Origin of the sequence: Nereida ignava, from assembly GCF_001049735.1 — a bacterium.
Lineage (GTDB): Bacteria > Pseudomonadota > Alphaproteobacteria > Rhodobacterales > Rhodobacteraceae > Nereida > Nereida ignava.
In genome coordinates, this window is record NZ_CVPC01000003.1 from 282,761 (window position 1) to 331,413 (window position 48,653).

The 48,653-nt window shown below is 53.7% G+C and carries 51 protein-coding genes, 1 tRNA gene and 1 other RNA gene (1 of these 53 cut by a window edge); 26 read left to right on the plus strand and 27 right to left on the minus strand.

Translation table 11 applies throughout. From position 1 onward, the window contains the following. Both rarD and NIG5292_RS03600 read left to right on the plus strand, forming a co-directional pair. Positions 1-14, plus strand: the end of a protein-coding gene (rarD, locus tag NIG5292_RS03595) for an EamA family transporter RarD (RefSeq protein WP_048598072.1). The gene continues 862 nt to the left of window position 1, outside the view; the window shows 14 of its 876 coding nt (coding positions 863-876); the start codon falls outside the window, past its left edge; its stop codon occupies positions 12-14. An 86-nt stretch (positions 15-100) separates the two neighbouring features. Next, complete coding sequence (locus tag NIG5292_RS03600; protein ID WP_048598074.1) at positions 101-1,213, plus strand: LysM peptidoglycan-binding domain-containing protein; 1,113 nt, start codon at positions 101-103, stop codon at positions 1,211-1,213. 67 nt (positions 1,214-1,280) lie between these two features. Here the strand turns inward: NIG5292_RS03600 and tyrS are convergent, their stop codons facing one another. Further along, a complete protein-coding gene (gene tyrS, locus NIG5292_RS03605; RefSeq protein WP_048598076.1) occupies positions 1,281-2,531 on the minus strand; it encodes a tyrosine--tRNA ligase in 1,251 nt (416 codons plus the stop codon). Positions 2,532-2,619: 88 nt separating this feature from the next. Here tyrS and NIG5292_RS03610 point away from each other — a divergent pair, with 88 nt between their 5' ends. After that, positions 2,620-3,708, plus strand: coding sequence for an anhydro-N-acetylmuramic acid kinase (locus NIG5292_RS03610; protein ID WP_048598078.1), 1,089 nt, complete (start codon positions 2,620-2,622; stop codon positions 3,706-3,708). Here NIG5292_RS03610 and NIG5292_RS03615 read toward each other — a convergent pair. From NIG5292_RS03615 to NIG5292_RS03630, 4 genes are all read right to left on the minus strand, one after another. After that, positions 3,705-4,136, minus strand: coding sequence for a cupin domain-containing protein (locus tag NIG5292_RS03615; RefSeq protein WP_048598080.1), 432 nt, complete (start codon positions 4,134-4,136; stop codon positions 3,705-3,707). The two genes, NIG5292_RS03610 and NIG5292_RS03615, sit on opposite strands and share 4 nt — an antisense overlap. Positions 4,137-4,232: 96 nt before the next feature. Then, positions 4,233-5,510: a phosphopyruvate hydratase gene (eno, locus tag NIG5292_RS03620; RefSeq protein ID WP_048598082.1), complete on the minus strand. Its 1,278-nt coding sequence runs from the start codon at positions 5,508-5,510 to the stop codon at positions 4,233-4,235. Positions 5,511-5,562: 52 nt separating this feature from the next. Continuing rightward, positions 5,563-6,480 carry a DMT family transporter gene (locus NIG5292_RS03625; protein ID WP_048598084.1) on the minus strand — a complete coding sequence of 306 codons (918 nt, stop codon included), beginning with the start codon at positions 6,478-6,480 and terminating at the stop codon, positions 5,563-5,565. A 67-nt stretch (positions 6,481-6,547) separates the two neighbouring features. After that, complete coding sequence (locus tag NIG5292_RS03630) at positions 6,548-6,958, minus strand: Fur family transcriptional regulator (RefSeq protein WP_048598086.1); 411 nt, start codon at positions 6,956-6,958, stop codon at positions 6,548-6,550. Between the two features lie 195 nt (positions 6,959-7,153). Here NIG5292_RS03630 and NIG5292_RS03635 point away from each other — a divergent pair, with 195 nt between their 5' ends. Further along, a complete protein-coding gene (locus NIG5292_RS03635; RefSeq protein WP_082136612.1) occupies positions 7,154-7,705 on the plus strand; it encodes a CBS domain-containing protein in 552 nt (183 codons plus the stop codon). 8 nt (positions 7,706-7,713) lie between these two features. Here the strand turns inward: NIG5292_RS03635 and NIG5292_RS03640 are convergent, their stop codons facing one another. From NIG5292_RS03640 to mazG, 4 genes are read right to left on the minus strand one after another with little or no spacing between them, the layout of a single operon-like run. Next, positions 7,714-9,114 (minus strand): protein adenylyltransferase SelO, encoded by a 1,401-nt coding sequence (locus tag NIG5292_RS03640; protein ID WP_048598088.1) that lies wholly within the window; start codon positions 9,112-9,114, stop codon positions 7,714-7,716. After that, the gene (locus NIG5292_RS03645) at positions 9,111-9,560 is read right to left on the minus strand and encodes a GNAT family N-acetyltransferase (RefSeq protein ID WP_048598090.1); all 450 of its coding nucleotides are present in this window, start codon (positions 9,558-9,560) and stop codon (positions 9,111-9,113) included. Before NIG5292_RS03645 ends, NIG5292_RS03640 begins: the two co-directional genes overlap by 4 nt. Further along, positions 9,557-10,519 carry a nucleoside hydrolase gene (locus NIG5292_RS03650; RefSeq protein ID WP_048598092.1) on the minus strand — a complete coding sequence of 321 codons (963 nt, stop codon included), beginning with the start codon at positions 10,517-10,519 and terminating at the stop codon, positions 9,557-9,559. The genes NIG5292_RS03645 and NIG5292_RS03650 overlap by 4 nt, the downstream gene beginning before the upstream one ends. Before the next feature lie 2 nt (positions 10,520-10,521). Beyond that, positions 10,522-11,355 carry a nucleoside triphosphate pyrophosphohydrolase gene (gene mazG / locus NIG5292_RS03655; RefSeq protein ID WP_048598094.1) on the minus strand — a complete coding sequence of 278 codons (834 nt, stop codon included), beginning with the start codon at positions 11,353-11,355 and terminating at the stop codon, positions 10,522-10,524. A 298-nt stretch (positions 11,356-11,653) separates the two neighbouring features. Between mazG and NIG5292_RS03660 the strand changes: the two genes are divergently transcribed. The 4 genes from NIG5292_RS03660 to NIG5292_RS03675 all read left to right on the plus strand — a co-directional run bounded on the left by NIG5292_RS03660 (position 11,654) and on the right by NIG5292_RS03675 (position 14,662). Further along, positions 11,654-11,911 (plus strand): DUF1499 domain-containing protein, encoded by a 258-nt coding sequence (locus NIG5292_RS03660; protein WP_048598096.1) that lies wholly within the window; start codon positions 11,654-11,656, stop codon positions 11,909-11,911. A 39-nt stretch (positions 11,912-11,950) separates the two neighbouring features. Further along, the gene (prfA, locus tag NIG5292_RS03665; protein ID WP_048598098.1) at positions 11,951-13,000 is read left to right on the plus strand and encodes a peptide chain release factor 1; all 1,050 of its coding nucleotides are present in this window, start codon (positions 11,951-11,953) and stop codon (positions 12,998-13,000) included. Next, the gene (gene prmC / locus NIG5292_RS03670; protein WP_048598100.1) at positions 12,997-13,854 is read left to right on the plus strand and encodes a peptide chain release factor N(5)-glutamine methyltransferase; all 858 of its coding nucleotides are present in this window, start codon (positions 12,997-12,999) and stop codon (positions 13,852-13,854) included. The genes prfA and prmC overlap by 4 nt, the downstream gene beginning before the upstream one ends. A gap of 214 nt (positions 13,855-14,068) precedes the next feature. Beyond that, positions 14,069-14,662, plus strand: coding sequence for a DUF4167 domain-containing protein (locus NIG5292_RS03675; RefSeq protein ID WP_048598102.1), 594 nt, complete (start codon positions 14,069-14,071; stop codon positions 14,660-14,662). A 65-nt stretch (positions 14,663-14,727) separates the two neighbouring features. On the opposite strand, the gene rsmA is transcribed toward NIG5292_RS03675, so the two are convergent. From rsmA to lptF, 6 genes are read right to left on the minus strand one after another with little or no spacing between them, the layout of a single operon-like run. Then, positions 14,728-15,570 carry a 16S rRNA (adenine(1518)-N(6)/adenine(1519)-N(6))-dimethyltransferase RsmA gene (gene rsmA / locus NIG5292_RS03680; protein ID WP_048598103.1) on the minus strand — a complete coding sequence of 281 codons (843 nt, stop codon included), beginning with the start codon at positions 15,568-15,570 and terminating at the stop codon, positions 14,728-14,730. 3 nt (positions 15,571-15,573) lie between these two features. Next, positions 15,574-16,590, minus strand: coding sequence for a 4-hydroxythreonine-4-phosphate dehydrogenase PdxA (pdxA, locus tag NIG5292_RS03685; RefSeq protein WP_048598105.1), 1,017 nt, complete (start codon positions 16,588-16,590; stop codon positions 15,574-15,576). 3 nt (positions 16,591-16,593) lie between these two features. Next, positions 16,594-17,877, minus strand: a complete 1,284-nt coding sequence (locus tag NIG5292_RS03690; protein ID WP_233488155.1) for a peptidylprolyl isomerase — start codon at positions 17,875-17,877, stop codon at positions 16,594-16,596. After that, entirely contained in the window at positions 17,843-19,978 is a 2,136-nt protein-coding gene (locus NIG5292_RS03695; protein WP_158441644.1) for an LPS-assembly protein LptD, read from the minus strand. Before NIG5292_RS03695 ends, NIG5292_RS03690 begins: the two co-directional genes overlap by 35 nt. Beyond that, positions 19,975-21,069 (minus strand): LPS export ABC transporter permease LptG, encoded by a 1,095-nt coding sequence (gene lptG, locus NIG5292_RS03700; protein WP_048598110.1) that lies wholly within the window; start codon positions 21,067-21,069, stop codon positions 19,975-19,977. The genes NIG5292_RS03695 and lptG overlap by 4 nt, the downstream gene beginning before the upstream one ends. Further along, positions 21,066-22,193 (minus strand): LPS export ABC transporter permease LptF, encoded by a 1,128-nt coding sequence (gene lptF, locus NIG5292_RS03705; RefSeq protein ID WP_048598112.1) that lies wholly within the window; start codon positions 22,191-22,193, stop codon positions 21,066-21,068. Before lptF ends, lptG begins: the two co-directional genes overlap by 4 nt. A gap of 168 nt (positions 22,194-22,361) precedes the next feature. On the opposite strand from lptF, the gene NIG5292_RS03710 reads away from it, so the two are divergent. Both NIG5292_RS03710 and NIG5292_RS03715 read left to right on the plus strand, forming a co-directional pair. Then, positions 22,362-23,828, plus strand: coding sequence for a leucyl aminopeptidase (locus NIG5292_RS03710; protein ID WP_048598114.1), 1,467 nt, complete (start codon positions 22,362-22,364; stop codon positions 23,826-23,828). Between the two features lies 1 nt (position 23,829). Beyond that, positions 23,830-24,303 carry a DNA polymerase III subunit chi gene (locus NIG5292_RS03715; RefSeq protein ID WP_048598116.1) on the plus strand — a complete coding sequence of 158 codons (474 nt, stop codon included), beginning with the start codon at positions 23,830-23,832 and terminating at the stop codon, positions 24,301-24,303. Here NIG5292_RS03715 and NIG5292_RS03720 read toward each other — a convergent pair. The 4 genes from NIG5292_RS03720 to NIG5292_RS03735 all read right to left on the minus strand — a co-directional run bounded on the left by NIG5292_RS03720 (position 24,300) and on the right by NIG5292_RS03735 (position 26,712). After that, positions 24,300-24,554 (minus strand): ribbon-helix-helix domain-containing protein, encoded by a 255-nt coding sequence (locus NIG5292_RS03720; RefSeq protein WP_048598117.1) that lies wholly within the window; start codon positions 24,552-24,554, stop codon positions 24,300-24,302. The two genes, NIG5292_RS03715 and NIG5292_RS03720, sit on opposite strands and share 4 nt — an antisense overlap. Then, entirely contained in the window at positions 24,547-24,720 is a 174-nt protein-coding gene (locus tag NIG5292_RS03725) for a DUF4169 family protein (protein WP_048598120.1), read from the minus strand. Before NIG5292_RS03725 ends, NIG5292_RS03720 begins: the two co-directional genes overlap by 8 nt. Next, entirely contained in the window at positions 24,717-26,108 is a 1,392-nt protein-coding gene (gene fumC, locus NIG5292_RS03730) for a class II fumarate hydratase (RefSeq protein WP_048598122.1), read from the minus strand. The genes NIG5292_RS03725 and fumC overlap by 4 nt, the downstream gene beginning before the upstream one ends. A 91-nt stretch (positions 26,109-26,199) precedes the next feature. Further along, positions 26,200-26,712: an SspB family protein gene (locus NIG5292_RS03735; protein WP_048598124.1), complete on the minus strand. Its 513-nt coding sequence runs from the start codon at positions 26,710-26,712 to the stop codon at positions 26,200-26,202. 255 nt (positions 26,713-26,967) lie between these two features. Between NIG5292_RS03735 and NIG5292_RS03740 the strand changes: the two genes are divergently transcribed. Then, positions 26,968-27,555, plus strand: coding sequence for a hypothetical protein (locus NIG5292_RS03740; protein WP_048598126.1), 588 nt, complete (start codon positions 26,968-26,970; stop codon positions 27,553-27,555). A gap of 43 nt (positions 27,556-27,598) precedes the next feature. On the opposite strand, the gene ssrA is transcribed toward NIG5292_RS03740, so the two are convergent. From ssrA to NIG5292_RS03755, 4 genes are all read right to left on the minus strand, one after another. Next, positions 27,599-27,973, minus strand: a transfer-messenger RNA (tmRNA) gene (gene ssrA / locus NIG5292_RS14550). Positions 27,974-28,008: 35 nt separating this feature from the next. Next, complete coding sequence (locus NIG5292_RS03745) at positions 28,009-28,365, minus strand: DUF4345 family protein (RefSeq protein ID WP_048598128.1); 357 nt, start codon at positions 28,363-28,365, stop codon at positions 28,009-28,011. Positions 28,366-28,468: 103 nt separating this feature from the next. Beyond that, positions 28,469-29,509, minus strand: a complete 1,041-nt coding sequence (locus NIG5292_RS03750) for an extracellular solute-binding protein (protein ID WP_048598130.1) — start codon at positions 29,507-29,509, stop codon at positions 28,469-28,471. Between the two features lie 98 nt (positions 29,510-29,607). Beyond that, positions 29,608-30,336 (minus strand): FadR/GntR family transcriptional regulator, encoded by a 729-nt coding sequence (locus NIG5292_RS03755; protein ID WP_048598133.1) that lies wholly within the window; start codon positions 30,334-30,336, stop codon positions 29,608-29,610. Between the two features lie 106 nt (positions 30,337-30,442). Here NIG5292_RS03755 and NIG5292_RS03760 point away from each other — a divergent pair, with 106 nt between their 5' ends. The 14 genes from NIG5292_RS03760 (at position 30,443) to NIG5292_RS03825 (ending at position 45,341) form a co-directional block, all read left to right on the plus strand. After that, positions 30,443-31,180: a DUF2182 domain-containing protein gene (locus NIG5292_RS03760; RefSeq protein ID WP_048598134.1), complete on the plus strand. Its 738-nt coding sequence runs from the start codon at positions 30,443-30,445 to the stop codon at positions 31,178-31,180. A 63-nt stretch (positions 31,181-31,243) separates the two neighbouring features. Continuing rightward, complete coding sequence (locus NIG5292_RS03765; RefSeq protein WP_048598136.1) at positions 31,244-31,960, plus strand: DUF1326 domain-containing protein; 717 nt, start codon at positions 31,244-31,246, stop codon at positions 31,958-31,960. Between the two features lie 53 nt (positions 31,961-32,013). Beyond that, positions 32,014-33,114 carry a dimethylsulfoniopropionate demethylase gene (locus tag NIG5292_RS03770; protein ID WP_048598146.1) on the plus strand — a complete coding sequence of 367 codons (1,101 nt, stop codon included), beginning with the start codon at positions 32,014-32,016 and terminating at the stop codon, positions 33,112-33,114. A 65-nt stretch (positions 33,115-33,179) separates the two neighbouring features. Continuing rightward, a complete protein-coding gene (gene acuI / locus NIG5292_RS03775; RefSeq protein WP_048598198.1) occupies positions 33,180-34,166 on the plus strand; it encodes an acryloyl-CoA reductase in 987 nt (328 codons plus the stop codon). Between the two features lie 313 nt (positions 34,167-34,479). Continuing rightward, positions 34,480-36,156 (plus strand): BCCT family transporter, encoded by a 1,677-nt coding sequence (locus NIG5292_RS03780; protein WP_082136614.1) that lies wholly within the window; start codon positions 34,480-34,482, stop codon positions 36,154-36,156. 106 nt (positions 36,157-36,262) lie between these two features. Continuing rightward, positions 36,263-37,489 carry an aminotransferase class V-fold PLP-dependent enzyme gene (locus tag NIG5292_RS03785; RefSeq protein ID WP_048598147.1) on the plus strand — a complete coding sequence of 409 codons (1,227 nt, stop codon included), beginning with the start codon at positions 36,263-36,265 and terminating at the stop codon, positions 37,487-37,489. Positions 37,490-37,528: 39 nt separating this feature from the next. Beyond that, positions 37,529-38,950, plus strand: a complete 1,422-nt coding sequence (locus tag NIG5292_RS03790) for a cryptochrome/photolyase family protein (RefSeq protein WP_280522175.1) — start codon at positions 37,529-37,531, stop codon at positions 38,948-38,950. Between the two features lie 143 nt (positions 38,951-39,093). Further along, positions 39,094-40,302 (plus strand): SAM-dependent methyltransferase, encoded by a 1,209-nt coding sequence (locus tag NIG5292_RS03795; protein WP_048598148.1) that lies wholly within the window; start codon positions 39,094-39,096, stop codon positions 40,300-40,302. Positions 40,303-40,361: 59 nt separating this feature from the next. Next, complete coding sequence (locus NIG5292_RS03800; protein ID WP_048598149.1) at positions 40,362-40,817, plus strand: TrgA family protein; 456 nt, start codon at positions 40,362-40,364, stop codon at positions 40,815-40,817. Further along, positions 40,817-41,959 carry an NUDIX domain-containing protein gene (locus NIG5292_RS03805; RefSeq protein WP_048598150.1) on the plus strand — a complete coding sequence of 381 codons (1,143 nt, stop codon included), beginning with the start codon at positions 40,817-40,819 and terminating at the stop codon, positions 41,957-41,959. The genes NIG5292_RS03800 and NIG5292_RS03805 overlap by 1 nt, the downstream gene beginning before the upstream one ends. A gap of 112 nt (positions 41,960-42,071) precedes the next feature. Then, positions 42,072-43,109 carry a cysteine synthase A gene (locus NIG5292_RS03810; protein ID WP_048598151.1) on the plus strand — a complete coding sequence of 346 codons (1,038 nt, stop codon included), beginning with the start codon at positions 42,072-42,074 and terminating at the stop codon, positions 43,107-43,109. Between the two features lie 37 nt (positions 43,110-43,146). After that, a complete protein-coding gene (locus tag NIG5292_RS03815) occupies positions 43,147-43,866 on the plus strand; it encodes an alanyl-tRNA editing protein (protein WP_048598152.1) in 720 nt (239 codons plus the stop codon). A 114-nt stretch (positions 43,867-43,980) separates the two neighbouring features. After that, positions 43,981-44,070 (plus strand) — tRNA-Ser (locus NIG5292_RS03820). 101 nt (positions 44,071-44,171) lie between these two features. Then, the gene (locus NIG5292_RS03825) at positions 44,172-45,341 is read left to right on the plus strand and encodes a DUF6538 domain-containing protein (protein ID WP_233488156.1); all 1,170 of its coding nucleotides are present in this window, start codon (positions 44,172-44,174) and stop codon (positions 45,339-45,341) included. Between the two features lie 56 nt (positions 45,342-45,397). On the opposite strand, the gene NIG5292_RS03830 is transcribed toward NIG5292_RS03825, so the two are convergent. The 4 genes from NIG5292_RS03830 to NIG5292_RS03845 all read right to left on the minus strand — a co-directional run bounded on the left by NIG5292_RS03830 (position 45,398) and on the right by NIG5292_RS03845 (position 47,175). Beyond that, positions 45,398-45,724 (minus strand): nuclear transport factor 2 family protein, encoded by a 327-nt coding sequence (locus NIG5292_RS03830; protein WP_048598153.1) that lies wholly within the window; start codon positions 45,722-45,724, stop codon positions 45,398-45,400. A gap of 59 nt (positions 45,725-45,783) precedes the next feature. Beyond that, positions 45,784-46,248 (minus strand): MAPEG family protein, encoded by a 465-nt coding sequence (locus NIG5292_RS03835; protein WP_048598154.1) that lies wholly within the window; start codon positions 46,246-46,248, stop codon positions 45,784-45,786. Between the two features lie 111 nt (positions 46,249-46,359). Next, the gene (locus tag NIG5292_RS03840; protein WP_048598155.1) at positions 46,360-46,770 is read right to left on the minus strand and encodes a hypothetical protein; all 411 of its coding nucleotides are present in this window, start codon (positions 46,768-46,770) and stop codon (positions 46,360-46,362) included. 81 nt (positions 46,771-46,851) lie between these two features. Further along, complete coding sequence (locus NIG5292_RS03845; RefSeq protein WP_048598156.1) at positions 46,852-47,175, minus strand: hypothetical protein; 324 nt, start codon at positions 47,173-47,175, stop codon at positions 46,852-46,854. Between the two features lie 89 nt (positions 47,176-47,264). Here NIG5292_RS03845 and NIG5292_RS03850 point away from each other — a divergent pair, with 89 nt between their 5' ends. Further along, positions 47,265-47,846: a TetR/AcrR family transcriptional regulator gene (locus NIG5292_RS03850; RefSeq protein WP_048598157.1), complete on the plus strand. Its 582-nt coding sequence runs from the start codon at positions 47,265-47,267 to the stop codon at positions 47,844-47,846. Positions 47,847-48,653 lie beyond the last annotated feature (807 nt).

The window sequence follows — 48,653 nt, forward strand, 5'->3', positions numbered from 1 at the left end:
ACCGCGCGGCGTAGTTGGGTTTTGACCCAATATGTAGGGTAGGCTAAGAAGATGTGGCACACACTGCGTTGGGTGCTACAGGACAACGAAGAGGGCTGTCATGGCTGGAACTGCATTGAACACTTTAGAGAAAGTCGCGATTGCTGGTGTGAGCATTGTGACTGTTGGGGTGCTATACGCGTTCTATCCTGGTGGTCTGAACGAACCGCTTAGCAAGATTGCAGCGCAGCCACAGACCGCTGTGGAACAGCCGGAAACAGCTGTGAGCGCCGAAGTGGCAGATGCCCCAGCTGAGACGGTTGTGACACCCGCACCAGCTGTTGAAGCCCCGGAAATTGTCGTGATTGAGCCTGCCTCACCAGAAGTTGCCCCTGCAGCCACGCCGCTGCGGGTTGGGTTCAGAGTTGATCCCGAAGGTATGGCGTTAATCGCTGGCACGGGGCAGGCGGGCAGTACGTTGGCCGTTATGCTGGACGGTGCGGAAGTCACACGCGGTTCAATCGACGCGTTTGGCAACTTTGCGATTTTTGCGGATATTCCACCGTCTGAGGATGACCGCGTTCTGAGTGTGATGAGCGACCCCGATGGCGCGCAGACCGAAGACCCAAACCGTTTCATCATTGCCGGCGTTGTTGTCGCGCCCCAAAGCGATGGCGACAGTATAGATGAGCAAGTCAGCGAGGACCCAGTGGTGATCGCCGCACAAGAAGACACAGTGAAAGTTATTCAAGGCCCAAGCACACAGAACGCACCTGCGCCCTCAACAGTGCTTGTGGATAGTATTGGCTATGACAGCACTGGCGAAGTGCAACTTGCGGGTCGTGCGCCTAACGATGGAAATGTGCGGATTTACATAGACGGTGCTATTGTAAGCGATGCGCCTGTTGCAGACGGTGCATGGGGTAGTGATCTGCCCAATGTTGATCCGGGAACTTACACTTTGCGCATCGATGAGGTCAGCGCAGATGGAGACGTCACAAGCCGCGTAGAGTTACCATTTAAGCGTGAAACACCAGAAGTTTTGGCCGAAGTAGCGCAAAATCAAGCGAGCTTTACAAGTAAGACAGTACAGCCCGGAGCCACACTTTGGGCCATCGCCGAAGAGAGGTATGGCAATGGTGTTTTCTACCTGAAGGTGTTTGAGGCCAATCGTGCTGCAATTGACGATCCGGACCTCATCTATCCTGGGCAGGTATTCACAATCCCCGAGTAGCTTAGAGGCTGCTTAGATTTTGATCTAAGGCCTCCGGCGGGGATATTTGTGAACAAAAGAAGTGGGCTTATCCAAGCTTGATTAGCGCATGGCGTTTTTTACCGGCACTTAGTTTGATGGGGTTTGCAAGTGCCGTTCCATCAATCATCATGCCTGCATCTTCAAGTGGTGCATCGTCAATCTTTGCGCCACCTTCTGAGATAAGGCGTTTTGCGTCTTTGCCAGATTTTGCAAGTCCAGATTTTACGATCAGTTGGACGATACTGATGCCTTCTGCCACGTCCGCTGCGCTGATTGTAAGGGTAGGAAGATCATCCCCGACGCCACCCTTTTCAAAGACCTCACGCGCAGTTGCCTCTGCCGCCGCGGCAGCTTCTGCGCCGTGAAGTAGGGTGGTGACTTCGTTGGCAAGGATTACTTTTGCCTCGTTGATTTCTGACCCTTGCAAAGCACCAAGACGCTCGCATTCAGCTACGGGAAGTTCGGTATAAAGCTTGAGGAACCGTCCAGTATCTGCGTCTGTTGTGTTGCGCCAGAACTGCCAGAAAAGGTAGGGGCTGAGCATATCTGCGTTTAGCCACACGGCACCATCTTGGCTTTTGCCCATCTTTTTGCCGTCCGAAGTGGTCAGCAGTGGCGAGGTCAGGCCGTAAACTTCCTTGTCGATCACGCGGCGTGTTAAATCGATTCCGTTGACAATATTGCCCCATTGATCTGAGCCACCCATTTGAAGCGTACAGCCATAGCGGCGGTTCAGTTCCATGAAGTCATAGGCCTGCAAGATCATGTAATTGAACTCGAGGAACGACAGGCTTTGCTCGCGGTCAAGACGGGATTTGACGGACTCAAAGGACAGCATGCGGTTCACTGAAAAGTGGCGACCGATGTCACGCAAAAATTCCAAGTAGTTTAGGGTATCAAGCCATTCCGCGTTGTTCAGCATCAGCGCGTCTGTGTCGCCATCACCGTAATCAAGATATCGGGCGAATACTTTTTGCATGCCTGCAATATTTGCATCGATCTGTTCAGGTCCCAAAAGTGGGCGCTCGTCTGAACGGAATGACGGATCCCCGACTTTGGTCGTGCCGCCACCCATAAGGGTGATCGGTTTGTGCCCCGTTTTTTGAAGCCAGCGCAGCATCATCACATTGAGCAAATGCCCCACGTGAAGTGACGACGCAGTCGCATCATAGCCGATATAGGCTGGAACAATCCCGTTGCTCAGCGCCTCGTCCAGCCCTTGATAATCGGTGCAATCGGCCAGATAGCCGCGCTCCATCATAATGGCGATGAACTCCGATTTTGGGTGGTATGTCATGGCGCTTCCTTCACGTATTTTCAAACCGTATAAGGGGGGAACGCCACGGCGGTAAAGGGGCTGAGGGGCACACAGTTTGAAAACAGGTATGATAAGATCCGTTGGTGCAATGTCTGGCACGTCTTTGGACGGTGTGGACACGGCTATGGTGCTCACGGATGGGGTTGAAATAGCAGGCTTCGGCGAGAGCGGCTTTCGGGCCTATACCGCAGCGGAGCAAAATGTCTTGCGTTCTGGTTTGGGGTGCTGGCCAGAGGATGATCTGGCGGATGTGGCTGAACTGGTCGAGACTGTTCATGCCCAAGCGTTAAGCTATTATGGCGATGCGGAGTTATTCGGGTTTCATGGTCAGACCCTAAGTCACGATCCTGCAAACCGCCGGACATTTCAAATTGGCGATGGTCAGGTGTTGGCAGATGTGTTGAATGCGCCGGTCGTCTGGGACTTCCGCTCGGCAGATGTAGAATTAGGCGGACAGGGTGCGCCACTTGCCCCTTTCTATCATTTTGCGCTGGCCAAACACATCGGCGCACAGGAGCCCGTGGCATTCCTGAATCTTGGCGGTGTGGGAAATGTAACATGGGTTGATCCGCTACGCGCAAAGCCTGAGGACAGCGGTGCACTTTTGGCATTTGATACCGGTCCGGCGAATGCGCCGATAAACGATGTCATGCAGCGCCATTTTGGTAAGACATTTGATGAAAACGGTGAAACAGCACGTTCGGGCACAGTTGATGATGAACTGGTGCGGGCGTTTATGGCGCACCCTTATTTCAGCCAACTGCCGCCGAAGTCACTTGATCGCGACAGCTTTCGCGGCGAACTTTCAGACATTGAACAGCTTCGCCCCCAAGATGCTGTTGCGACGCTGACGGCGTGCGTTGCAGCGGCGGTCGCGCGTGGAGTTCAGTTTTTTCCTGAACCGGTGAGCCATGTGTACGTGTGCGGTGGCGGACGGAGAAACACCTATTTGATGGAATTGTTGGCGCAATCCCTTGATGCAGAAGTAGTGGACGTGGATCACATCGGAATTGACGGAGATATGCTAGAGGCACAGGCATTTGCCTATCTGGCGGTACGTGTCGCGCGCGGAATGCCCACATCATGTACGGGCACCACAGGTGTGGCTGCTGCTGTTGGGGGGGGGATTGTAAGTAAGCCTACAGCCGCCACTTAGCGTGGAATATCAAATTCCGGCGCGGCAAGGGTGAAGCCGTCAAAGGTGAAGCCCGGCGTGACAGTGCAGCTGACTAATGTGTAATCGCCTGTGGTGCGTGCGGCTTGCCAAGCATCTTTGGGCACCGTGAAATGCCCGTGCTGCCCTGCCAGAACATCACCGCCCAGAATGTGATCTTTAGCTGGCCCTTCGTCTGCCTCAGCAATGCTCAACACAAGTGGCGCACCCGCGTGATAGAACCAAATTTCGGTTGCGTCGACTTTATGCCAGTGGCTGCTTTGGCCTTCTTTGAGCAGAAAGTAGATGCATGTGCCCTCAGGTCGATCACCAGACGCAGCCGTATTTTCAGCGGCCCAAGTCTGGCGGTAATATCCGCCCTCGGGATGTGGCTGAAGCTTTAGGTGGTCGATAATTTGATCGGCTGTCATGGCTGTCTCCTGTCATGAAAAAGGCGCCCCTAGATCAAGGGCGCCCTAACTTCTTTTGTTCTTAAATATCCAAACCAGAGGGGTTTCTCAGGTCCTTCAAGACTTCAGGATTGAGCGGCCAGCAAATTTGGCGGCCTCACCAAGCTGCTCTTCGATGCGGATCAGTTGGTTGTATTTGGCCAACCGGTCAGACCGTGCAAGGCTACCTGTTTTGATCTGACCACAGTTGGTGGCAACTGCCAAATCTGCAATCGTTGCATCTTCGGTCTCGCCCGAACGGTGTGACATCACGTTAGTCATGCCCGCACGGTGCGCCATGTCGACTGCTTTGAGAGTTTCGGTCAATGTGCCGATCTGGTTTACTTTCACAAGCATCGAGTTGGCGGCCTTACGCTCAATCCCCATTTCAAGGCGCGCAGGATTTGTGACGAAAAGATCATCCCCAACAAGTTGGCAACGACCGCCAAGAAGTTCGTTGAGCGCAATCCAGCCTTCCCAATCATCCTCTGACATACCATCTTCGATCGAGAAGATCGGGTAGTCATCAACCAATGACGCAAGATAAGCGGCATTCTCTGCGGACGTCAGTGTTTTGCCTTCGCCAGCCAACACGTATTTGCCGTCTTTGTAGTACTCGGTCGCCGCACAATCGAGCGCCAGCATGATGTCATCGCCTGCTTTGTAGCCAGCTTTTTCGATAGATTTCAAAATGAAATCAAGCGCATCACGGGTAGAGCTGATGTTGGGGGCAAAGCCGCCTTCATCGCCGATACCTGTTGAAAGGCCGGCGGCAGACAACTCACCCTTCAGTGTGTGAAATACTTCTGAGCCCATGCGTACAGCGTCGCGAATGTTTGTGGCAGACACGGGCATGATCATGAATTCTTGAATGTCGATCGGGTTGTCTGCGTGCTCACCACCGTTGATGATGTTCATCATTGGAACAGGCAAAACGCGCGCTGATGTCCCGCCCACATAGCGATACAGCGGCTGGCCTGTGTAGTCAGCGGCGGCTTTCGCAACTGCCAATGACACCCCCAAGACGGCGTTGGCACCAAGGCGTGATTTGTTTGGTGTTCCGTCAAGTGCGATCATCGCTGCGTCGATTTCAACTTGCTCTGTCGCATCAAACCCAAGCAGTTCTTCAGCGATCTCGCCGTTTACGGCCGCAACTGCCTGCAATACGCCTTTTCCCTTGAAGCGCGCTTTATCACCGTCACGCTTTTCAACGGCTTCATGGACACCAGTTGATGCACCAGAAGGCACCGCAGCACGGCCCATCGTGCCATCTTCTAAGATCACGTCCACTTCCACTGTTGGGTTGCCGCGGCTGTCGATGATTTCGCGGGCGTGGATGTCGATAATTGCACTCATAATAAGGCGCCTTTCAGTATGTCTGGGTTTAGCGTGCCTATACCAAGCATCACTATGGTTTGGAAGTCCGTTTCAAACGCGCTTCACGTAGAAGGGTGTAAATGCCGGATATAACAATAATTGCGGCACCAATAAGGGTCAGCAGGTCAGGGCGCTCACCAAAGAACGTTGTAGCGATCACCAATGCAAAGATCAGCCGTGTATACCGAAATGGCGTGACATAGCCCACATCGCCCACACGCATGGCGGCGACGATCATATAATAGGCAGCAACGCCAATCACGGTCGAGCCAAGCAAAACAGCCCACTGGACAGCGTCAGGCCGGATCATTCCATCGCTGAAGATCAACATAAGCGCACCTGCAGGGATGAGCATGAAAAACGCATAGGTGCTAAGTTGGAGTGACGTGATGGATTTTGGCACGCGGCGGGTAGCGATATCGCGGGTGGCAAGGCCGATGACGCCCTGAACGGCAAAGAGTGATTTAGCATCAAAGCTTTCTGCGCCAGGACGAATGATCAAAAGCACACCGCAAAAGCCCACAAAAATAGCCGCCCACCGACGCCAGCCCACTTTTTCTTGTAAAAAAAGCGCGGCCCCAAGCGTTACCACAAGCGGGGTGGCCTGCAGAATGGCAGATGCGGTCGATAGCGGCGTGAGGATGATCGCGGTGACAAAGCCAACCGTGCCGATCAATTCGCCGACATTGCGGATGATAACGGCCGGATGCAGCAGCGCTTGGGTCCAAAGGCGCTGACCTTGTGCCCAAGTCATCACAGCAAACATTGCGCCGCCCAAAAAGCCGAAGATAACAAGCAGCTGCCCTACGGGAAGGGTCCCAGCCAGCGTTTTGATCAGTGCGTCCTCAAGGGCGAAACCAAACATCGCGCCCACCATCAAAAGGGCGCCGCGCAGGTTATCGTTCAGGCGGACGAGTGCGCCGCTGGCCTTGGGGCTGGAAAAGGACATGCTCGCATCCGTTTTGTTGTGGTGTGGTTGAGGCGGGGCGTTGTGCGCGGGCCTCATGATTGAAAGCCTAGCCCTTTTTGGGAACCCCGTATAGCTCCAAGCGGTGGCCGCGCAGCTCGTATCCAAGTTTGGCCGCGATTTTTTCTTGCAAGGCTTCAATATCGGGGTCCATGAACTCGATCACTTCGCCAGAATTCATATCGATGAGATGGTCGTGATGACTACGGTCCGCGGTTTCATATCGGGCGCGGCCATCTCCAAAGTCATGTTTGTCGAGAATGCCCGCTTCCTCAAAAAGTTTCACGGTCCGGTAAACGGTTGCCAGCGAAATTTTAGGGTCTTCTGTCACAGCGCGGTTGAAAAGTTCTTCGACGTCCGGATGATCGTCCGCCTCTTGCAAAACGCCAGCGATGGTGCGGCGTTGGTCGGTCATGCGTAGGCCTTTTGCCTCGCAGCGCTCCAAAACGGTGGTGCCCATCGCCATGTCATCCTTTTATTCGTGCGGGTCCATGCTTAGCTGTTGTTTGTCTGAGGCAAAAGGGGGCAACGCATTTTTGCGTCGTTAAGATCTTGTTCAAGCGAGCGCGCAAATCAGCTCTGCTACTGGACATGCGTCAAAACGCCCTAGTCTCTTAAGGATACGTTAATTTTCAATACCAAGGGGAATTGCATCATGGCCGCAAGTAACACGACAAATACCTCCAACCGCCGTATGCGCATTATGGATCGGGCGGAATATGCGAGCAAACCCAAACCGCTAACATTCGGGCCGGATGAATTGGTAAAACCTGCCGTCGCGGCCATGTCCGAGATGAACTACGGCTCCGTGATGGTCATTGACGATGACCGCAAAGTCATTGGTGTCGTAACCGAACGTGACATCATGAAAAAGCTGGTGAACGGCGCGTTGGACCCGTCTAAGACGAAACTGTCAGAAATTATGACCCGTGAGCCGCGCTTGGCCAAAGAAACTGATGATCTGGTGGATTGGCTACGAATTATGTCGAACGAGCGTTTCCGCCGCTTGCCAGTGGTGGATGAAGACGGGCGCATCAAGGCTGTTTTCACCCAAGGCGATTTCGTCAGCTACACGTGGCCGGACCTGATGGGGCAGGCCAAAGAGTTGGCGAAAGCATCTGTTTTCAGAAACTGGCCGCTGTTCCTCATCGGCGGGGGCATCATGCTTTATTCGCTGTTGATGATCATTGTAGTGCGCTCAATCTAAGGTCGCGTTTAGGTGCCGCAAAATGTTGCGGCGACCTTTTCATAAGGCTCAGGGGGGCGGCGCAATGCGTCGTCATTTTGTGGATCAAAAGGCGTTTGTAGCGCGGTATTGAGGTATTTTATCGGGCTCAGGTCACCGTTTACCGCAGAGGCGATCATATTCTCAATTTGATGGTTGCGCGGAATAATAACTGGATTTGCCGCCTCCATCACCTCGCGCGCGTTAGGTTCGCGCGCGACACGGTCGGTCCAAGAGCTGTGCCATTCAGGGCGCGCATCAAAACTGTCATCGGTCAACGCGCGGAAGGTATTTGTGAAATCGGCGCCCTCTGATTGCATTGCGCTTAAGACCGTCTCAATCAGATCGGCATCTTCGGCTATGGGCGTGGACAGGCCAAGTTTGGCGCCGAACACTTTAAGGTAATCAGCCATAAATATTTCGCCAAAAGTGCCGATCTCGTCTTGGAAGGCCTCAATCGCGGTATCGCGGTTGGGTTCAAGGTTCAGCAACGCGGTGGCAAGCTGCGCACAATTCCATGCGGCCATATTGGGTTGGTTTGAATAGGCGTAGCGTCCGGTTTGATCGATGCTGGAAAAGACCTGCATACCGCGGAATTCATCCATAAATGCACACGGACCGTAATCAATTGTTTGTCCTGCGATGTGGCAATTGTCTGTGTTCATCACCCCGTGGATAAAGCCGACGCCCATCCATTTTGCGACCAGTTCTGATTGTGCCTTCAAGACAGCGCGCAGTAATTCAAGCGGCGTGCCGACGTGCGGGTAATGACGAGCGACAGTGTGTTCAAACAGCACCCGAAGGTTCGGGTTATCACCCGTGCTTGCAAAATATTGAAACGTGCCGACGCGGATGTGACTTTTGGCAACACGGCTCAGTACCGCGCCCGGCAACGGCCCTTGCTCGCGTAAAACAGGTGCGCCGGTTGCAACCGCTGCAAGCGCACGGGTGGTCGGGATACCCAAAGCGTGCATTGCCTCGCTGACAACGTATTCGCGCAACACAGGCCCTAGCCATGCACGTCCGTCGCCTCCGCGCGAAAACATTGTGCGGCCTGCGCCTTTTAACTGGATGTCTTGGCGCTGGCCTTCGCGGTCAATGACTTCGCCAAGTAGGATTGCGCGGCCGTCTCCCAATCGTCCGGCCCAATTACCAAACTGGTGACCTGCATAGGCCTGAGCAATCGGGTCCGCGCCATTTGGAATTTCATTGCCACTGAAAATCTCTGCGATATCAGATGGTTCAACTTTAATGTTAAGGTCATTTGCGAGGATTTCATTGAAGACCAACAGCTCAGGCGCTGGTGCTTTTTCAGGTGTCTGCCGCGCATAGAACGCCTCGGGTAGGCGCGCGAAACTGTTGTCGAAGGGGATGTTAGTTTCGGGTTTCATAAGGTGCGCACCATTGTTTGATAGCCGTCGCGCGCGACAAAGCCCAAACGCTCATAAAGGCCGCGTGCACGTGTGTTTGTTTTGCCAACTTCCAGATGAATGGCGGTCACTCCGGCATCGGCCAGCGCACGCGGCAGGCTAATCAACACGTCACTGCCCATCCCACGTCCGCGTATGTTTTCGCGGATGAAAAACTCATCGATCATAGCAATGAGGCCGCCAAATTCAACTGACCATGTGAAAGTCACGATGACATAACCCACAGGCGCAACTTTTGGCCCGATCAAATACACGCAGCCAAACGGACTTCCATCAAGAAGCGGCGCAATAGTTTGGCCGATCTGTGCCTCATCCGTGATGATACCTTCACTTTGATAAAGCGCCGACACCATGGTGGTTAGTTTGGGCAGAGCCTCAGGCCCTGCAAGATGTAAAGATGTGCTCACGATGGGGCCTTTGATGCGGTGTGGGGCAGGGTGGCCAATCGCTCGGTCAAAAACGCGAAGAAGCCATCTGCGTCAATGTTTTGCATGAAGGTTGCATTGGCTGCGCGTTCGGTAATCCGCCAAAAATCAACAACTGTCATACCAAGGGTCAACTCAGAGCCTGTTTCAACAGTTACGTTCACATGGCGGCCCTCAAAAAGCTGAGGCGCAATGAGATAGGCAATCACGCACGGGTCATGCAGCGGCGCACCGTCTGTGCCGTATTTTTGGGTGTCGAAGCGTTCAAAAAAATCAAGCCACTCGGCGACTGTTGTGCCAAGGGTAGTGCCCAAGGCGCGAAAGGCCTCGATGCGCGGTTTTGTGGCAAGCGCTTTATGGGTGACATCCAGCGGCATCATCGTAATCGGCACGCCAGAACGCAGCACGATGTCAGCGGCCTCAGGATCTACGAAGATGTTGAATTCTGCCGCCGGCGTGATGTTACCCACTTCAAAATAGGCACCCCCCATAAGCACGATTTCTTGAATGCGTTCCGTGATATCTGGTGCTTGCTGCATGGCTTTCGCGATGTTGGTTAGCGGCCCAAGTGGGCAGAGCGTTACGGTTTTGCTAGGCTTGGCGCGCAAGGTCTCAATGATAAAGTCCACGCCATGCTCAGGGCGAAGCGTCATGGCCGGCTCTGTCATCACAGGGCCGTCCAGCCCCGTGCCGCCGTGCACATGTTCGGCTGTAATGAGCGGGCGCGATAGTGGGGCTTCACACCCTGCATAAACGGGCATGTCAGCGCGTCCCGCTAGTTCACACACCACCCGCGTATTTCGTTCTGTCAGGGGCAGTGGGACGTTGCCAGCCACGGCTGTTATCCCCAGCACGTCAATTTCGGGGCTTGCCAGCGCCAGTAAAATCGCGATTGCGTCGTCTTGGCCGGGGTCCGTATCGATGATGATTTTACGGGTCATATTTAAACACCTTTTACCGTTTGTGCGCGCAGCGCCACTTTGGCCGCGTTCCACAGGCTGTCCATTTCGTCCAGCGTGCTGTCCTCAGGGCTTTTGCCGGCTTTGGCCAACTCTGCCTCGATCCACGCGAACCTCGTGGTGAATTTGGTGTTGGTGCGCCGAAGAGCCGCCTCTGGGTCAACGCCAAGATGGCGGGCCAGATTTGCCATTACGAACAGCAAATCGCCCATCTCATCTTCAATTGCATCGGCATCTTTATCTGCTGCGGCGTCCACCAGTTCAGCCGCTTCTTCTTTCAGTTTATCCAGCACTTGCGTTGTTTCGGGCCAGTCAAACCCTACACGCGCGGCGCGTTTTTGCAGCTTTTGGGCGCGTAGCAGGGCCGGCAGACCCAAAGCGACCCCGTCCAGAACACCGGCTTCCCCGCGCTTTTCGCGCTCGGCGGCCTTGATGTTTTCCCAGTCTTTCTTCTGCTGCTCTGCTGATTTATCGCGGCTTTGATCGCCGAATACATGGGGGTGGCGGTCCAGCATTTTTTGCGCAATAGCGTCTGCCACATCGTCAAACGTAAAGTGGCCAGCCTCCGTGCCGATTTGCGTGTGATAGACGGTCTGTAGTAGCAAATCGCCTAGCTCTGACTTCAGATCATGAACGTCATTGCGCGCGATGGCGTCGGCAACTTCATAAGCTTCCTCAATGGTATAGGGGGCGATGCTGTCAAAAGTTTGCTCTATATCCCACGGGCAGCCCGTATCTGGATCGCGCAAACATTCCATGATGTGCAATAAGCGTTTGATGCCGCCGTTTGGCGTGTGGATCAGCTCATGATTTTGCATTATGCACCTCCTCAAGCGCCTGTTTGGGGCAACATATGCATTCAGCGCCCAGAGTTCCAATGCATTCGGGGCGCAACGTTTGATCAACGGACTTAGCGGGCCCGCATTCGGCAAATAGAGGCTGATATGAAGCGAAAAGGAAAAGCGAAAGTGATCTCCAGTATTGTGATTGGCATTGTGGCAAGCATCGTGGTTGCTGCCGCCTATATTCGTTTGGCGCCTGTATCTGTGGTCCGCGCGCCGGTTCCTGCGTCATTGACGGTGGGGGAGTATCCCGTTGCGGGGGGGGCATTATGCCGTGCGCAAAGTCACGAATGCCGAGGCCGCATTAGCCGAGATTATGTCTGTACTATCGGCCTTGCCGCGGACGCGCAAAGTTGCGGATGCACCGGCTACATTTGTGACCCGAAGCGCGCTTTGGGCGTTTCCGGATGTGACGCGTGTTTGGATTGAGGGCGACACAGTGCATATCGCAGGGCATTTGATTTACGGCAAATCTGATATGGGCGTGAATAAAGCGCGGATCACGGCGGTCTTGGCGCGCGTGGGTCTCTAAAAGCTTGCGCGCCGTTCTGGCATTGGGCACATAGGGCGCATGATCCCAGCTGATACCCTCGCGCAAATTTTGCAACGCCACGAATACCTTGAAGCCGCCATGTCTGAGGCGGGCGCAGATATTGCGACTTTGTCCAAAGAATACTCTGACCTTGGTCCCGTTGTGGCACAGATCAACGCCTACCAACAGCTTTTGCAGAACTTAAGTGACGCAGAAGAGATGATGTCTGACCCAGAAATGCGTGAGCTTGCAGAGATGGAATTGCCAGACCTGCGGGCGGCTGTTCCCGATGCGGAGCGTGACCTGCAACTTGCGCTCTTGCCAAAAGATGCGGCCGATGCGCGGCCAGCAATGATTGAAATCCGCCCAGGAACAGGCGGCGACGAGGCTGCACTTTTCGCAGGTGATTTGTTGCGCATGTATCAACGCTATAGCGAGGCGCAGGGCTGGAAATTCGAAATCATCGAGCATCAGGAAACTGAGCTGGGCGGCATTAAGGAAGTGACTGCACACGTGCAGGGCGCGGGTGTTTTTGCCAAATTGAAGTACGAAAGCGGCGTGCACCGCGTGCAGCGTGTTCCGACCACTGAAAGCGGGGGGCGTATTCATACCTCTGCGGCGACGGTGGCCGTATTGCCCGAGGCTGAGGATGTAGATGTACAAATTGATGCAGGCGATCTGCGCATTGATACGATGCGGGCCAGTGGTTCAGGCGGACAGCACGTTAACACAACCGACTCTGCCGTGCGGATTTTGCACATTCCCACCGGCATCATCGTGGTGAGTTCGGAAAAATCGCAGCATCGTAACCGCGAAATTGCGATGCAGGTTTTGAAAACACGCCTTTATGACATGGAACGCCAGCGGGTCGATGATGCACGCTCCGCTGACCGCAAAAGCCAAGTTGGCAGTGGTGACCGGTCCGAGCGCATTCGTACTTATAATTTCCCGCAAGGGCGTATGACAGATCACCGGATCAATCTGACGCTTTACAAGTTGGACGCGATTATGGGCGGCGATCTGACCGAGACCATCGACGCGCTGACTGCTGAAGCACAGGCAAATCTTCTGGCCGAGATGAACGGATGAGCACGCCCGCAACGGTGCAATCTGCTTTGATGGCAGCAATTGTGCGGTTGCGTGAAGCGGGAATTGTTGAGCCTGCACCTGATGCGCGCCGCCTAATGGCCCACGCACTTGGCATCGCTGCATCGCGCCTTACACTTCACAGCCATGATACAATTTCCGCGCAGGCGGCGGCAACTTTTGAAGCCTACGTCGATGCGCGATTGGGCCATCAACCTGTGGCACAAATCATCGGTCGACGCGCATTTTATGGCCGCGAGTTTATTGTGACCAAAGATGTGCTCGACCCGCGCCCTGATACTGAAACGCTTATTGAGCGGGCGTTATCTGCGCCTTATTCAAAAGTTCTTGATCTGGGCACAGGGTCGGGGTGCATTCTGGTCACTTTGCTTGCTGAAAATCCGGCGGCGACGGGCGAGGGGGCTGATCTTTCTGCGGCAGCTTTAGCTGTTGCAGAGCAAAATGCCATCGCCTGCGGTGTGGCGGACCGTGCTGCATTTTACCGCTCGGACTGGTTGGGTGGGGCGAGCGGCCCGTATGATCTCATCGTTTCAAATCCGCCTTATATTGCCGAAGATGAAATGGCAGGACTTGCCCGCGATGTGCGCGAGTGGGAGCCGCATATGGCGCTGACACCTGGCGCCGATGGGCTGAAGGTTTATCGCGTTTTGGCCGCCGATGCGGCGCAATTTTTGACAGCAGATGGGCAGATCATCGTCGAAATTGGCGCAGGGCAGGGGCCAGATGTGGTTGCGCTGTTTGAGCAGGCGTTATGGGCAAATGTCGGCTTGTTTAAGGATATTAACGGCAAAGACCGCGTTGTGTGTGCTCGAAAGTCACCAGCACAGGTGATTTAAGGCATTAAATACATAAAATTTGTGTCTTTTGGCTTGCGACTGCCTGCGCCAAGTGCTTTTGTCTATTCAGCGACGGGATTGGAACCATTTCGATCATCGCTGTTAAGCTGACACTGCGAATATTGGAAGCCGCGACGCGCTTCTTTACGCATGTATCACGTATAAAATGGACTGCGCCGATGTGAGGCGCCACTAAACGGGCCATCGATACCTTATGAGATCATCTAAAAACCGCTCGCGGAACAAAAGCCGCAACACTAATCGCCCGTCCGGTGGCAACGTCATTAACCGTGTTTTTGACAGCTCTGGTCCCGAAGGCAAAGTGCGCGGCACCCCTCAGCAAATCATTGATAAATACACACAACTTGCGCGCGATGCACAGCTTTCCGGTGACCGCGTTGCCGTCGAAGCGTTTCAGCAGCACGCTGAACATTACCTGCGTATCCTTGGCGAAGCGCAGCGTGAAGTTGAGGCAAAGCGCGAAGAGCAAGAGCGCCTGAACCGCGAGCGTCAAGAGCAACGCGACCGTGAACGCCAAGAGCGCGCCGAGCGTCAGGAACGTGAAGGCGGCCCTGTTGAGACATCGGAAGATGCCAGTGAGCCACCCGCTGAGCAAAATGCGGATGCAGATGCGCCAACTTCTGAAGATGCACCGGCTGAGCGCCCTAAGCGTATCCGCCGTCCGCGCAAGCCTCGTGTTGCGAAGACAGATGAAAATGGGTCGGCAGAGGCAGCTTCAGAGACTGTTTCAGCTCCGTCAGAGGCCCCTGCGGCTGAGCAAACGCCCGACACATCTGCAGCCGAATAAGCTGTTAAGCGTCTACAGACTGCGCTGAATGCGGCCAAGCTGAGCTCAGCATCACGATATCCTAGTCAACCAGCAGCTACGGCGCGGGCAAGGGCACAGAATTGTTCTAGCCCAACAGTTTCAGCGCGCTCGGTCGGTTTGATACCTGCTGCAATAAGGCGGTCCTCGATATCGGGTGCCACGCCTTTGAGTGATGCGCGCAGCATTTTGCGGCGTTGGTTAAATCCTGCCGCCACAACCCGTGATAACACTTTGGCGTCCGCCTCAAACCGTGGTTTGGGAAGGGCTGTCAAATGCACCACTGCTGAATGCACTTTTGGTGCGGGTGTGAACGCCTCTGGTGGAAGTGACATCGCGATGCGCGTATCTGCGCGCCACTGGGCCAAAACGGCCAGTCGTCCGTAGGCTTTGCTGCCCGGTTCCGCAACGATACGCATGGCGACTTCGCGCTGGAACATTAACGTGAGGCTGCTCCAGAACGGGGGCCATTCAGGTGGGGTTAACCACCGAACCAACAACTCTGTACCCACGTTATAAGGAAGATTTGCCGCAATTCTGATGGGCGGCGTGAGGTGCTCAAGCGGGTTCACGTCAAGCGCGTCACCGATGACATAGGACAGCCGGTCGGGGTAGGCGGCGCTGATTTGATCCAGTACGGGCCCACAGCGGGGATCTTTTTCAATTGCCAAAACGCGGCGCGCCCCTTCGGCCAGCAACCCACGGGTTAACCCGCCGGGACCAGGTCCGATTTCAAGAACGTCGCAATCTGTCAGCGAGCCTGCTTGCCGCGCAATTTTTGCCGTAAGATTCAAATCCAACAAAAAGTTCTGCCCAAGGGATTTTTTGGCAGACAGTTGGTTTTCCGCAATCACATCTGCAAGCGGGGGAAGGGTATCTATCTGGGCCATTAGCTATTTTTCTGTTGTAGCGGGCGCGGCGTTGCCCGTTTTTGCATCGGCCATTTTGCGTGCCATGTTCAGGGCAGCGATAAGACTATCCGCATCTGCAATACCTTGGCCCGCAATGTCAAAAGCGGTGCCATGATCAGGTGAGGTTCTGATGAAAGGCAACCCAAGGGTGACGTTGACGCCGCCCGAAAAATCAAGCGTCTTGATCGGGATAAGCGCTTGGTCGTGATACATGCACACCGCCACATCATAGTTTTTGCGTGCTTCTGCATGAAACATCGTGTCGGCCGACAAAGGCCCCGTGATGTTCATGCACTCACGGCGCAAAGCATCCAGAACAGGGGTGATCATGTCGATTTCTTCGCGCCCCATGGCACCACCTTCGCCCGCGTGGGGGTTTAGGCCTGCCACCGCGATCCGCGGGGCGTCTATACCAAGGTCACGTCTTAGCGCGCGGTGGGTGATCAACAGCGTGTCCGTTAATCGCGCCGCGGTCAGCTGGCTTGGGACGTCCTCAAGGGGGATATGAATGGTGACAGGCACAACGCGCAGTGCGTCGCACGCCAGCATCATGACGACCTGATCGACGCCTGCCAATGCTGCAAGATATTCTGTGTGACCCGGGTAGGCAAAATCTGCGCCGTCTTTCAGCGCTTTTTTGTTGATGGGCCCTGTGCACAACCCGCTGGCTTCACCCGATTGAACCAAGGACACACCACGCGCGATGGCTTCAATAACGCCGGCTGCATTTCTGGGATCTGGCTGTCCAGCAGTGTTTTCGGCAGGAAAAGTAATCGGCAAAACAGGTAGCGCTTCGGCACTTACGTGCACTGCGTCTTGGGGGGTATGTATCTCGCGGATGGGAGTGCCGACTGGAATGTGTCGTGGGTCACCGATGTAGAAAAACGGCTGTCGGCCCCGCAAACGGTCCCATGCCTTTGCGGCAATCTCGGGGCCGATACCAGCGGGTTCACCGCAACTAAGCGCGATTGGGGCTTTTTGCTGTGTGGTTTGGGTCATTGCCTATTGGTCGGTGATGATCGCATCTGCGCGTAGTTCGGCCAAGAAGCCCTCGGCCAAGCGCTCAACACGTTCGTTCAAAAGCGAGGTGCGGATGGCACCACGGTCTATGTCCTCGCCCAGTTGGGGCGTGCGACCGCATAGCATCAAAAACACCAAGGTGTCGCCACCGGCGCGCGTTAGCGCAGTTGAAACTTCGTTGTCGTCCAGTTTGGCTAGCTCAAGCGCGATGTCGTTGGGGATATCTGATGGTGCCAGCGCACCGCGGTCCAAGACGCGCGCAGGTTGGCCTTGGGCAATGCCGTAGAGATCATCGCATGTATCGACGCTGGCACGGATTTCTGCCGCGCGTTTGAGCCCCGCTTCAGAGCGCCCGCCAGCGATGTAATAGGCCGCATAGTCGATTGCTTCGGGGGCAGGGCTTGGGGCGCTTGTTTCTTCAATGCCGCGCAGTTGAAACAGCACAACTGCTTCACCGGATGAGATGGGCTGTGTGACCGCACCGTGCTGCAGGGACAAAAAGCGCTGTGCGATGGCAGGCGGAAAGTCCGAGAGGGCGCGCCAATTAAGACGGCCACTGTTTTCGCGGCTGTTGGACAGTGAATACTGTCGTGCCAGCGCTGCGAATTGTGCGATTGATTGAACTTGTGCGATCTCTTCCGCCCGCGCGCGTGTCTCGTCTGCAACTTCTGGTAAATTCGCCAACACGATCTCGGACAGCAGGACCCGTACGCCACCCACTTGATTTGCGGATGACAGGGCGATGCGGCGCTCGATCTCGGTGTCGCTGACTGCGGCGCGGGGCGCAAAGCGTGCCCGAACAAACTCGCGCCAACCGATGCCGACTTCGACGAAACTGCGAAATGATTGCTGGTCTACGCCGTCTTGGGCAATTGCGGTGATGAATTGTTCAAGTGTGAGCCCACCGCGACCTGCAAATTCTGCCATCCCTTCCAGAACCTGCTCGTGGTTTGGGGTTATCCCTGCTGTTGCGAGCGCGTCTTGCTTTAGCCGGTCATCAATGAGTTGCTCGCGTGCCAAGTCTGCTGGGTTGCCCGGCGCATTGAGTACCTGCAAAAAGCGCGCCCGTTGATCCAACTCGTAGCCGGTGATGACGCGGTCATTCACTTTGATCGCCGGCGCAAATTGATTTTGCGCCAGTGCCGCCGAGGAACAGATAACAAAAGCAAAAGCCACCTGTGAGGCGCTCTTGGCGAAACGGGAAAACGATTTGATCATTGTGCTGCTGGCCTCAATTACACCTGTGCGATTTTTCCATTGTGCCACGAGAGCGGCCCGTGCTGAACCCTTTAAGTGACACGGTCAGGTCGAAATCGGTCGTAGGATCTAAATTTGTCGATGAGGTGAAGCGCCGTGAGACTGCGGCACCGACAACGATGCATTCATTTTCGTAACTTACGCCAAAACCGGCGCGCGCTGCGGTGCTTTCGTTGAAGTCATAGCGCAGGTCACCCTGGGCTGACCAATAGCGGTCAAAGCGGTAGCTGCCGTCTAATGTCAGTTCTGCAAAATCGGTGTTGGGAAGGTCTGTGTCCGCTTGGGACCAGTAATAACTGCTGGCCAAACGCCAATCCGCGGTTTGATTCGACAGGCGCAGATCATTGCGTTGAAATGTCAGATCGTCTTGCACGACAGCGCGGTTGGTCAGTGTCAGCGCATCGTTGAATTTGACTTGTGCTGCTAGCAGCCAGTCTGAGCTACGGTTTACCAGCCCTGTTGTTGCAGCAAAATCATCATCTGTATCCGCGCGGAAACTTTTGCCCGCACTAAGTGCGTAATGCCAGCCATCCTTTCCTGTACGGGAGTAGTTCAAGCCAACCGTTGTGCGTAAACCCGTCTCAACGGCATCTTGCCCGCTGAAACGGCTAAAGGACAGCAGATTACCTTCGTCGAATTCTGAACGTGTGCTGTCTTCGTTGCGCGGCGTGTCACCCAAAGTGTCTGCCCATGAAATTTGTAGTACTGGCTCAAGGATATGCGTCGCTTGGTCCGTGTTTTTCGCAAGTGGATACCGCAGGGTGATCGAACTTGCAGGTGTTGCACGGCTTAGGGTGTCAGCCTCGCCAAGATCGTCTCCAGAGGTGTAGATATCCGCGCCAATGCGTGCATCAAAATCAATCGAAAGGCCGTCCATGACCCAACCTTTTTGATAGAGGGCAGCAGCGCTGAGACGTGTGACGTCGCGGCCAGCGGGGGCAAAACTAAACGGCGTTGCGCCTGATTGAACCGTAGCATCGGTGCCCGAAAATCTTTGATGTGCGTGAATATCGCCGCTGAGATCAAGCGTGCCACCGCGAACATTTAGGCGCTTTGTATAGCGCAGATCGCCAACAAGGGGCGGAAGAGTTGACGTTTGCTCGCCTGAGCGAAGTGATTTGAAGTACGTCAATGTTGCATCAAAAGCATCATCAGCGCGTACCCTCTCAAGGCTGATGGCGCTGTCGAGGCGGTCTTTTGCGTTATAGCCGTAGTCGATCAAATACGTGTCGTCGGATGTTTGTTCGATATCAAAACTGAGCGTGTAATCCCGACCTAAGTCGAATGATCCGTCCGCAAAAAGATAGCTGCGTTGCCCTGAAACAAGATCATCGTCGGTCAGCGCACCACGCACGTTCAGATCACCACTGGCAAAGGCTTGTCGGTAGCGAAATTCGATTGTTGCGGTGGATGACGAAAAATAGGGCGTCAGCGTGAGGTCTTTGTCGTCTCCGATCGGTATAAAATACGGCAGCTTCAGGCCGGTTCCAAGCTGGCTGTTCGTGCGCAGGCTTGGCACCAAAAAGCCAGCGGCCCGATCAAGGGTTGGATCAGGCAGGCGAAGTTTGGGAAGATAGAACACAGGGATATCCAGCACGCGCAACTGAACGCTGTCGAAGTAGAGTTGTCGCGCGTCTTGGTCGTGCACAATTCCTTTGGCCCGTAATTGCCAAAGGGGCAGGTCATCTGCTCCGCAAACATGGCAACTGGTGACTGCGACTTTGTAGAGCTGAGTGTAACGGCCGCTTACGCGGTTCACTTCGGTCGCTGCAAGTTGTAGCTGTTCGGCCAGAACCACCCGCGCGCTTTCCAGTACACCGTCACGCAAATCCTGACTGATTTCGGCTTCGTCTGCCACAACGATTGTGTCGCCGTCGACCAAGGTCAGCGGTCCTTCAATGCTCAGCTTGTCAGTGGCTTGATTGTAAACAACCCGCGATGCCTTTAGGCGCGTTGAGCCATAAAGAACTTCAACGGCCCCCGATGCGACCAGCCGATTTGCGCCGTCAAAACTGATGGTGTCGGCAACTAATGTTGCGTTTTGTGCCGCGGCAGGGCCCAGAGTAGAGAGCAAAATGCCTGCGGATAGGCTCAAAACACGCAACATCATCCGTCCTCCAAATGAAGCAGCATCGCAATTGCCAAACAGATCGCAGCAATTGGGGGTGCCCATGCGGCAAGGATAATCGGGATTTGACCGTTTTCACCAAGCACCTGCGCCAAGTTGCGCAAAAAGAACGCACCAAAACCCATCATGATTGCATAAAGCACCATCTGACCGGTCTTGCCAAAACGCACATGGCGCATGGTGAACACGGCCCCAATAAGGACCATTGCGATCAAAAATAGCGGAAGCGCCAACTCCATATGATACCAGATCCTGTAGGATAGCGCCGAAAAGCCAGCGGTTTCGAGATCTGCGATGAAGCGCGGCAGTGCCCAGATTGGGACAGCGCTTGGGGTGCCGAAACTATCTTGAATTCGGTCGCGCGTGAGGTCCGTTGGAATGGTTAACATTTTTGCAGTGATCGCGGTGCGTTCGGGGTTAGGGTCGTTTAGGCGCCACGTCTTTGCATCCCGCAACTGCCAAGCCCCGTCTGTCAAAACCGCTTCAACCGCATTGACCCGCGTAAGGGGTAGGCCGTCCTCGGAATAAGCCAAGAACATCGCATTGACCAACCGCGTGCCGTTGGCGCTTGATTGCTGTGCGTGGATCACGGTTTGTCCGCGCAAATCGCCCTGACGTAGCCAGAGCCCTTCGTCTGAAACAGATAAAACTGAGGCCGCGCCGTCTGTGTAGCGCGCAGCGTTCTCCTCGTATTGTTTGGAAGTTGCAGCAACCAGTGGGTTCAGGACGCTCACGGAGAGCGCACCAAGCCCCGCGGCTACGACGATCGGTGCAAGAAGGGACAGCAACGCACTTCGCCCCGCCGCCCGTGTGATCACCAGCTCAGATGTGCGCGCAAGGCCCAGAAACAGCGTCAGTGTGGCGATGATCGTGATGAGCGGCAAAATGGTGTAAAGACCCGACGGCACGTTTAAAGCGGCCAGCCCAAGGATGCCTGCAAAAGACACATCCGCATCGCTGAAACGGCGAACCTGTTCGAGCACATCAATCAACAGCAGGACTGCAAAGAAAATCGCGCCAACCACCAAAAAGCTGCGCAGGAATTTCATTGCAAAGTATAGGTGCAGCGTCATGTGGTGATCTCCCGCGTGCCGCGGCGCAGCAGGCTTGGGCGAGCCGATAGCCACAAAAGGGCGATTGCAATCACGGTGCCCCCGAACGCTGGAACATACATAATTGGCCAGAGGTTTGCCTCTTCCAGTACTTTTGCGGTGACAATGTTCTCGCCGAGTTTGGTCAAGATCAATGCGATGGTCGCCCATACGACGCGGGGCCAGATGCCAAACCTGCTGAAGCTGCCCACCATCAAGAACGCAAATCCCATCAGTGCAGAAACGGGGGCCAAAAGTGGGCGCGCAAACCGTAGATGGGCTTCCGTGATCAAAGTGGCGCGCGATGCGCCTGTTTCGTCTTGCATTTCAGGTGTCGCCGCGAGCAGCTCTGCTGTGCTTAATTCATCCACTTTGCGTTTACCTGTTGGAGCCGATGAAATCAGCCCGCCGATATCGTATGCGAAATCAGCAAAAGTGGTGATCGATATCTGATTGGTTGAGGCGCGACGCGTTTGCGCTTGGCCATCGAACATCACCAATTTTGCGCCGCTTTCCCCCCGCACCAGAAGCGCTGATTTGGCGGTGTAAGTCACGCTGCGTTCCGAGTTTCGCGCATCTGATAGGAACAAACCAACCAGTTCGCCACGCTCTGTGATGTCACTAATGAATAGCGTGACATCTTTTGCTGGGTGTTGGAATTGTCCCGCACTAAGTAGTTTGGCGGTGATGTTTTGCGACACTTCCGCAGTGCGATCCAAGAGGCGTTCAGTGCTCATAGGCATCAAAACATGCGATAGCAGTGACATCAAAACCGCCACGACCATCCCAAACACCAAGACTGGTCGCACAAGCCTGAAGCCGGAGTAGCCAGTGGCTTGAACCACCACCAACTCGCTCTCTTGGCTCATTCGGTTTGTCACATATACCGCCGCAGCAAAGCACGCGATGGGCAGAACGGCGGCGATTGCTACGGGTAAAGTAAGTGCTGAAAATTCAAGGAACACCAACGCGGTTTGCCCGTCACCGATGAGTTGGTCGAATAAGCGCACGGCGCGGTTGACCCAAAGCACAAGCACCAAAACAAGGCTGAAAAACCCGAAAAGCACCATAAGTTGGGACAGCATGTAGCGGTCAAACCGGGGCATTGGCGCGCACGAGGCTCCTGATCTTGATGTGGGTGTCGGCAGACTGTTGCTGCACACTAGCCCATGCACACGGCAGACGAAACTCGTTTCTGGTCAATCCTATGTCTGCACGCTAGCTATAGACAAAGGTCGGCGTGAATGCCGCATGAGTTTAAAGGGACCCCAGCCATGACTGATTTGATTACCGTCACCGCATCTGAAACCAATCTAGACGCGATAGCCGCACACACCGGCCGCGTCGTCATTTTTGTGGATGCAGGAGGCAAGCTTGATCAGGCGGGGCGCCGTGTGAACCGGCTAAGCAAAGGGGCTGTTGAGCGGTTTGTGGGCTCGGATGCGTTTTCTGACATGAAAGCGGCGGACACTACGGATTTGGCATGGCCCGCAGGTATGGCCGCAAGTGCGGTGCAAATCATCAAGCTGGACCGACGTGCGGATGCAGCTACGGCGCGCAAAGCGGGTGTGCAAATTGGCAAAGCAATTGGTGCAGGTGATGTTTTGGTCATGGCGGGAAGTACCAAGCACGCAGATCAGATCACGCTTGGTGCGCTGCTGCGCGCATATCAGTTTCAGGACCACAAAACTGCGGAACCCAAAACTTTTGGTGCATTAAACGTTATGCTTAATAAGCCAGAGACACTTGATGGTCAGTTGGGTGAGTTGCGTGCGATTGCCGAGGGTGTGTTTTTCACCCGCGATCTGGTGACGGAGCCTGCGAATATTCTGACAACGACAGAATTTGCCGACCGTCTCGCCGCGCTGACGGCCCTTGGCCTTGAAGTTGAAGTGCTTGAAGAAGACGCTCTTGAAGAGTTGGGCATGCGCACCCTGTTGAGCGTCGGCCAAGGCAGTGCATCGCCGTCCAAAGTGGTTGTGATGAAGTGGAACGGCGGCGGTGATGAAGCGCCCTTTGCCCTTGTTGGTAAGGGGGTTGTGTTCGACACGGGCGGCATCAGCTTAAAACCTGCAGGCGGCATGGAAGACATGACGATGGACATGGGCGGCGCGGGCGTCGTGGCAGGTGTGATGAAGACGCTGGCCATGCGTGAGGCCAAAGCCAATGTGGTGGGGCTGGTCGGGCTGGTGGAAAACATGCCAAGCTCAACAGCTACGCGCCCGGGTGATGTTGTGCGCTCGATGAAAGGCGACACAGTTGAGATCATCAATACTGATGCAGAGGGACGCCTCGTTTTGGCGGATGTGCTTTGGTATGCTCAAGAGCGTTTCAAGCCAACGGGCGTGATCAACTTGGCGACCCTAACGGGTGCCATCATTGTGGGCCTTGGCCATGACAACGCAGGTGTGTTTTCAAACGATGACACGCTTTGTGCAGACTTCTTGGCTGCCGCAGGGCTTGAGGGTGAAGGGGCATGGCGCATGCCGATGGGCCCCGAGTATGACGCCCAGATTAAAAGTGCTGTTGCGGATATGAAAAACGTAGGCACACGTGCGGCAGGTAGCATCACTGCGGCGCAATTTTTGCAACGTTTTATCCACGACGGGATGCCTTGGATTCATCTCGATATTGCTGGTGTGGCAAGTGTGAAGGCGGATACGGCTCACGCGCCCAAAGGGGCAACGGGGTGGGGCGTGATGGCTCTGAACCGTTTGATTGCAGATACTTACGAAGCATAACGTGGGCGAAGTTTACTTTTACCATCTAACCCGCGCGCCGCTTGAGGTTACGTTGCCAACACTGCTCGAAAAAGCGGTGGGGGCGGGAATGAAATGCGTGGTGCGCGGGACTGAAGCCACTGATCTGGAGGCGCTGGACCTGGCAATTTGGACCGCGCGCGACGACAGCTTTTTGCCCCACGGCGTTGCCGGCGGGGATCATGATGCAGCGCAACCAATTTTGCTGACCAAGGGCGCACAGGCATCTTATTCGAACAACGCCAACTGTCTGATGTCAGTTCACGGCGCTGAGGTGACCGCCGATGAGGCTACTGCGCTTACGCGGGCGTGCATCCTGTTTGATGGCAATGATGGTGCAGCCCTTCAGCACGCGCGGGAGCAATGGCGCAGCTTAACCGGTGCGGGCGTGACAGCACAGTATTGGTCTGAGGAAAGCGGTAGATGGGAAAAGAAAGCCGAGCACAAGCCTGACTAGACGTCTGTAATATCTTTGGCGCCGTGCGTGGCTATTTTGGATTGGTAATATTGCAGCACATACAGACGAATTGCTGAGGCGAGCCCAATATCGACACCGCGTGTCGCATCAATTTCAGCCGCTAACACATTGATTGGTTTGTTGTTTTCTGCAGCTATTTGGCGAAAGCTGTTCCAAAAAGCATCTTCAAGCGACACCGAAGTGCGGTGCCCACGCAAGGTGAGCGAGCGTTTCGTAGGCCGCTCAGCCATCAGTTTTATGACCGTCCAAATGCTTAGAGAGCTGTGCTTTGCGTGCGGCAGCGATGGTTTTCTGGCTTTTGCTTTGGCCAAACTTTACAGCGTTTTCATCAGCGCGCGCCTTTTTGTCGGCGCGCGCCTTGGCCTTGCGGGCCTTGTTTAGGTTGATGACACTCACTTAGGGCCGATCATCAATTCAGGGCGGACAACACGGTCGAAAGTTTCGGCGTCTACAAAGCCCAACGCGATCGCTTCCTCTTTCAGGGTCGTGCCGTTTTTATGCGCTGTTTTTGCGACGGTTGTTGCGTTGTCATAGCCAATTTCGGGGGCGAGCGCCGTTACCAGCATCAGCGATTCATTCATAATGCGCGTGATGTTGTCGGTGTTGGCTTGGATGCCCGACACGCAATTATCGCTGAAGGCAACAGAGGCGTCGCCCAGCAATTGCATGGATTGCGACACGTTATAGGCTATCATCGGTTTGTAGACGTTCAACTCAAAGTGACCTTGGCTGCCTGCAAAACCCACGGCTGCGTCATTGCCGAACACATGGGCACACACTTGGGTAAGAGCCTCGCATTGTGTTGGGTTTACTTTGCCGGGCATGATGGATGAGCCGGGTTCGTTTTCGGGCAACATCAACTCGCCCAAACCACAGCGCGGACCAGAACCCAAGAGGCGTATGTCGTTTGCGATTTTGAACAGGCTGGCCGCAACGGTTTTTAACGCGCCGGACATCTCGACCATCGCGTCATGTGCGGCGAGGGCTTCGAATTTATTTGGTGCTGTTACGAAAGGAAGGTTCGTGATGGCCGCCATGTTAGCTGCGACTTGCTCGCCCCAGCCTTGCACGGTGTTCAAGCCAGTGCCTACAGCTGTGCCACCTTGGGCCAGCTCATTTATGCGGGGCAGGGCAGATTTGATGCGCTCAAGCCCCATCGCAACTTGATGCGTATAGCCAGAGAATTCTTGCGCCAACGTCAGCGGCGTCGCGTCCATAGTGTGGGTGCGGCCAATTTTAATGATGCCGTCAAATTCTTTTACTTTTGCTGCCAAGGCCGCGTGCAATTTCTCAAGGCCGGGGATCAATACGTCGCGCGCTGTCATCGCGGTGGCAATGTGCATCGCGGTCGGGAATGTGTCGTTTGACGACTGGCCCATGTTGCAGTGATCATTCGGGTGCACGGGATCTTTTGACCCGATGATGCCGCCCAAAATCTCAATTGCGCGGTTTGCGATCACCTCATTGGCGTTCATATTGGACTGCGTGCCAGAGCCGGTTTGCCAGACGACCAGCGGAAAGTTGTCATCGAATTTGCCCGCAACCACTTCGGATGCGGCTTGGATGATGGCATCGCCCAATTCTTTGGGCAGCTTGCCGTTGTCCATATTGGCTTGTGCGCAGGCTTGTTTGATCACGCCCAATGCACGCACGATCGCGATTGGTTGCTTTTCCCAGCCGATAGGGAAGTTCATGATGCTGCGCTGTGTTTGTGCGCCCCAATACTTCTCGGAGGGAACTTCTAATGGGCCAAAGCTGTCGGTCTCGGTGCGGGTGGTGCTCATGATGAAATCCTGTTCGTATACTGTTGTATGCCGTTTAGCGCGCTAAGATGCGCCGCGCAATAACTAGCAGCCGTTACTGGCTGTCGTTGGCTTAGGTCTTGCGGAAACTATCAAGGCTCACAACGTCGGCCTTGGTTTTGGGGGCGTCACTGTCCGTGGCACGGTCGGCGCTGCTTGCTTGGGTGACAGGCAGCAAGTCGACGTCATCTGGTAGGTCCAAATCGGTGTCTTCTAAATCATCCTCGTCATCGTCTTGGCTTTCAAAGCGCAGGCCAAATTCAACGGACGGGTCCACAAAAGTTTTGATCGAGTCGTATGGAATATAAAGCGGCTCGGGGCTGTCGCCAAAGTTCAAAGTGACCGCAAAGCCTTCGTCGGTGACGTTTAGGTTGTCGAACCAATGCTGCATGACGACGGTCATTTCTCCCGGATACCTGTCTGATAGCCAGTCGGCAATTTCCACGTCCGGGTGCATAGTGTCGAACGTGATGAAAAAGTGGTGCTCACCGGGCAGGCCGTTCGCTGCCACATCGTTCAGAACGTTCTGGATCAAGCTGCGCATCGCGCGGTGCATCAGGTTTCCGTAGTCAATTGAGCGATCCATAGATGCGGTTCCTTTGAGGCCATCTGTCAACTGGCTTTTACCCTACGTCCCCTTGCGGTGAAGTAAAAGGGGCGGGGTCACAATTGATGCAAGATTTGCTGCGGCGCTTTGGCAAGGCCGCGAAACAGGCCCTAAACCATGACTTGATCAAAAGTATCATTTAATTGTATCTTTTGATCAACGCTGCGCAAGATGTTGTGCAGCACCATATAAGGCCACTGCCAAATTGGCCTATTGTCTTTGGGGGACGCAGTAATGGAAAAGCAAGGTTTTGCTTCGGGGTTAAAAGGTTTCGGATTGGTTGGTGTCGGGGTAGCATTTGGCTTGGGCAGCGCTTTTTTGATGACAGATCAGCGGGTTGATGGATCAGCGCCGCTAAGTGTGCAATCAGATTTAGAAGTAACTCGACAGCAAGCGGACCCGCTGACACTGAGCACAATCTCAACTTTGCAGTCGGTGGTTGCCAACAGCCAAACAGAGCTGAGCCGCACAGATGACTTGTCACCTGAGCAGCTTGAAGTGGTGGCTTTTTTCGAACGCTCCGCACGGCAATTGAATGAAAGCGTAAAATCCGAGCGTGGCCAACTTTTGCACTTTGATAACATGACAATCGATAAGCTGAATGTGCGGTATTATTACACGTATAACTCCCGCTACGATCAGATTGACCGTGAAGCCGCGTTGGCCGAACAAGCCCGTCTGGTTTATGACAACATTTGCAGTGACACTGCTATTCGTACTCTGATGGATGAGTATGGGCTGAATTATACGTACCGCTATATTTCAAGTGATTTTCGCCATGTGGGTGAGGTGAACGGCAGCATTGAAAGCTGTGCATCCTAGCATTCAAAGTGCCGTATATGGATAGGATGTAGAAAGGTAGGGAAGTGCAGGTTTCTGTTGCCAGGTACCTGCGAACCCCGCCTAAAGCTGCTAGGCCTTAGGACTTAGAGTTCAGTATTACGCGCTGCTTACGCTGCGAGTGCTACTGGAGCTTTGTTGTCATTTGCAACTAGCTTAAATGTACCGATAACGGTGGTAACTCACCGAAACAAAGCAAACCCCTTTAGACGTTCGTCGATCCTATTTCGACCCCACAATCCCGAATGACCTCCCCAAATGAAGGATGCCGCCGGTGGTAATATGGTGGAGTCGCCGGGTACCGCCCCCGGGTCCGATCCGCTTATTACGAGCGCGTTTATGTCCATAGTCCCCAAAGAGACAAGTCATACATAATCGGCTGGCTGTGGTTTGCAACAGGTAGCTGGTGTGATCGCAGGATTTATCCGCGCGTCTTCAGGTCAGGCTATGCGCCCAAAGCAAAAAGCCGGCGGGTATCGCCTCAAAAGCGAAGAACGTCAGGGCTTTGCGAAAAGGGGGGGCGTCAAGAATAAGGGATAGCGCACGGCCCGTTGCAGCACCTGCGTATACAACCCCAAGCATAAAGTAGGCGGACGCGCTGCCAGTGAACAGGCACGCAAACCCAACGGCCACAAACAAGGCGCCAACGCTGGCGCGCATTTCTGACAGGCCCATTGTTGTGTGGGTGGTTTCCAGATCAAGTGCGGAGGCGGTGTAACGGGGGGCCAAAAAGCCAAACGCCCCAAGGCCGATGGTCAACAGGGCCAATCCGATCGAAATATACTCTACCATGACATCCTCTGCGTTTTTGCTCTGTGGTATGACATAGAGGTGATCTGGCAGATGGCGAGGGGCGCGTACGCCCGTCGCTGTTCTAACGGCTCAAACGCTGCGCTTAAAAACCAGCTTTGATTTTCTCAAAGGACGCGACCATCTGCTCGCGGATTGCGTTTTCAAGAGGCAGTTGACGCAGGATCGGAGCGTCAATTTTGCCCATGCCAACTTCATCAAGGATCGTTGTGTCAAAGTCTGCCATAGCCTGTGCGTTGCCGTGGCCATAGCCCCATTCGTTGACCATGTAGTCAGTCACCTCTGGCTGAAGCCATGCGTTCATAAAGTCATGCGCTTTTTGCTCAGAGCCGGGGCCGTTTTGCAGGTTCACGTAGCCACAGAACCACAGTGATGATCCCTCTTTGGCTTCGCGTTGGTAACCGATGGGCGCGCCGTCAGCTGCCATAGTCACTGGAGTTTCGTTCCACGCCCATGAAATCAGAACTTCGCCAGTTGCCATCAGCTGCGCCAATTCTGCACCGTCTGCCCAATAGGCGCGGACATTGGCGTGGGCCTTGCGCATCCACTCAGAAGCGGCATCGACTTGCGCAGGGGTTGCGGTTGTCCAGTCAGTTACACCAGTTGCCAAAAATGCCAGTGAATAGGCATCGTCTACGTTGTCAGGCAAAGATGTGCGGCCTGCATATTTTGGATCAAGGAACACCTGAAGGCTTTCGATATCTCCGGCGGGAACTTCTTCAGTGTTATAGGCGATTGCGGTCGCACCTAGGTCAGCGGGGATAAAGTAAACGCCTGTATCATCTGCAAAGATCGGGTTTTCTTTGTAGGCCGCATCTACATTTGCGTAGGCTGGAATTTGTGAAATATCCCATGGCTCAATTAGGCCGGCATCACGCCACTTCTCAACAGATTGCGAACACGGGTGACCGACGTCTGCGCGAAAGCCAGAGCGCAACTTTTGAAACGCTTCTTCTTCTTCGCCAAAGAACGCAAACGTTGGGATATCGCCATGTTTGGCAGTGTAATCGGGGTAGAACCCTTCTTCTTCGTAGCCGGACCAATCAAACACGATCAATTCAGGATCAGCGGCAAAAGCAGTGGTGGCAAACAGCGCAGCGGCTGAAGTCAAAAGTAGGCGTTTCATTGGAATCCTCCGACGGGAAAAATCAAAAATAGTGGGTCGCGACAATGAGTAGTTTAGTGCGCTGGCCCTACATGGAAAGTGGCGCGCCGTGCAAGTGATTAGCGTCCTGCGCGGGCAGTAAATACTGTATCTGCCATGGCGTTGGTTTCGCTGGCCAGAGTTTGCAGCACACGGTCTGCTTCCACGGCGTTTTCTTGCTCAATGGCGTTCGCTAAATCAGTGTGTAGGCGAATGATTTTATCACGGTCGCGCGCGGTGAAAGTGATCATATTCATCAAGGGCTGCATGGCCTCTACGGCGCCGGCCAGTTGATACGACAAAACCGGATTATGGGCTGCATCCACGAGCGCACGGTGAAACGCCACGTCCGAGGCGCAAAAAGCCTCGTCAGAAAGTCCGATTTGTCCTTGGCGGTGAATTTCAGCCCGCATTGTCGCAAGGTGATCGGGCGTCCTGCGTTTGGCGCTAAGCGGCGCGCAGGCGCGCTCAAGCGTAAAACGCGCTTCGCAGGCCGTGGCAAAATCAACTTCGTTCATCGACAGCAACAGCGTGGATGTTGTGATCTGCTGTGCATAGGCATCCGCATAGTTCAGCCGTTTGACAAAAGCGCCGCCTGTGGCGCCCCGCTGCGTGCGGATCAGTGATTGCGCCGCAAGCCGCTTGAGGGCTTCGCGCACTGTTGATCGTGACACATCGAACTGCTCGCAAAGCTCAATTTCCGAAGGTAATCGCTCATCAACGGGCAAAGTGCCGTCGATAATGGCATCGCGGATCGCAGCGGCAATTTGCGCCGACAGATCAGCAGAGGGATCAAGCTTTGTTTTCATATGTCTGACAATTATCTATTGCGTAATTTCAAAAGTCTGACATTTAATTTTGCACAGGTCGAGTCGCTTCGACATAAGTGAAAGACAAATACGAAAGATCCGCGTCATGGTCGCAATCCGCAGCATTCTTTGGCTCTCGTTTTTTGGCGTTATTTTGGCGTCATGGGCGTTTTTGTACATGATGGCGATGATGTCTGGTGTTGACCTTATTGGCCGCCCCGTTGGGATGAACATGATGCCGATGGAGACGTTCGGCCCGCTTTTTGCGATGTGGGCAATCATGATGGCGGCGATGATGTTGCCCACGATGGTGCCAACTTTGCGCGCCTATGAAGACCTGATGCAAAGCGCAAACGGCACACGCGCAGGCTGGCTTGGGGTGCTTTTAGGATATGCGATCGTTTGGGTGGCGTTCGCGGCACTGATTACGGCCGCACAATTGTGGCTGGCATCTGCCGGACTGGTCGACGAATTGGGCATTGCGCCTACATGGCTTTCCGCAGGGCTGTTGGTAGTCGTCGGGGCTTTCCAGTTCACCCGCGTCAAAGAGGTTTGCCACGGGGTCTGCCACGCGCCGACGATGTATTTCTTAGGCCACTGGCGCACTGGTGCGCTTGGCGGTCTGCGCATGGGGCTTGGTCTTGGGGCGTTTTGTGTCGGGTGTTGTTGGGGCTTCATGGCGCTTGGCTTTGTGGGGGGCGTGATGAGCCTTTTGTGGATGGGGGCGGCAACGCTCTCTATGGTGATTGAAAAATTGCCACAGCTGGGCGCATTCGTGACGCGCCCGATGGGATATGCGCTGATCGCAGCAGGCCTTGGGCTTGGCGTCAGCAACGTAATGTAGCGCGCATCTTTGCGCAGATGATTTGACCGCGCGATTTGCGCACAAGCGAGGAGGGCTACGTCGATGGCCACGACAGAACAACGGACCGAAAGTGATCGCATCGCGATTTCCCAACGGATCGACCAGAAGATGGAAAATAACCCTCTGCGCCGCAAAATGCGTCCGACGGATTGGGCCATTAAGGGCGAGCTTTTCCTCAACTGCTCATGCACGGTATTTTGCCCCTGCGTCGTGAGCCTTGGCGCGCACCCCCCCACCGAAGGGCACTGCCACGCTTGGATGGCTATTGCCATTGATGAGGGTCACTTTGAGGGTGAAGATCTGGCAGGGCTTAACGTAGGCTTGTTGGTCGATATCCCGGGTCGTATGGGCGAGGGGAATTGGAAAGTTGCAGCCTACGTTGATGAGCGCGCAAGCCAGAAGGCCTATAACGGCATCCTCAAGATTTTCAGTGGTCAAGCGGGCGGTACTACCGGTTTGTTCACGTTCCTTGTCTCTGAGATCATCGGTGCAGAGCGTGAGAAAGTTGAAATCGTTCGTGATGGCACAAAACGTGGTCTGTATATCGGGCGCAAAATTGCAGGCGAGATCGAGATGATCGACGGCGCCTCACCGGATGAGCCCGTCACGATTACCAACTCCAAATACTGGATGGGTCCAAACATCATCGCCGCCAAGGGCCTAAAGTCCAAAGTGCGCGACTATGGCCGCGTTTGGGATTTTGGCGGCATGTCCGCTGAGATTTGCGCAATTGACTGGGCCGGTCCAAAACCAAAATAGGGCCGGAATTTACGACATTATAGCTTCGATAAGCCAAGGATAAGGAACACGATATGGCTTTGATTACTGCTTCGCGTCGGCTTCGCCGCACGCCGTTCTCTGATGGTGTGGAGGCGGCAGGTGTAAGTGCCTACACAACTTATAATCACATGCTTTTGCCAACTGTGTTTCGCAGTGTGGTCGAAGACTATCACCACCTTAAATCGGCTGTTCAGGTCTGGGACGTGTCCGCTGAACGTCAAGTCGAAGTGCGCGGCCCTGATGCAGGTCGCTTGCTGCAAATGCTGACGCCCCGGGATTTGCGCGGGATGCTGCCGGGCATGTGTTATTATGTCCCCATGGTTGATGAGACCGGCGGGATGCTGAACGATCCGGTCGCGGTTAAATTGGCCGAGGACCGCTATTGGATTTCTATTGCGGACAGTGACTTGCTGTTTTGGGTCAAAGGCATTGCGTATGGCTACCGCCTTGATGTGATGGTCGATGAACCCGACGTAAGCCCCTTGGCCATTCAAGGTCCCAAGTCTGATGATTTGATGGAAAGGGTCTTTGGTGAGGCCGTCCGCAACGTGAAGTTTTTCCGCTATGGCGTGTTTGAGTTTCAGGGGCGCTCGCTTGTGATTGCGCGCTCTGGCTATTCAAAGCAGGGCGGTTTTGAGATTTATGTGGAAGGCAGTGACATCGGAATGCCGCTTTGGAACGCGCTTATGGAGGCGGGCAAAGACCTTGATGTGCGCGCAGGTTGTCCCAACGGGATTGAGCGGGTCGAAGGTGGTTTGCTGTCCTATGGCAACGACATGACCCGCGATAACACCCCCCACGAAACAGGACTTGGTCGTTTTTGTTCGACCCAAACGGCGATTGGGTGTGTGGGCCGTGACGCATTGCTGCGCGTCTCCAAAGAGGGGCCAGTGAAACAAATCCGCCCTCTTGAGATTGAGGGGGCAGTGCCGCCCTGTGATCGTGCGTGGCCCTTGATGGCGGGCGATAAAGTTGTGGGGCAGATCACATCCGCAGCCAACAGCCCCGATTTTGGCACAGGCGTCGCTATCGGCATGGTGCGTATGACCCATTGGGATGCAGGCACTAAGCTGACGGCCCAAACACCCGATGGTCCGCGGGCCGTCACGGTGGCTGAAAAATTCTGGATTTAATGTATGTCGCGGCGCTTCAGCGTGCCGCGACTTTGAAAAGACTGAAAAGATGTAGGGAGATGAACATGTTTAAAGCTCTGGTGGTCAACAAAGACGACGAAGGCAAAACACACGCAGCCGTTGAGGAGCTGAGCCTTGATCAGCTTCCGGCTGGTGATGTGGTTGTGGCCGTAGAATACTCGACAGTGAACTACAAAGACGGTCTGTGCATCGGACCGGGCGGTGGTCTTGTGCGCAACTACCCCCATGTGCCGGGAATTGATTTCGCGGGCACCGTCGAAACGTCTGATGACCCGCGTTATGCTGCAGGGGATAAAGTTGTTCTGACAGGCTGGCGCGTTGGTGAGGCCCATTGGGGCGGCTACGGGCAAAAAGCGCGCGTCAAAGCGGACTGGTTGGTGCCACTTCCCAAAGGTCTCGACGCACGTCAGGCTATGGCGGTGGGTACGGCAGGCTTTACAGCGATGCTGGCCGTTATGGCGCTTGAAGATCACGGCATCAAAGACGGGCCGGTTCTGGTCACTGGTGCGGCTGGTGGCGTTGGGTCTGTGGCTACGGCCATTCTAGCAAACCTTGGTCATCAAGTTGCGGCTGTGACGGGGCGGCCCGAAACTGGCGCGTATCTTGAAAGTCTTGGGGCATCTCAGATTGTAGCCCGTGAGGAGTTGAACGAGACCACAAAACGCCCCCTTGAGGCGGAAACATGGGGTGGCTGTGTGGATGCGGTCGGTGGCGAAATGCTGGCCCGCGTGCTTGGCCAGATGAAATACGGCGCATCGGTTTCGGCTGTTGGTCTTGCCGGTGGTGCGGGTTTGCCGGCAACCGTTATTCCGTTTTTGCTGCGCGGCGTGAACCTGCTGGGGATCGACAGTGTGATGCAGCCCTTTGAGGCACGTCAGCGCGCTTGGCAGCGTATCGCCACCGATCTGCCGCTTGCAAAACTGGAGGATATGATTGTTCCAGCGACGCTTGCCGATCTGCCGTCCCTTGGACGTGACATTTTGAAGGGCCAAGTCAAAGGACGTGTCGTGGTGGATGTTGCCGGAAGCTAAGAAGCTTCAACGTATGTACAGCGAAGAGGGCGCCCACTGGGTGCCCTTTTTGGTTGGGCATAGACCACTCTTCACTCAGGGCTCCGAACAGTTTTGTGCGCGTAAATGAACGGTATCTTCTAAATTGTCGCAGCTTTTGCAGTTACGCACTAAAATGTGGACATTATTTGGTGAAAGGTCTCGAGCTTTCGGCTCTACCCCATTGTATTCAAATACATAAACTGAAACCACGCAGCATATTGAATGTTTTATTTGTGCCACCAAGTGGCTCTGCTACGCTTTGTCGCATAAATAATAAAAACCGGGGAAGACAATGTCTATTCAAGAACCATTAACAGAGTTACCGATTAAGACCGCAGACACAGGTTTTTATCGTGGTTTCAGTCTCAATGTGACTGTAATCAGCAAAATAATTATCAGCATTTTGGTTGTGTGGTGTATCGTATGGCCCACTGACGCAGGCCGCATTCTAGGCGAGTGGAACAGTGTCATTCTGGCGAATTTCGCCGCTTGGTACATCTGGTCCGTCGGCTTTTTCATTATCGTATGTCTGGGCTTGGCGATCTGGCCGACCGCAGGGCGCCTCAACCTTGGACAGCCCGGGGAAAAGCCGGAATTCTCAAATTTTTCATGGTTTTCTATGATGTTTGGGGCTGGGATTGGCGTGGGGATGCTAACTTGGGCCGTCGCAGAGCCTGTTGCGCATTTTGGCAATAACCCAGAGGTCATTCAGGGCATCACAAATGGGGGTGCGGCGGATAACGTACGCATGGCCTACAAGTGGTCGTTTCTGCATTGGGGGCTAAGCGCGTGGGCCTGCTACGCGGTAGCTGGCCTGTCGCTTGCGTTCTTTAGCTATCGTCGTGGGTTGCCGCTTACCATTCGCTCATCGTTGACACCTTTGTTTGGTACAGCGCTGTCTGGTCGCTTGGGGCATTTGATTGATATTGTGGCTGTTGTGGCGACGATACTTGGTGTTGCGCAAACGCTGGGTTTTGGCGTGGAGCAATTTGTTGCGGGCCTCACACGGATCGGAATTAGCGGTCTGATGGCTGAGGACGGTGGTGCAACGGGTATGGGCATTGTCGTGGCTTTGGTTGTCATCATGGGCGCGTCTACGCTGTCGGCACTGTCGGGGGTTGGGAAGGGCATCAAGTGGCTGTCCAACATCAACATGGTGCTGTCGATCATCTTGCTAGGCTTTTTCATCATTTTCGGGGCGACCTTCTTTGGTGCGCAGGCAATGGTGCTGGGTGTGTTTGACTACCTGATCGCCTTGCCGGAGATGAGCTTCAACGTGTTCCGTTCGGACGGTGTTGAAGGGTCAGAAGATTTCTTGTTGTCGCAGTGGCAGGGCTGGTGGCCGGTGTTCTACTGGGCTTGGTGGATCGCATTTGCGCCCTTCGTTGGGATGTTTCTTGCGCGCATCAGTCGTGGTCGGTCTATCCGAGAGTTTGTACTTGGTGCGATGATCGTGCCTGCATTGATGTGCTTTGTCTGGTTTTCATGGGCGGGCGGCACGGCCATTGATCTTGAGTTGAATGGCGGTGCGAATGGCGTGATCTTTGGTGCAGCAAACGGTGACAAGATCTTTGCGATGACCGAATTCATGCTTGCGCCGATTGCACAAGCATTGGCGTGGGGCATGGCGTTGTTGATTGTTGTGTTGCTGATGACGTTCTTGGTAACCTCTGCTGACTCGGCGGTGTTAATTGTGAACACAATCAATGCGGCCGGTGACGAAGGCCCAAAAGCACGTCCGCACATTATGTTTTGGGGTGCGGCACTGGCGCTGGTGGTTGGCGGTTTGCTTATCTCAGGGGGTACATCTGCGATCCAAACAGCGATGGTGATCGGCGCGCTACCATTCTCGGTGGTGATGGTGTTGATGTGCATCGCGCTGATCAAGGCGATCTATAATGACGGTCGTCGTGAGGCTGCTGGTGTTGCCACAACGACAGCTGAAATGAGCTCAACACCGGCTGAGTAATTGTCCTGCAAGAGCCATGTTTACGCCCTGTCGTTATTGACGATGGGGCGTTTTCATTTGACGGTATTCACTTGCATGCCGCCTTTTATTATGCAAGTTTCTGCATATGATAATGGACCTTGATTTTGTGCGTGCGCAGTTCCCTGCGTTTGCCGAGCCTGCCTTGCGCGGGCGAGGGTTTTTCGAGAATGCGGGCGGTAGTTATACGTGCAGGCATTCGGCGTGGCGGTTGAACCGTTTTTACCGCGAGCGCAAAGTCCAACCTTATGGTCAATACCCCGCCTCTGAACTTGCCGGCGCCGAAATGGATGAGGCACGCGAACGGCTTGCACGTCTGCTTGGCGTGCAAACTGATGAGGTAAGCTTCGGTCCGTCGACCACCCAAAATACCTATGTGCTGGCCCAAGCTTTCGGATCGTGGCTTACCGAGAAGCAAGCAATCATCGTCACGGACGCAGATCATGAGGCCAACAGTGGCGTCTGGCGGCGATTGGCTGACCGCGGCATCGAGGTGCGCGAATGGAAAATGCGCCCTGAGACGGGCATGCTTGAGACCGATGATCTTGAAGAGCTGATTGATGAGCGGGTCAAGCTTTTGTGCTTTCCTCACGCCTCTAACGTTGTGGGCGCGCCGCATGATGTGTCGGCCATTTGTGAAATAGCGCGTGAGAACGAGATATTTACTTGTGTGGACGGGGTCAGTTTTGCACCCCACGGCTTGCCAAACATCAAAAAGATGGGCGCTGATATCTATCTGTTTTCGGCCTATAAAACATACGGTCCGCACCAGGGCATCATGGTGATAAATCGTAACCTTGGGATGGCGCTGCCGGGGCAGGGTCATGGCTTCAACAACCATGTCCTTTACAAGCGGTTTACGCCAGCGGGTCCAGACCATGCGCAAGTCGCGGCCTGCGCGGGGATCGTGGATTATTTCGACACGGTTTATGAACATCATTTCAAAGCGGGGCGTGACGCGACAGGACGGGCGGAGTCAGTTGCAGCCTTGATCCACGAGACAGAGCAAACAGCGCTTCGCCCCTTGATGGCCTATCTTGAGGGACGTGCCGATTTGCGGGTCCTTGGGCCGATTGACGCGCAAAAGCGGCTGCCCACTGTTTCGGTTGTTGTTGACGGTCAAAGCGGCGCAGACGTGGCGCGGCGTTTGTCGGATAAACGCATCATGGCCGGTGGCGGGACGTTTTATGCCGACCGTGCACTTGAGGCACTCGGCGTTGATCTGGCCCAAGGGGTCCTTAGGCTGAGTTTTGTGCATTACACATCCCCCTCCGAGGTTGATTTGCTGATCCAAGCCCTAGATCAAATGCTGTGAAAGCGGCCTTGCCGCGCGAGTTGACGGCAGGGGGCTATTTTGAGCGAGCAGACACCAATCATCATGTGGTTCCGGCGTGATTTGCGCCTTTCAGATCACCCGGCACTGACGGCTGCGTGTAAAACAGGGCGGCCGGTTGTGGCCCTGTTTATTCACGATCAAATTGTTGAAACTCTTGGTGCGGCGCCGAAGTGGCGTCTGGAACAATCGCTTGGCGCGTTGCAGGCGTCCCTTGAAAAGATCGGTGCGCGTTTGATTTTGCGCCGTGGGAACGCCCTTGAGGTTCTCAAAAGCGTGATCGCTGAAACCGGCGCGGGCTCTGTCTACTGGTCGCGGCTCTATGATCCTGATGCGAAAGAACGTGATACGGATGTCAAATCTGCGCTCAAAGAACAGGGCATCGATGCGCGCAGTTTCGCAGGGCACGTGATGTTTGAGCCATGGACTGTTGAGACGAAGACTGGTGGGTTTTATAAAGTATACACCCCGATGTGGAAAATGGTGCGCGATCGCGACGTGCCTGCGCCCCTGAGTGCGCCAACCAAGCTGGCGTCGCTATCCCAAGATGTTGCGTCCGATGCGCTGTCTGACTGGGGGCTTGGGCGTGCTATGCACCGTGGTGGGGCGATCGTTGCACAGTATGCTCGTGTGGGTGAAGATGCCGCCCGCGCGCGTCTTGATAGCTTTATCGAGACACGCGTTCAGGGCTATGATACCAACCGTGACCTTCCTTGGAAAGACGGCACAAGTGGTTTGTCTGAAAACCTTTCTTTGGGTGAGATCAGCCCGACGACATGCTGGCACGCGGGTCAAGCCGCACTGCATCAGGGAAAAGCAGGCGCAGAAACATTCCTCAAAGAGCTGGTTTGGCGCGAATTTGCGTATCATTTGGTGCACCACACCCCACAGATTGTCTCGCAAAATTGGAAACCGGACTGGGATGCATTTCCGTGGAATACAGACGAGACCGCTGAAAAAGTGCGGGCTTGGAAACAGGGCCGTACGGGCATTCAATTCGTAGATGCCGCGATGCGTGAGATGTATGTGACGGGAAAAATGCATAACCGTGGTCGTATGATTGTGGCCAGCTACCTGACCAAGCACCTGCAGTGCCATTGGAAGATTGGCCAAAAATGGTTCGAGGAATGTCTGACGGATTGGGATCCTGCATCAAACGCTATGGGTTGGCAGTGGTCATCGGGGTCGGGACCGGATGCGACGCCGTATTTTCGTGTGTTCAACCCCGTGACGCAGCTCGATAAGTTCGATAAAAACCGCGACTACGTCAGTGCGTGGATCGCCGAAGGGCGTGCGAACCCCGCAAAGACTGCGCTCCAGTATTTTGACGCGATCCCACAAAGCTGGGGTCTGGCCCCTAACGCGCGTTATCCTGAACCGATTGTGACGGCTGAAGCAGGGCGTAAAGCAGCACTTGGGGCGTATGAAAACCGTGGTTTTTGATGATCGGGCTGAAAAACACGTCATTGAAGAAGTTACCCAGCGTTAATGCACTTGGCTTTGTAAATGATTGCAATAGGTTACACTTCCAATCCCGGCGCCTGTCAGGCAAAGTGGACACAACCGATATCAGCTAGGAAGCACGTATGATCCTGACCACGACACAAGGGCAAGCAAATCTGCCCCGTTATTTTACCCAAGTGTTTTCTATGGCTCAAAGCATGTCTCGCGGACAGCTTGATATGATTTTGCCAGACGGCCGTCATTTTCGCGCAAGCGGTACGGCGGCGGGTTTTGTGGCGACAGTTCATATTCACAACAACGATTTGTTTGGCCGGCTGATCCGTGAAGGCGATCTTGGATTTTGTGATGCGTATCTCGACGAGTGGTGGTCCACGCCCGATCTGCAGGCCTTCATGGATTTGGTGCATGACGGTAACGAGGAAATGTACGACGGGTTTGCGGGGCAGGCGCTTGTTCGGATGTACGAAAAACTGCGGTTTTGGTTGCAATCAAACTCCAAAGGCCAAGCGCGTAAAAACATCAGCTATCATTATGATTTAGGCAATGATTTTTACGGGTTATGGCTTGACGATACGATGACGTATTCATCGGCTTTGTTCAAAACAGGGCAAGAGAGCACGGAAAAAGCGCAAGAACAGAAGTATGCCCAGTTGATTGATGAGATGGGCGTCAGTGCCGGTGATCATGTGCTTGAGATTGGCTCTGGTTGGGGTGGTTTTGCCGAATACGCCGCCAAAGAACGCGGCCTAAAGGTAACGGCGCTTACGATCAGTCAGGAACAGTTTAACTATGCTCAAGAACGCATTGAAAAAGCAGGTCTTTCCGATCTTGTGACGTTTAAGCTGCAAGACTACCGTGATGAGCAAGGCACGTATGATGGCATCGCCAGTATTGAGATGTTCGAAGCGGTGGGTGAAAAATATTGGCCTGTTTATTTTGAGACGCTGCACAAGTGCCTGAAGCCCGGTAAACAAGCGACGCTTCAGATCATTACCGTCGCGGACGAGCGGTGGAGCGTTTATAAACGTGGCCCAGATTTTATTCAGAAATATATCTTTCCCGGTGGCATGTTGCCCGCGCCGCGTATTCTTAAATCACACGTTGCCCAAGCGGGGTTGACCGTGGCCAAGTCAATTGAATTTGGTGAGAGCTATTCGATTACATTGCGCCGCTGGTACGAGGATTTCAACGCCCGTTGGGCAGAAGCGGCGGCCATGGGTTTTGATGAGCGGTTCCGCCGGATGTGGAACTTTTACCTGACCTCTTGCGCGTCGACATTTGATAGCCGAAACTGTGACGTAACGCAGATCACTGTGGGCAAACCTGTTTAAGGTTTTGGATCACGGCAGGTTGCAGCGTGCCGTAACTCGTGCAGTAAGGAGTGTTCGTGATGCCAACAGCCGGTCGTCTTGTTGCAGCGGCGGTGTTGGCCGCGATGGGGTGGTGTGCATCGTTTCTGATCGCACCGCTGATGGTGGAAGATCCCCCGTTTGAATGGTTTGCAAAGATCAACGCAGCAGCAGGGTTTGTGGTTGGCTGGATGGTGATCGGTCCTCGGGTCAAGCCCGCTGCAAAAGGCATCGTTGTTCACGGTCTGACTGGCGCATTTGCATGGGTCTTTTGGGCATTGTTGGCGCACTCAACGATCAAAATGCTCGAGCTATCTTTGCGCAAGCAATACGATCAAGCGATGGAAGCGGTCATTGCTGTTTTTGAAATCGCCTTTGAAGACCTGCAGGTTATGGCGAGTGGTAGCGTGATTTTTGTTGTGCTTGGCGGAGGTGTTTTGGCGGCTTATCTGGGCGCAAAAGCGGCGCAGGCTTTTGACAAACCGGGCTTGCCGTAATGCCTGGTGAAGTAGACAATGAAGAAGATATGCCAACTCCGAACGGGTCTTTGATTGTCTACGGCACGCTGCGTGACGCCGCATTACGCGAAGTAATCCTAGGGCAGACTGATCATTTGCGCCTTAGCGACGTGATGCTTGAGGGCTATCGGGTCAGCCAAGTTAAAGGCGAAAGTTTTCCAATCATTGAAGCTGCAAAAGGCCAATCGGCGAAAGCGCTACGCATTGATGGCCTTAGCCAGAATGACCGAGCGCGTTTGGATTTTTACGAAAGCGGTTTTGCCTATGATATGGTGCAAATTGATGGGGCGGACATCTACATGCCTCCGCGTGGTCAATGGCAGGCAGAGGGGGCGTGGTCCCTAAGTCAGTGGCAGCACGACTTTGGCGAAGTTAGCCGAACCGCTGCTGCAGAAGTGATGAGTTATTTTGGCCAGCTGAGTGGTGCGGACGTGGCCGCGCGGTTTGGCATGATCCGCGCACGGGCTGCGTCAAGATTGCGGGCCGAAGCGGGGAGCGGGCCTGTAGATGGCCGCCTGTCGCGCGATGATGTTTCACTTTTCGGGCACCGCACGCCGTATTTTAATTTCTTCGCGATGGACGAGATGGATTTGTCGTTCAAGCGTTTCGATGGGTCAAGCAGCCCTGTTGTGACTCGTGCGGCGTTCAAAAGTGCTGATGCTGCGATTGTGCTGCCCTACGATCCGGTGCGCGATAGGGTCGTTTTGGTTGAGCAATTTCGCGTCGGTCCGTATCTGCGCGGTGCGTCTGATTGCTGGTCTATGGAGCCAATTGCGGGGCTTATCGATGCGTTTGAGGCACCCCAAGATGCGGCACACCGCGAGGCTATGGAAGAAGCGGGGCTAAAGTTCAGCGCGCTTCATACTGTTGCTGAGGCCTACCCAAGCCCCGGTTCATCGACCGAGTTTTTCTATCTTTACGTGGGAACAGCTGATTTGCCGGATGACATCACGGGCGTTGGCGGAGAAGTAGGTGAGGCTGAAGATATCGCCTCGCACCTTCTGAGTTTTGATGCGTTTATGAAGGTAGCTGACGGGGGTGGTTTGAAAAACGCACCGACTTTACTCTTGGCTTTGTGGCTGGCGCGGCACCGCGATGAGCTTCGGGCAGGGATTGCATAGGCACATTCCTAATCGCTTGCGCTTACGCGGTTCAAATCGCGCGCTAATTGGTTGAGATCGCGCCCGCGCTGGCCTACATCTGAGACAACACCAAAATAGAAGGGACCGCTCGATGCGCGTTGTAAAAGATCTCGCTGACGCAGTCGGCAACACCCCGTTGATCCGCCTCAAAGCAGCAAGCGCTGCCACGGGCTGTGATATTTACGGCAAAGCCGAGTTCCTGAACCCCGGTCAGTCGGTCAAAGATCGCGCGGCGCTTTACATTATTAAGGACGCCGTTGCCCGTGGTGATCTGAAACCGGGTGGCACAATCGTTGAGGGTACGGCGGGCAACACGGGCATCGGACTTGCCTTGATGGGCGCCTCAATGGGCTTCAAGACTGTCATCGTGATCCCAGAGACCCAAAGCCAAGAAAAGAAAGATATGCTTGAGCTGGCTGGAGCGACTTTGGTTCAGGTTCCTGCGGCCCCTTACAAAAACCCGAACAATTATGTGCGTTATTCAGAACGGCTGGCGAATGAACTGGCCAAGACAGAGCCAAATGGCGCCATTTGGGCGAACCAATTCGACAACGTTGCAAACCGCCAAGCCCATATCGAGACAACGGGCCCCGAAATTTGGGAACAAACCGGCGGCAAGGTTGATGGCTTTATCTGTGCGGTAGGCTCTGGTGGTACGATGGCCGGCGTTGGTATGGCGTTGCAAAGCAAGGGCGTAAAGATTGGCCTTGCGGATCCAGATGGTGCGGCACTTCACAGCTTTTACACCACTGGCGCGCTTGCATCTAGCGGGGGCAGCATCACCGAAGGGATCGGGCAGGGGCGCATCACGGCCAATCTTGATGGGTTCACACCCGATATGTCGTTCAACATCCCGGATGCAGAAGCAGTGCCGATCGTGTTTGATTTGCTCGCAAACGAAGGTTTGGTTCTTGGTGGCTCAAGCGGTGTTAACGTCGCTGGCGCGATGCGTATGGCTCGTGAAATGGGGCCGGGCCATACGATTGTGACGATCCTGTGTGATTACGGCACACGCTACCAATCCAAGCTCTTCAACCCAGCGTTTTTGCGTGAAAAAGGCCTGCCTGTACCAGAGTGGCTTGATCAAAAGGCAAGTGATATTCCCTCGGTCTTTGAAAGCGCTGAGTGAGCTTGAACGACATTTACCGCAAATCATTCGGTGAGACATGAATACAGAGCCTCTTTTTCTAACAGATGCCTATTTGCGTGATGCAACCGGCAAAGTTGTGAGCCACACGCCTGAGGGCGGCATTGTGGTAGATCAGACAAATTTTTACGCAACGGGCGGCGGCCAGCCCGGCGATAGTGGTCAAATCACATGGCAGGGCGGTGCAATGAAGATCGCGACCTGCATCAAAGGCGAGGGGGCCTTGATCCTCGTACCTGCTGAGCCGACTGCCCTACCTGCTGTTGGCACGCAAGTTACGCAAACATTGGACTGGGAGCGTCGCCACCGGATGATGCGTGTTCACACGCTTCTACACCTGCTGTCCGTAGTAATCCCGCTGCCTGTGACAGGGGGGGCAATTGCGGCAGATAAAGGACGGCTGGACTTTATGATGGAGACCCCGCCTGAGGATAAAGCAGCGATTGAAACAGAGTTGAACCGTTTGATCGAAGCCAACTTTGCTGTGACAGATGCGTGGATCACAGCTGCCGAATTGGACGCAAACCCCGATTTGGTGAAGACCATGTCAGTCAAACCGCCCACCGGTGCGGGAATTGTCCGCTTGGTTCGTATCGGTGATGAAACAACGCAAATTGATCTGCAACCTTGTGGTGGCACTCATATTGAACGCACCGGCGAGATTGGTGCGATCCGGCTGGGTAAGATCGAGAAAAAGGGCAAAATCAACCGCCGTGTCTATGTGCATTTAGCGGATTGAGGCGAGGGCATCAGAATAAACAGGCTGCTATGTTGGCCTGCGCGGCCGTATTTGTGAACAAACCCTAAGAAACCCCTTGATCCTCCCCACTGATTGCCGCTATTTGCCCCTCACGGACAGGTGGCCGAGTGGTCGAAGGCGCACGCCTGGAAAGTGTGTAGGCGGGAGACCGTCTCCAGGGTTCGAATCCCTGTCTGTCCGCCACCTACTGCCTCACTAGCAGTGGCATATCCCAGATAAGCATCAGTTATTACTCACTTATTTAGGCTCGGCACTTGTCATGCCGTACGTGAGTACTGACCAAATTGCTGACCAAAACCATCCCCCATACTTTCATTCGTAATGGTTACTATTACTTTTCTCGTCGTGTCCCGTCTGACCTTCGAGATCACTATTCTTACCATCGTATTGTCCAAGGGCTGCGCACGACGTCACCACAGAAAGCGAAGGTACAAGCCTCCATTATTTCTGCTAAGTTAGAAGCGTATTGGAGCCAGGTACGATTGGCTAAGTCTGACGTGATTGGCATGTCCTTAGTTAAGGATTCATTTAGTGGCAGCTTAAAACTAGATGCAAAGCAGCCACAGAGCGATTGTCCGTCCCTCCTAGCTGCCTTGGAGGTTTATCTTGAGCAGAAGGGTAAAGGTCGCCCTAAGACCTTCCGTGTGGCTGCTGAGCGATCCTGTAATTATCTGATTGGTCTATGTGGCAACAAACCCTTGTCAGATTATACACGCCAAGATGCGCTTCAATTCAGGGATTGGCTTGTTGCACGTGGACTTACAGGTTCCAGCATTACCCGTAACTTCTCTTATCTTAAGGCTGTCATTAACTTTGCCTTGTCAGAGTATGCACTGGATGTCCGAAACCCCTTCATCGGTGTCTATCATGACCGTAATGCAGGGGTGTTGGTTCGTAAGCCAATTCCGATAGATGATATTCGAAACATTCAATCAGAGTGTCGTGTAATCGACGACGACATGCGGTGGTTGATAGCTTTAATTTCAGACACTGGCATGAGACTGGCTGAAGGGGCAGGGCTGCTTAAGCAGGACTTCATAGGTTTGGATACTGATCTCCCCTATGTCTGTGTTACCAAGCAGCCTTGGCGTAATCTGAAGACTGCCAGTAGCGAACGTAAGATACCCTTGGTCGGCGAAGCGTTGTGGGCTGCTAAACGCATAATAGAGGCAGACAATGGATCAGATTTTGCTTTCCCAAGGTATAACAGGGGATCAGCTACAACAGCTAACTCAGCGAGTGCAGCACTTAATAAGTGGTTAAAACATTACGTTCCTGATGGATGCACTATGCACAGCTTCAGACACTCAATGCGAGACAGGCTGAGGGCAGTTCAGTGTCCATCAGATATTACCGACCAAATAGGTGGTTGGGCGACTGACGGTGTAGGGCAGGGGTATGGTTCAGGATATCCTATGAGTGTGCTGCAGGAGTGGTTAGTCAAAGCTATTTAGACATTTGCTCGATCTGCCTTGCTCCTTTAGATCACACCGGAACCTCCGATTTTTTGTTAGCCCTTATTCAAAGGCGTTGAGCCTGTCTCAATTCTCCGCATCAAGCCGTTTTCTTTTTGAATGTAGTAGAGAACAGCATCCTTGGTTCCATTTGGAAATGGTATCAAAAAGTGCATGATCAGTACGTCTTCATTTTCGTATAAGCAGCGCCGATTTTCAGGTTTTATTTTCTGCATCATTGGCCCAAGCCGTTCAATGTATTCCGCCTTAGAGACGACCGTGCCTGAAGAGTGCATGATCATCTCGAGATTTGGATGACAAAGGCTGCCCAATAAGTCGGCGTTTTGTGTGTCCCACGCTTCAGCATATTGTTCGTAGATCATTGTGTCTATTCTCCTGTATCTTGCCGGATGTTTGAACGGCTAACAGGCGAGTGCAGGGATCAGTTCAGCACAACGTTAAGGGTGTATAACGCCATCAGGACCACGATCACGGACCCGAGTGTATAGAAGGTTGCCCGCACTTCATGGCTACGTTGTGTGGCGTAAGCGATCGAGTGCAAAAGTCGCGCAACAACGAAACCATACAGCAGGATTTGAGCGAGTATTAAGCTTGGCTCAGCAAATACAAACAGTAACCCACTGATCCAAAACGCAGGGATATTCTCCAAATCATTACGGTGCATGCGACGTGAGCGTTCCACATAGTCGTTTGACTCAAGCTGCGAAACGTCTGGTGCTTTGTTGATCATACCTGGGCGCAAGTCTTCCGGGCTTGCCCAGCCTCCATTGACTTTGAGCATGCGGTAGACTGTCATCCACCCTTGACCCATTATCTTTAAGACCATGAGGGACGCTGCAACTGTATATACCAGAAATACAGGGTTCTGGAGGTTTAATAGGTCCATGTTTATTCTCTAATGTTTTGTTTTGGGGGACTATAATCGGAGCAAAAAAGGCAAAACGTCTCTAATCTAGCATATTGGTTCTAATTGATTGCCTTGGACGATATTTATGGGTCAGCCATAAATAATGTCGGACATCGTAGCCATAATATAGATGTGCAAAGCTAACATTACCGCACTTACAATTATGGGTTCGTTGGATGCATTGACACCCTCGATCTTGGACCATTCACTGTTGTTTGTCTGGATGGAAATGTACAAAAAAACTGCAGACCAAATTGTAGAAAACGCAAATAATTCCCAAGCTCCGGCTGGCGACGTAAGTAAAATTACTGCGTACATTATGCCTTGTGCGAGCGCGTATGCGCCCGTGACTTTTACCATCTGTTCGGCTGCGGGACCTATGCCCCACTGGGCGATTGCTTTGTCGGTTTGAACCAGACACCTGAACCCATAATAAAGCGCCATTAGTGTAGGGATTAGAATTGCAGTGAAATTTAATGCCCCGCCGGCTGCTTGAAACATGGCAACTTCCTATTCTGGTTTGATTTTACTTAGGTAAGGCGGATGGCCTTACATATCTAACATCCCTCAACCACCTATTTGCTACGCGCGGCTGTCGAAGAATAGCTCAGGCAGTGGAGGCGGTGGCGCATTCACATCTAACCCATGAACCTCAGCGGCAAATTCAGCAAATTCAGGCGGCATGGTAGACATAATTTGTGCCCAACTCGCAGTAGGATCGTCACCTTCCATGGTAATAATTAGGAAATCACCATTTGGTGTTTGCTGAAAGAATGATCGTTCATGAACACCTGCTTCCTCTCGCGACTTAGCGAAGTCAGGTGTTGAATTGACCTGCTCCATCATCGCTTTCCACTTGTCTAATTTGCCGGGTAAGATTGGCATACACATAGCTAGCATTGGCATTGTGCTCTCCTTGTTACGGTATCAAATGAATTGGTACTTATCACTTACCAATGGTAGGTTGATTTCAAATGCTTAATCAAGAAAATTCTATGGCTGAAATGAAAACGAATAAAAAAATACTGAATGCAGCACAGGACCTCCTTTCTAAGGGAGGCGCAAATGCAGTTTCTTTTGACAAAGTGGCCGCCGAATTGGGCATCACCAAACAGGCCGTGCTCTATTGGTTTCCATCCAAAAGCGCTCTGTTGGCGGCAATGTTTATTGATTGGCTTGATACAGAAGCTCAAGCGGCGGAAAAAGCGGTCAAATCGGCGAAAACGGCCAATGAAGCGATTAGCGCTTTTGTGACCGAGATTGTTTCCTTCCATGCCGAAAACTTTGACCGATTTCGAATGATGTACTTAGCGCCGCAAACGTTAAAGGTTGGCTCGCAAGTCAGTCGCAAAGAAGGAGCGATGGACGAAATCCATCAGGCTACCTCGAAATTGTATGGCTACTTGGCTGAAAAACTTGATGGCTCTGCCGCGGAGGCACGGCAGACTGCCTTTGTCATTCATACTTCAGTCTTGGGTTTGGTCATGATGCTGGCTCTCGCTGACAGTGTTTCGGACCCGTTAGCGCATTCCGAAAGCGAACTGGTGAACTCTCTTGTTGCCCGATTAATTACCTAAATTACTAGGGCAAGTGGAGCACTGATTTCATCAATAAGCTCGCAGGACTGTCCTTGAAGACTGGAAAACATCTATAGTTCATGAAGCCTAACAGCATCAGTCAGCAATTTGGTCAGTACTCACGTACGGCATGACAAGTGCCGAGCCTAAATAAGTGAGTAATAACTGATGCTTATCTGGGATATGCCACTGCTAGTGAGGCAGTAGGTGGCGGACAGACAGTGAGTTTGGCTCCTATCTCATCCACCAACAATCAGTTAATACCCTGTAATCATTGGATATAGCATACCTTAGTTCACTACAATAAGGCGCATATTGGTCAGTAATCTGGTCAGTAATTGGTTGAGATGCATTTGACTTAGTGTCCTTATCCTACGGGCTTCTAAGAAGTTTCATTTGAGAGGTGGAAATAGCGATCTTTGTTGATGTTAAATCAGGTCGTTGTAAGCAAGAATTATTTTAACAATAACTTCGGCTTTCATGTCGATCGCAAGCGTTTAATCCAGGGCTCAATACAGCATAAAAACTTGACAAAACAGTGACTTGATGCTATAATAGTGGTACACTCGATGAAACCAATACTGTCACTTTGCTGCTGACTAACGATATATACCCCAAGGTCTACTGAGGCTACATAACAGTCAGCTTAGCCTTATCAAATATAACAGATTAGCAGTTCTTAATCTTGATAAAGATTAAGAGTTAATACCAAAGGTGTTAACAACATAGTCTCCCATAGGTGTTTGAAAAGTCTACTATTGGTCAGCTTTTAGGCTACGCCAACAGCCTTGTATCTATCAGCAGATA

Excerpts from the sequence above, each read along its gene's own strand:
- NIG5292_RS03845 (WP_048598156.1), bottom strand. The coding sequence starts at position 47,175 with ATGCCAATGCTAGCTATGTGTATGCCAATCTTACCCGGCAAATTAGAC.
- eno (WP_048598082.1), bottom strand. The coding sequence starts at position 5,510 with ATGAGTGCAATTATCGACATCCACGCCCGCGAAATCATCGACAGCCGC.
- NIG5292_RS03815 (WP_048598152.1), top strand. The coding sequence starts at position 43,147 with ATGAATACAGAGCCTCTTTTTCTAACAGATGCCTATTTGCGTGATGCA.
- NIG5292_RS03640 (WP_048598088.1), bottom strand. The coding sequence starts at position 9,114 with ATGAAACCCGAAACTAACATCCCCTTCGACAACAGTTTCGCGCGCCTA.
- rsmA (WP_048598103.1), bottom strand. The coding sequence starts at position 15,570 with ATGGCCCAGATAGATACCCTTCCCCCGCTTGCAGATGTGATTGCGGAA.
- NIG5292_RS03625 (WP_048598084.1), bottom strand. The coding sequence starts at position 6,480 with ATGTCCTTTTCCAGCCCCAAGGCCAGCGGCGCACTCGTCCGCCTGAAC.
- NIG5292_RS03750 (WP_048598130.1), bottom strand. The coding sequence starts at position 29,509 with ATGAAACGCCTACTTTTGACTTCAGCCGCTGCGCTGTTTGCCACCACT.
- pdxA (WP_048598105.1), bottom strand. The coding sequence starts at position 16,590 with ATGACCCAAACCACACAGCAAAAAGCCCCAATCGCGCTTAGTTGCGGT.
- NIG5292_RS03695 (WP_158441644.1), bottom strand. The coding sequence starts at position 19,978 with ATGATGTTGCGTGTTTTGAGCCTATCCGCAGGCATTTTGCTCTCTACT.
- NIG5292_RS03745 (WP_048598128.1), bottom strand. The coding sequence starts at position 28,365 with ATGGTAGAGTATATTTCGATCGGATTGGCCCTGTTGACCATCGGCCTT.
- mazG (WP_048598094.1), bottom strand. The coding sequence starts at position 11,355 with ATGCAAAATCATGAGCTGATCCACACGCCAAACGGCGGCATCAAACGC.
- NIG5292_RS03850 (WP_048598157.1), top strand. The coding sequence starts at position 47,265 with ATGGCTGAAATGAAAACGAATAAAAAAATACTGAATGCAGCACAGGAC.
- NIG5292_RS03785 (WP_048598147.1), top strand. The coding sequence starts at position 36,263 with ATGATAATGGACCTTGATTTTGTGCGTGCGCAGTTCCCTGCGTTTGCC.
- NIG5292_RS03630 (WP_048598086.1), bottom strand. The coding sequence starts at position 6,958 with ATGGGCACCACCGTTTTGGAGCGCTGCGAGGCAAAAGGCCTACGCATG.
- NIG5292_RS03765 (WP_048598136.1), top strand. The coding sequence starts at position 31,244 with ATGGCCACGACAGAACAACGGACCGAAAGTGATCGCATCGCGATTTCC.
- NIG5292_RS03770 (WP_048598146.1), top strand. The coding sequence starts at position 32,014 with ATGGCTTTGATTACTGCTTCGCGTCGGCTTCGCCGCACGCCGTTCTCT.
- NIG5292_RS03650 (WP_048598092.1), bottom strand. The coding sequence starts at position 10,519 with ATGACCCGTAAAATCATCATCGATACGGACCCCGGCCAAGACGACGCA.
- NIG5292_RS03800 (WP_048598149.1), top strand. The coding sequence starts at position 40,362 with ATGCCAACAGCCGGTCGTCTTGTTGCAGCGGCGGTGTTGGCCGCGATG.
- NIG5292_RS03735 (WP_048598124.1), bottom strand. The coding sequence starts at position 26,712 with ATGGATCGCTCAATTGACTACGGAAACCTGATGCACCGCGCGATGCGC.
- NIG5292_RS03710 (WP_048598114.1), top strand. The coding sequence starts at position 22,362 with ATGACTGATTTGATTACCGTCACCGCATCTGAAACCAATCTAGACGCG.
- NIG5292_RS03795 (WP_048598148.1), top strand. The coding sequence starts at position 39,094 with ATGATCCTGACCACGACACAAGGGCAAGCAAATCTGCCCCGTTATTTT.
- NIG5292_RS03805 (WP_048598150.1), top strand. The coding sequence starts at position 40,817 with ATGCCTGGTGAAGTAGACAATGAAGAAGATATGCCAACTCCGAACGGG.
- prfA (WP_048598098.1), top strand. The coding sequence starts at position 11,951 with ATGATCCCAGCTGATACCCTCGCGCAAATTTTGCAACGCCACGAATAC.
- NIG5292_RS03780 (WP_082136614.1), top strand. The coding sequence starts at position 34,480 with ATGTCTATTCAAGAACCATTAACAGAGTTACCGATTAAGACCGCAGAC.
- NIG5292_RS03610 (WP_048598078.1), top strand. The coding sequence starts at position 2,620 with ATGATAAGATCCGTTGGTGCAATGTCTGGCACGTCTTTGGACGGTGTG.
- NIG5292_RS03615 (WP_048598080.1), bottom strand. The coding sequence starts at position 4,136 with ATGACAGCCGATCAAATTATCGACCACCTAAAGCTTCAGCCACATCCC.
- NIG5292_RS03835 (WP_048598154.1), bottom strand. The coding sequence starts at position 46,248 with ATGGACCTATTAAACCTCCAGAACCCTGTATTTCTGGTATATACAGTT.
- lptG (WP_048598110.1), bottom strand. The coding sequence starts at position 21,069 with ATGACGCTGCACCTATACTTTGCAATGAAATTCCTGCGCAGCTTTTTG.
- fumC (WP_048598122.1), bottom strand. The coding sequence starts at position 26,108 with ATGAGCACCACCCGCACCGAGACCGACAGCTTTGGCCCATTAGAAGTT.
- NIG5292_RS03740 (WP_048598126.1), top strand. The coding sequence starts at position 26,968 with ATGGAAAAGCAAGGTTTTGCTTCGGGGTTAAAAGGTTTCGGATTGGTT.
- NIG5292_RS03635 (WP_082136612.1), top strand. The coding sequence starts at position 7,154 with ATGGCCGCAAGTAACACGACAAATACCTCCAACCGCCGTATGCGCATT.
- tyrS (WP_048598076.1), bottom strand. The coding sequence starts at position 2,531 with ATGACATACCACCCAAAATCGGAGTTCATCGCCATTATGATGGAGCGC.
- prmC (WP_048598100.1), top strand. The coding sequence starts at position 12,997 with ATGAGCACGCCCGCAACGGTGCAATCTGCTTTGATGGCAGCAATTGTG.
- NIG5292_RS03675 (WP_048598102.1), top strand. The coding sequence starts at position 14,069 with ATGAGATCATCTAAAAACCGCTCGCGGAACAAAAGCCGCAACACTAAT.
- NIG5292_RS03810 (WP_048598151.1), top strand. The coding sequence starts at position 42,072 with ATGCGCGTTGTAAAAGATCTCGCTGACGCAGTCGGCAACACCCCGTTG.
- NIG5292_RS03830 (WP_048598153.1), bottom strand. The coding sequence starts at position 45,724 with ATGATCTACGAACAATATGCTGAAGCGTGGGACACACAAAACGCCGAC.
- NIG5292_RS03840 (WP_048598155.1), bottom strand. The coding sequence starts at position 46,770 with ATGTTTCAAGCAGCCGGCGGGGCATTAAATTTCACTGCAATTCTAATC.
- lptF (WP_048598112.1), bottom strand. The coding sequence starts at position 22,193 with ATGCCCCGGTTTGACCGCTACATGCTGTCCCAACTTATGGTGCTTTTC.
- acuI (WP_048598198.1), top strand. The coding sequence starts at position 33,180 with ATGTTTAAAGCTCTGGTGGTCAACAAAGACGACGAAGGCAAAACACAC.
- NIG5292_RS03755 (WP_048598133.1), bottom strand. The coding sequence starts at position 30,336 with ATGAAAACAAAGCTTGATCCCTCTGCTGATCTGTCGGCGCAAATTGCC.
- NIG5292_RS03720 (WP_048598117.1), bottom strand. The coding sequence starts at position 24,554 with ATGGCTGAGCGGCCTACGAAACGCTCGCTCACCTTGCGTGGGCACCGC.
- NIG5292_RS03760 (WP_048598134.1), top strand. The coding sequence starts at position 30,443 with ATGGTCGCAATCCGCAGCATTCTTTGGCTCTCGTTTTTTGGCGTTATT.
- NIG5292_RS03600 (WP_048598074.1), top strand. The coding sequence starts at position 101 with ATGGCTGGAACTGCATTGAACACTTTAGAGAAAGTCGCGATTGCTGGT.